At 69.2% G+C, this 45829-nt stretch carries 42 protein-coding genes, 2 tRNA genes and 1 other RNA gene (1 of these 45 cut by a window edge); 16 read left to right on the top strand and 29 right to left on the bottom strand.

The window, feature by feature from the left end; translation table 11 throughout:
• The 4 genes from OXI49_01990 to OXI49_01975 all read right to left on the bottom strand — a co-directional run.
• Window positions 1–471 (bottom strand): DUF2332 family protein (locus OXI49_01990; GenBank protein ID MDE2689252.1); only part of this gene is annotated, 471 nt, incomplete at its 3' end.
• Window positions 468–1499, bottom strand: a complete 1032-nt coding sequence (gene mtnA, locus OXI49_01985) for an S-methyl-5-thioribose-1-phosphate isomerase (GenBank protein MDE2689251.1) — start codon at window positions 1497–1499, stop codon at window positions 468–470. The genes mtnA and OXI49_01990, both read right to left, overlap by 4 nt.
• A gap of 24 nt (window positions 1500–1523) precedes the next feature.
• On the bottom strand, window positions 1524–2198 hold the full coding sequence (locus OXI49_01980) for a prepilin-type N-terminal cleavage/methylation domain-containing protein (GenBank protein MDE2689250.1): 675 nt from the start codon (window positions 2196–2198) through the stop codon (window positions 1524–1526).
• Entirely contained in the window at window positions 2176–2544 is a 369-nt protein-coding gene (locus tag OXI49_01975; GenBank protein ID MDE2689249.1) for a helix-hairpin-helix domain-containing protein, read from the bottom strand. Before OXI49_01975 ends, OXI49_01980 begins: the two co-directional genes overlap by 23 nt.
• 475 nt (window positions 2545–3019) lie before the next feature.
• Here OXI49_01975 and lepB (OXI49_01970) point away from each other — a divergent pair, with 475 nt between their 5' ends.
• Window positions 3020–3757 (top strand): signal peptidase I, encoded by a 738-nt coding sequence (lepB, locus tag OXI49_01970; protein ID MDE2689248.1) that lies wholly within the window; start codon window positions 3020–3022, stop codon window positions 3755–3757.
• Window positions 3758–3779: 22 nt separating this feature from the next.
• Window positions 3780–4427: a signal peptidase I gene (gene lepB / locus OXI49_01965; protein MDE2689247.1), complete on the top strand. Its 648-nt coding sequence runs from the start codon at window positions 3780–3782 to the stop codon at window positions 4425–4427.
• A 37-nt stretch (window positions 4428–4464) separates the two neighbouring features.
• Here lepB (OXI49_01965) and pyrF read toward each other — a convergent pair whose 3' ends face one another.
• The 3 genes from pyrF to OXI49_01950 are packed head-to-tail and all read right to left on the bottom strand — an operon-like array spanning window position 4465 to window position 6910.
• Window positions 4465–5160, bottom strand: a complete 696-nt coding sequence (gene pyrF, locus OXI49_01960; GenBank protein ID MDE2689246.1) for an orotidine-5'-phosphate decarboxylase — start codon at window positions 5158–5160, stop codon at window positions 4465–4467.
• Entirely contained in the window at window positions 5157–6101 is a 945-nt protein-coding gene (locus OXI49_01955) for a dihydroorotate dehydrogenase (protein ID MDE2689245.1), read from the bottom strand. The genes pyrF and OXI49_01955 overlap by 4 nt, the downstream gene beginning before the upstream one ends.
• Entirely contained in the window at window positions 6098–6910 is an 813-nt protein-coding gene (locus OXI49_01950) for a hypothetical protein (GenBank protein ID MDE2689244.1), read from the bottom strand. Before OXI49_01950 ends, OXI49_01955 begins: the two co-directional genes overlap by 4 nt.
• A 46-nt stretch (window positions 6911–6956) precedes the next feature.
• Here OXI49_01950 and OXI49_01945 point away from each other — a divergent pair, with 46 nt between their 5' ends.
• Entirely contained in the window at window positions 6957–8597 is a 1641-nt protein-coding gene (locus OXI49_01945; protein MDE2689243.1) for an alkaline phosphatase family protein, read from the top strand.
• A 25-nt stretch (window positions 8598–8622) separates the two neighbouring features.
• Here OXI49_01945 and OXI49_01940 read toward each other — a convergent pair whose 3' ends face one another.
• From OXI49_01940 to tadA, 12 genes are all read right to left on the bottom strand, one after another.
• Window positions 8623–9066: a polymer-forming cytoskeletal protein gene (locus OXI49_01940; GenBank protein ID MDE2689242.1), complete on the bottom strand. Its 444-nt coding sequence runs from the start codon at window positions 9064–9066 to the stop codon at window positions 8623–8625.
• A 23-nt stretch (window positions 9067–9089) separates the two neighbouring features.
• Entirely contained in the window at window positions 9090–9965 is an 876-nt protein-coding gene (locus OXI49_01935) for a ParB/RepB/Spo0J family partition protein (protein ID MDE2689241.1), read from the bottom strand.
• On the bottom strand, window positions 9962–10723 hold the full coding sequence (locus OXI49_01930; protein MDE2689240.1) for a ParA family protein: 762 nt from the start codon (window positions 10721–10723) through the stop codon (window positions 9962–9964). The genes OXI49_01935 and OXI49_01930 overlap by 4 nt, the downstream gene beginning before the upstream one ends.
• On the bottom strand, window positions 10716–11354 hold the full coding sequence (locus OXI49_01925) for a class I SAM-dependent methyltransferase (GenBank protein ID MDE2689239.1): 639 nt from the start codon (window positions 11352–11354) through the stop codon (window positions 10716–10718). The genes OXI49_01930 and OXI49_01925 overlap by 8 nt, the downstream gene beginning before the upstream one ends.
• A gap of 566 nt (window positions 11355–11920) precedes the next feature.
• Window positions 11921–12775 carry a hypothetical protein gene (locus OXI49_01920; protein MDE2689238.1) on the bottom strand — a complete coding sequence of 285 codons (855 nt, stop codon included), beginning with the start codon at window positions 12773–12775 and terminating at the stop codon, window positions 11921–11923.
• A gap of 25 nt (window positions 12776–12800) precedes the next feature.
• The gene (gene yidC, locus OXI49_01915) at window positions 12801–14540 is read right to left on the bottom strand and encodes a membrane protein insertase YidC (protein ID MDE2689237.1); all 1740 of its coding nucleotides are present in this window, start codon (window positions 14538–14540) and stop codon (window positions 12801–12803) included.
• A gap of 8 nt (window positions 14541–14548) precedes the next feature.
• Entirely contained in the window at window positions 14549–14806 is a 258-nt protein-coding gene (gene yidD / locus OXI49_01910; GenBank protein MDE2689236.1) for a membrane protein insertion efficiency factor YidD, read from the bottom strand.
• Window positions 14803–15222, bottom strand: a complete 420-nt coding sequence (gene rnpA, locus OXI49_01905; GenBank protein ID MDE2689235.1) for a ribonuclease P protein component — start codon at window positions 15220–15222, stop codon at window positions 14803–14805. The genes yidD and rnpA overlap by 4 nt, the downstream gene beginning before the upstream one ends.
• A 2-nt stretch (window positions 15223–15224) precedes the next feature.
• Window positions 15225–15359, bottom strand: coding sequence for a 50S ribosomal protein L34 (rpmH, locus tag OXI49_01900; protein ID MDE2689234.1), 135 nt, complete (start codon window positions 15357–15359; stop codon window positions 15225–15227).
• Window positions 15360–15382: 23 nt separating this feature from the next.
• Window positions 15383–15472 (bottom strand) — tRNA-Ser (locus OXI49_01895).
• Between the two features lie 46 nt (window positions 15473–15518).
• Window positions 15519–15608: transfer RNA gene (locus tag OXI49_01890), tRNA-Ser, on the bottom strand.
• Window positions 15599–16072, bottom strand: a complete 474-nt coding sequence (gene tadA, locus OXI49_01885; protein ID MDE2689233.1) for a tRNA adenosine(34) deaminase TadA — start codon at window positions 16070–16072, stop codon at window positions 15599–15601. Before tadA ends, OXI49_01890 begins: the two co-directional genes overlap by 10 nt.
• A 99-nt stretch (window positions 16073–16171) precedes the next feature.
• Between tadA and ffs the strand changes: the two genes are divergently transcribed.
• The 4 genes from ffs (at window position 16172) to recR (ending at window position 18897) form a co-directional block, all read left to right on the top strand.
• Window positions 16172–16270: signal recognition particle sRNA small type (gene ffs, locus OXI49_01880), an RNA gene on the top strand.
• Window positions 16271–16293: 23 nt separating this feature from the next.
• Entirely contained in the window at window positions 16294–17982 is a 1689-nt protein-coding gene (gene dnaX, locus OXI49_01875) for a DNA polymerase III subunit gamma/tau (protein MDE2689232.1), read from the top strand.
• A gap of 34 nt (window positions 17983–18016) precedes the next feature.
• Window positions 18017–18310 (top strand): YbaB/EbfC family nucleoid-associated protein, encoded by a 294-nt coding sequence (locus OXI49_01870; protein MDE2689231.1) that lies wholly within the window; start codon window positions 18017–18019, stop codon window positions 18308–18310.
• Window positions 18310–18897: a recombination mediator RecR gene (gene recR, locus OXI49_01865; protein ID MDE2689230.1), complete on the top strand. Its 588-nt coding sequence runs from the start codon at window positions 18310–18312 to the stop codon at window positions 18895–18897. Before OXI49_01870 ends, recR begins: the two co-directional genes overlap by 1 nt.
• 411 nt (window positions 18898–19308) lie before the next feature.
• On the opposite strand, the gene OXI49_01860 is transcribed toward recR, so the two are convergent.
• The 3 genes from OXI49_01860 to OXI49_01850 are packed head-to-tail and all read right to left on the bottom strand — an operon-like array spanning window position 19309 to window position 22975.
• Window positions 19309–20652, bottom strand: coding sequence for an aspartate aminotransferase family protein (locus OXI49_01860; protein MDE2689229.1), 1344 nt, complete (start codon window positions 20650–20652; stop codon window positions 19309–19311).
• 5 nt (window positions 20653–20657) lie between these two features.
• Complete coding sequence (locus OXI49_01855) at window positions 20658–21848, bottom strand: DegT/DnrJ/EryC1/StrS aminotransferase family protein (GenBank protein MDE2689228.1); 1191 nt, start codon at window positions 21846–21848, stop codon at window positions 20658–20660.
• Window positions 21849–21871: 23 nt separating this feature from the next.
• Entirely contained in the window at window positions 21872–22975 is a 1104-nt protein-coding gene (locus OXI49_01850; protein ID MDE2689227.1) for an A/G-specific adenine glycosylase, read from the bottom strand.
• A gap of 407 nt (window positions 22976–23382) precedes the next feature.
• Here OXI49_01850 and dnaA point away from each other — a divergent pair, with 407 nt between their 5' ends.
• The 8 genes from dnaA (at window position 23383) to OXI49_01810 (ending at window position 35123) form a co-directional block, all read left to right on the top strand.
• Window positions 23383–24738, top strand: coding sequence for a chromosomal replication initiator protein DnaA (gene dnaA / locus OXI49_01845; protein ID MDE2689226.1), 1356 nt, complete (start codon window positions 23383–23385; stop codon window positions 24736–24738).
• A gap of 357 nt (window positions 24739–25095) precedes the next feature.
• Window positions 25096–26208 (top strand): DNA polymerase III subunit beta, encoded by a 1113-nt coding sequence (gene dnaN, locus OXI49_01840; GenBank protein ID MDE2689225.1) that lies wholly within the window; start codon window positions 25096–25098, stop codon window positions 26206–26208.
• A 108-nt stretch (window positions 26209–26316) separates the two neighbouring features.
• Window positions 26317–28794 (top strand): DNA topoisomerase (ATP-hydrolyzing) subunit B, encoded by a 2478-nt coding sequence (gene gyrB, locus OXI49_01835; protein MDE2689224.1) that lies wholly within the window; start codon window positions 26317–26319, stop codon window positions 28792–28794.
• Window positions 28795–28804: 10 nt separating this feature from the next.
• Window positions 28805–31348 carry a DNA gyrase subunit A gene (gyrA, locus tag OXI49_01830; protein ID MDE2689223.1) on the top strand — a complete coding sequence of 848 codons (2544 nt, stop codon included), beginning with the start codon at window positions 28805–28807 and terminating at the stop codon, window positions 31346–31348.
• Window positions 31349–31374: 26 nt separating this feature from the next.
• On the top strand, window positions 31375–32031 hold the full coding sequence (gene fsa, locus OXI49_01825) for a fructose-6-phosphate aldolase (GenBank protein ID MDE2689222.1): 657 nt from the start codon (window positions 31375–31377) through the stop codon (window positions 32029–32031).
• Window positions 32032–32049: 18 nt separating this feature from the next.
• A complete protein-coding gene (locus tag OXI49_01820) occupies window positions 32050–33447 on the top strand; it encodes a dipeptidase (GenBank protein MDE2689221.1) in 1398 nt (465 codons plus the stop codon).
• 6 nt (window positions 33448–33453) lie between these two features.
• Window positions 33454–34095, top strand: coding sequence for a class IV adenylate cyclase (locus tag OXI49_01815; GenBank protein MDE2689220.1), 642 nt, complete (start codon window positions 33454–33456; stop codon window positions 34093–34095).
• Complete coding sequence (locus OXI49_01810; GenBank protein MDE2689219.1) at window positions 34092–35123, top strand: NDP-sugar synthase; 1032 nt, start codon at window positions 34092–34094, stop codon at window positions 35121–35123. Before OXI49_01815 ends, OXI49_01810 begins: the two co-directional genes overlap by 4 nt.
• Window positions 35124–35238: 115 nt before the next feature.
• Here OXI49_01810 and thrC read toward each other — a convergent pair whose 3' ends face one another.
• The 7 genes from thrC to OXI49_01775 all read right to left on the bottom strand — a co-directional run bounded on the left by thrC (window position 35239) and on the right by OXI49_01775 (window position 45345).
• Complete coding sequence (gene thrC, locus OXI49_01805) at window positions 35239–36567, bottom strand: threonine synthase (GenBank protein MDE2689218.1); 1329 nt, start codon at window positions 36565–36567, stop codon at window positions 35239–35241.
• A gap of 1 nt (window position 36568) precedes the next feature.
• Entirely contained in the window at window positions 36569–37558 is a 990-nt protein-coding gene (locus tag OXI49_01800) for a homoserine kinase (GenBank protein MDE2689217.1), read from the bottom strand.
• A 58-nt stretch (window positions 37559–37616) separates the two neighbouring features.
• Window positions 37617–38687 (bottom strand): aspartate-semialdehyde dehydrogenase, encoded by a 1071-nt coding sequence (gene asd / locus OXI49_01795; protein ID MDE2689216.1) that lies wholly within the window; start codon window positions 38685–38687, stop codon window positions 37617–37619.
• Complete coding sequence (gene thrA, locus OXI49_01790; protein ID MDE2689215.1) at window positions 38684–41227, bottom strand: bifunctional aspartate kinase/homoserine dehydrogenase I; 2544 nt, start codon at window positions 41225–41227, stop codon at window positions 38684–38686. The genes asd and thrA overlap by 4 nt, the downstream gene beginning before the upstream one ends.
• A gap of 146 nt (window positions 41228–41373) precedes the next feature.
• Window positions 41374–42405: a Holliday junction branch migration DNA helicase RuvB gene (gene ruvB / locus OXI49_01785; protein MDE2689214.1), complete on the bottom strand. Its 1032-nt coding sequence runs from the start codon at window positions 42403–42405 to the stop codon at window positions 41374–41376.
• Window positions 42406–42749: 344 nt separating this feature from the next.
• Complete coding sequence (gene ruvA, locus OXI49_01780) at window positions 42750–43367, bottom strand: Holliday junction branch migration protein RuvA (protein ID MDE2689213.1); 618 nt, start codon at window positions 43365–43367, stop codon at window positions 42750–42752.
• Window positions 43368–43392: 25 nt separating this feature from the next.
• Window positions 43393–45345: a SurA N-terminal domain-containing protein gene (locus OXI49_01775; protein MDE2689212.1), complete on the bottom strand. Its 1953-nt coding sequence runs from the start codon at window positions 45343–45345 to the stop codon at window positions 43393–43395.
• Window positions 45346–45446: 101 nt separating this feature from the next.
• Between OXI49_01775 and OXI49_01770 the strand changes: the two genes are divergently transcribed.
• On the top strand, window positions 45447–45829 hold the 5' portion of the coding sequence (locus OXI49_01770; GenBank protein MDE2689211.1) for a rod shape-determining protein. It continues 634 nt past the right edge of the window; only the first 383 of its 1017 coding nucleotides appear in the window; the start codon lies at window positions 45447–45449; the stop codon falls past the right edge of the window.

Genomic DNA, 45829 nt, shown 5'->3' with positions numbered 1-45829 from the left:
GCGGTCGAAGTTCAGGTTCAGGCCGGCGCTGGCGCCGATATCGATCAGGGCCAGCGGCGCTCCGGCATCCCGGTGAACCAGGCCGAACGCGGGCAGCAGACAGGTGCAGCGCCGGACGACCTGGGTCTGGGTACGACGGGTGGCGATCAGCTCGCCGACCGCCTCGCGGTGTTCGAGGCAGAACGCCCGGAAGGCCGGAAAGGCCGGCCTTCGCATCGCCTCCGGGCCCGAGAGGACCGGGTAGTGCACGGCCAGCGGGTGCTCGACTCCCTGCAGGAGCAGGTACTGCACCGCCCCGAAGAGCATGTTCGGCGCCGGCTGACCCTGTTGCCGCTGCGCCGCCAGGGCCAGCAGTTCGTCGTCTCTCGCCACGCCCGCGGCGAGTTCCGCGTACATCGGCGAGTCGAGGTCCGGCGCCTCGACGCGCGCGAACCGCTCGAACGCGTCCCCGAGTTCCGTGTGGGCGCTCAATGCCTGGGGTCGCCGCGTTCGCCGAACGCCTCGGCGATCGACTCGGCGTAGGGCGGCCGGAGCACGCCGGCGTCCGTGATCAGGGCGGCCACGAGTTCCGCGGGCGTGACGTCGAAGGCCAGGTTCAGAGCTTCGGTGTCCTGGGGAGCGATCCGCTTGCCGAAGGCGTGGACCACCTCCTCCGCGTCGCGCTCCTCGATCGGGATGTCGGCGCCGGATGCCGTGCTCCGATCGATCGTCGACAGCGGCGCCGCGACGTAGAACGGAACGCCGTGACGGGCCGCGAGCACGGCTACCGGGTAGGTGCCGACCTTGTTCGCGACGTCCCCGTTGGCGGCGACCCGGTCCGCGCCGACGACGATCTTCTGGACCCAGCCCCGCGCGATGATCGCGCCGGCGCTGTTGTCCGTGATCAGGCGGTGGGGGATCTCCAGTCGCGCCAGTTCCCACGTGGTCAGCCGCGAGCCCTGGAGCAGCGGCCGCGTCTCGTCCACCCACACGCTCGCCAGCCGGCCCGCCGACCAGGCCGCTTCCACGACACCGATCGCCGTGCCGTAGCCGGCCGTCGCCAGGGCGCCGGCGTTGCAGTGGGTCAGGACGCGGTCTCCCTCTTCGAACAGCTCCCGGCCGAACGCGCCCATCCGCCGGTTCGCCTCGACGTCCTCGTCGTGCAGGTCGCAGGCCCAGGCGAGCAGCCGGGCGCGCAACTCCTGCCCGTCGCCGCCTTCGACGACGCGGTCGCGGAGCGCGCGGCCCTGGTTCAGCGCCCAACGCAGGTTGACGGCCGTCGGACGCGTTGAGAGCAACAGTTCGTAGGCAGCGTCGAACTCCTCGGCTCCCAGCACCAGGCCGTAGGCCGCGGCTACGCCGATCGCCGGCGCACCACGCACGGAGAGTCGCCGGATGGCCCCGGCCACATGCTCCGGCCGCCGACAGTGGAGCCAGACCTCCTGCTCCGGGAGCAGCGTCTGATCGAGCAGGAGCAGTTCGCCGTCGCTCCAGCGGATGGGCGAAAAGCCGTCTGCCATGGCCGAAGCGTAGCGCGCGCCGCTTCACACTCCCTTCCATTCTTCCCGCTCCCTCACGTAGCGGAGGATCCGGATCTTGCCGGTGCGGTTGTAGACCCGAACCGCGAACAGGTGGTAGCCGTCCGTGACGAAGACGGTCCCTGGGCTCGCCGTGCCAAGCGGCCCGAACGACGCCAGGTCGCTGCGGCCGAACCGCACCGGGTCATCGAGCCGGTCCATCCGGCCTGAGCCGGTGAAGTCTCTCGGTTCGAGGTCCTCCGGGAAACCGAAACGAACACCGCTGCCTACATGAAGCAGGCGAGCCGGTCGGCGGATCCGCGGGTCGGTTCCGGTCCTCAGATCCGCCGTGCGCACGCCGTCGCCGTCACCGTCCGCGTAGAGCGAGAAGACGGAAGGCACGCCGTCCGGCGCCGCTTCGTCAACCTCGAACCGAACCGCCATCGCGACTCCGTGGCGCACCGCGCCGGCGCGGGCGGTCCAGAAGGCCGCCGCGACCTCGGCTGCCGCCAGGCGCACCCGGTGCTGGGAGATCTGCTGGCGCAGCGGCGGCGCCGCCAGGGTCGCGAGCAGGGCAAGCACCGCGGTCGCGATCAGCAGTTCGATCAGAGTGAAGCCGTCGAGCATGGAGACGGACGCTCGCCCGTCCGCCTCCATGCCGCCGAAGGCGCGGTTCCGGTCAGGGGCCGTCGGACGGACCATCCGACCCCGATCCGCCGGCGGGCGCCGGCTCATCCCGGGGGATCCGCACCTTCTCGGTCAACGTCGTCTCGCCCTCGATCGTCACGTAGGGCCTCATGCGCTCGAACGAGCGCTCGCCGATGCCGCGCACGAGCATCAGATCGGTCGGCGATTCGAACTTGCCGTTGTCCGTTCGGAACTCCACGATCCGTCCCGCCGTCGAGGGCCCGACCCCCGGCAGCAGGGAGAGGGCGGCAGCGTCGGCCGTGTTGATGTTGACCACACCGTCCGCCGCTCCGGCGGGGAGCGCCGCCAGCAGGCTCAGCAAGGTCACTGCCAGTAGTGCGGTCCTCTTTCGTCTTGTCATGTGCATCTCCGTTCGTCCCCGGAATCCGGGTGTTGTTGCGGGTGTTCTTTCTCCGACGGCGACCCCGGGTTCGGGAGCGAGCCTTGGGGGGAGTTAGGGGGGCACCGCAGTACCCCCCTGATCCCTTGCCAACTTGGCTTTTCGGCTAACCCCTATTGGCACCTCCTTGCTCCGGGTCCGTAGGTGCCGCTCGCCCTTTCAAGTTCCCGGCCAACCATCGGACACTTCTCCAAGTGCACCAAACAAAGGGTGTTGGCGCCACAAGGGGACTCCGTGAACCGAACGGATTCGTCAATACAGCTTGACTCGCTCCTGCACTCACGCCGCACGTATCTGTCTGATCTCGTTGAGCCAAGCAGCGGGCCGTCCCGGCGTCAAGAGAACTGGACCGACTCCAGGTCTTCTGACTCGCAGCCACCGCGCGGGAGAGACAGAAGCCCGGATCGCTGCCGGCTCGTTGTAGATTAGCCCGCCGATGGCAAGCGACCAGAAGAAGGCGCCGGAGCGCTCCAGGGCCCGTAACACGTCGGTGATCCGGGAATACGTCGAGGCGTTGATCGTCGCCGCCGTGTTCCTCGGGTTCACGAACAACTTCGTGCTGAAGACCTTCTACATCCCCAGCGGCTCGATGGAAGACACGCTGCTGATCGGCGATCACCTGTTCGTGAACCGCTACATCTTCGGACCCCGCCCCACGCTGCTCGAACAGAAGCTGCTCCCGGGACGCGACGTCCAGCGCGGCGACATCGTCATCTTCCGGTCGCCCGAGACGCCGAAGCTGGACCTGGTCAAACGGTGCATCGGCCTGGCCGGCGACAGGCTGAACATGGTCAACAAGCAGCTCTTCCTCAACGGCAAGCCGGTCGATGACGACGCCTACGTGATCCACCGCGACGAGAAGGTCTACCCGGCAACGGGTCCGTATGGTCAGTACAGCACGGGCCGGGACAACTGGGGACCGGTCATCGTCCCCGAGGATCACCTCTTCTGCATGGGCGACAACCGCGACGAGTCCCTCGACTCCCGGGCGTGGGGGAACGTGCCGCTGAAGCTCATCAAGGGGCGCGCGGTCATGGTCTACTGGTCGTACGGTGGAGAGACTTCGGACGGCACCTGGCACGGCTTCGGCCACCGTCTGAAACAGCTCATGAACACGGCCCTCGGATTCGTGACCAAGACCCGCTGGGAGCGAACGTTCAAGCTCATCCAGTAGGACGCTGAGGTCCAGCAACCTTGTGACGCCGAACGTCTCGTGGGGCCGCAAGATCGTGACCGACGTCGCGGCGGCGCTGCTCGTCGCCGCCGTGTTCGCGCTCTTCATCAGGGCGTTCCTGGTGCAGGCCTACCGCATCCCCTCCGAGTCGATGGAGCCGTCGCTCCTGGTCGGCGACCACCTGCTGATCAACAAGTTCATCTTCGGAGCCGGAGCCGGCCGCTGGGGCCCTTTGGTGCCCCAGCGCGAAGTCCGGCGAGGCGACCTGGTCACGTTCCAGGGAATCGAGGACCCGTCCCAGGAACTGCTGAAGCGCTGCGTGGCGAGCGCCGGCGACGAAGTGGAGATCGACGCGAAGAGACTCCGCGTGAACGGAACCGCAGTCGACGAGTCCGCATACGTGGTCCACTCGGACGAACTCGTCTACCCCCGGTCCGACTTCCTCCACGAAACGGTCTGGCGCCGGGACTCCTTCGGCCCCGAGCAGGTACCCGAGCGGAGCCTGTTCTGCCTGGGAGACAACCGGGACATCTCGCGGGATTCACGCTTCTTCGGCCCGATCGGAACGGACCTCGTCAGAGGCCGTCCGCTACTCGTCTACTGGTCGCGGAACCGGGAAGCGGGCCGCTGGAGCTTCCGCTGGCGGCGTACCCTGCACGTTCCGCGCTGAACGCGGACGCAGCGAGCCAGCGAGGACGTACGAGGCGCTATTCGCAGGCTTCAGTCAGAGCCGCCAGCGCGGCTTCCGGGTCGGGCGCCTGCGTCAGCGGCCGGCCGATCACCAGCAGGTCCGCCCCCGCCCGCAGCGCGGCCGACGGCGACGCGACCCGGCGCTGATCGTCGGCGACGGCGGCGGAATCGAAGCGGATACCCGGGCTCACCAGCAGCAGCTCCGGGCCGAGCCGGGCACGAAGGGTCGCCAGCTCGAGAGGCGAGCAGACGACGCCGGCGCAGCCCGCAGCCTGCGCCGACCTCGCCCAGGACAGGACACGGTCCCCCGCCTCGCCGGGAAGGTCGAGATCGTGGAGATCGTCGGCGTCCAGGTGGGTGAGCACGGTGATCCCCAGTACCCGGACCTCGTCTCCGGCCTCTTCCGCCGCCGCCTCGAGCATCCGCCGTCCACCGCCCGCATGCACCGTCAGGTACGTCACGCCGAGCTCCTTCGCCGCGCCGACCGCGCCCGCGACGGTGCTCGGGATGTCGTGGAACTTCATGTCGAGGAAGACGTCGGCCCCGGTCGCCGCGGCCTCCCGCACCGCATCCCGGCCCCATCGCAGGACGACGCGCGGCCCGACCTTCAGTACGCCGACGCGCGGCCCGAACAGGCAGCACCAGTCGCTGTAGGTGTCGCGGTCGTCGGTGTCGAGCGCGACCGCGATGCGCTCCAGTCTCGTCCCGGTCATTCCTGCCTCGCCGCTCTCCCGATCAGGGAACCGACCGAGGGGATGCCTTCGGCCCGCAGGCGCTCCCGCAGTCCGTCGACCAGCCGCTCGGCGGTGCGGGGGTCGCGGAACAGGGCCGTGCCGACCTGCACGGCGGAGGCACCGGCCAGCAGGAACTCCAGCACGTCGTCGACCGTCTCGATGCCGCCGATGCCGATGACCGGCAGGTCGACTTCGCGGGCGACATCGAAGACGATGCGAAGCGCCAGCGGCTTGATCGCCGGCCCCGACAGGCCGCCGCGGATCGTCGACAGGACCGGGCGCATGGTCGCCGTGTCGATCGCCATGCCGACGAACGTGTTCACCGCCGACAGGATATCGGCGCCGCCGTCCTTCGCCGCCCTGCCGAGGTCCTGCGGCGACGTGACGTTGGGCGACAGCTTGACGACGATCGGCTTGCCGGTCGCCGACCGCACCCGTCGCACGAGGCCGGAGAGGATCTCCGGGTCGTGTCCGAACTCGATGCCGCCCTTGCTCACGTTCGGGCAGGAGACGTTCAGTTCGACCGCGGCCACGCCCTTGTACGGATCGACGCGCTCGGCCAGCCGCACATACTCGTCCTGGGCGTAGCCGAACAGGTTGACGATCACCTTGGGCGGCAGATCCTTCAAACCCGGCAGCACGTCGCTCAGGAACCGGTCGACGCCGATGTTCTGCAGTCCGATCGAGTTCAGCATCCCACCGCGGGTCTCGGCGATCCGGACCGGCGGATTGCCCGCCAGGGGCTCGAGCGACAGGCCCTTCGTCACCAGACCGCCGAGGCGATGCAGGTCGGCGCGCTCCGCGAACTCCAGACCGTAGCCGAACGTGCCGCTCGCGGTGAGGATCGGGTTCTGCAGCCGAAGCGGGCCGACCCGGGTCGACAGATCGGGCGAGGCCGGCCGCGCCCCGTCGCCGCTCACCACGCCACCTCGTCCAGGCGGAAGACGGGCCCCTGGCGGCAGCAGAGCCCGTAGCCGCCATTCTTCAGGGCCACGGCGCAACCCAGGCAGGCGCCGTAGCCGCAACCCATGGGCGTCTCGGTCGCCGCTTCGCCGGCGACGCCGTTCGCGGCCGCGATCCCCGCCACCGCCGCCATCAGGCCATGCGGCCCGCAGGTGCAGACCGTCGTGTAGCCCGCGCCGGCGCGCAGCCCCGCCTCCAGCGGCGCCGTGATCAGGCCGCGCTCGCCGGCGCTGCCGTCCTCGGTCGTCTTCACAAGCCGGCCGCCCGTGCGCTCGCTGAGACGCCGGAAGGTCTCGGCCTCGACCAGATCCTCCGCGCTGCGCCCCCCGTAGAAGAAGTCGAAGCACCGGCCGGCCCGCGCCAGGGCCTGGGCCAGCAGCCCCAGACCGGCGGATCCGATGCCGCCCGCGACCAGCGCCGACCGCCCGGACCCGGAGCCACCGTCTGCCACACTATGAAAACCCGTGCCCAGAGGACCGAGAACCGGGATCCGCTCGCCAGGGAGACAGGCGGCGAGGGCCTCCGTGCCTCGACCGATGACCTTCCCGAGCAGCGAGATGACCAGGGAGCCGTCGGCCGACTCTTCCTGGTCGTAGACCGAGAAGGCTCGCCGGAGGTACGGCTCGGGCCGGTTGGCGCCGGCGACCATGACGAACTGGCCGGGCTCGGCGGGCTCCATGGCCGCCACCCGAACCCGCAGCAGAAAGTAGGGCAACGGCAACGGCTGGACATCGAGCACTTCTCCCCTCGAGTCCACTGCCGCCATGGCGCGGCGAGGGTAGCACCGTCGGACGAGCGCTAGAGTCGCTTCAGTGAATCGGGAACGTCTGCTCGCCGCCGCCGCCTGCGCGGTGCCCGGCTTCCTTGCCGGGATCCACCTCACCGGACTTCTCTTTTTTCTCAATCCCCATCTGCCGTTTCATCCCTGGCCCGTCATCCGGACGAGCGCGTACTACGGAGTCCTGGGAGCTCTCACCGCCTGTGCGTTGCTCCTCGCCGTGTCCTGGCGCCGCCCCGAACGCGCTCCGCGACTCCTGCCCTGGTCGATGGCCGCGGTGTTCGGCGCGGCCTCGATACTCGATCTCACGCACGCGGTCGGCTACGAGCGCTTTCTGCCGCCCGGCCTGCACGACCGCCTGATCAAGGCAGGTCTCTGGCTCGCCCTCGCTTCCCTGATCACGGCCTACACCGCGTTCCTTCACACCTACCGGCGAAAGCGCCCGTATGGCGCCCGCTCCCGTTTCGGCATCGCCGGCTTGGCCGTGCTGACCGTGTACTCCGTCTTCGAGCGTCGCGAGGCCTTCGACCCGCCGCCGCCTGCGACGCCGCGCGCCGCTTCGATCGACTCCGTTCCACCGCCGAACCTGCTGATCGTGGGCCTCGACGGCGCCTCGCTCGACGCCATTCTGCCTCTCTCGGAACAGGGCCTGCTGCCCTTCTTCTCCGAGACCATGCGCGCCGGAAGCTACGGCCGGGCGGAGTCGATCGAACCGGCGATCCGGCTCTCACTCTGGACGACCGTCGTCACCGGGAAGTACCCCTTCCGCCATGGCGTCGTGGCGGAGCAGACGAGCCAGGCTCCGCCTCTGCCTGGCGAGCGCTTCCACCTGACGCCGGGCGCAATCGGTTTCGGCATCTGGGGCGACCGCGGCACAAGCGATGGAGGACCGGCGATCCAGCCCTCAGCGCCGGCACTGTGGCAGATCGCCGCGGGCTTCGGCGTCGATTCGGTCGCTCTCGACTTCGGTGTCGGGCTCACCGACGTCTCGGGGGCGCGCGCCGCGGCTCTCGGCTCGGCGATGGTGGACGAGCGGCTGGCCCGTCTCGGAGACGGCCCGCCGTCGGCTCTGTACACGGCGGCGCTTCGCGATCTCGGGACGCAGAGCCAACTGTTGGAGACGCTCCGGTCGCAATCCCCGGAGGGCTCGCCGCTGCTCGCCTTCGCCTTGATGGACGGCCTTGCGGATGTCTCCCGGCTCTACTACGACTCGTACGAGGCCGTTCAGTTCGACGGCGACCAGGCGCAGGTTCGTCTGGACCGTGCGCGGTGGCTGTCCGCCTACTACGCGTTCCTGGACGGCCTGGTCGCCGAGGCCTGGGAGGAGCTTCCTCGCCCGCGCATGCTGGCTGTGGTGAGCGCCTACGGATTCGAACGGTCCGGACCCATCCGCCGCCTTCTCGGCCGCTGGAGCGAAGCGGCGCCGATCCCTGGCGGCGGCTTCCAGACCCCGGATGGCCTCCTCCTGCTGCGCGGCCAGGGCATCAAGGAGGACTTCCTGTTGACGGGGCCGGGAATCCAGGACGTGGCGCCAACGCTGCTCTACGCCCTGAATCTGCCGGTGGCCAGGGACATCGACGGCCGCGTCATCACCGAGTCGTTCGATCTCACTACCCTCGCCCGCCGCCCGATCGCGTTCGTCCCATCATATGAAATGAAGGCCCGGGAACCATAGACGGGCCCCGGCGCCGGGCGAGGGCTCAGTGGGCTACGTGTTCCTCGGGCTCGGACTCGCCTTCTCTCCCGCCAGCCGACTCAACCATCGGCGGCTCTTCGGCGGCCGGATGCTGGGAAGGCCTCGCGTTCATCGTGCACTGGCCCTGGAAGAAGGCGCCGCTCTCGATGACGAGGACCGGAGCGTGGATCTCTCCTTCGACCCGGCCCTTGGCGCCGATCTCGGTCCGTCGCGAGGTCTCTACTCGCCCCTCGAGACGGCCTGACACATGGAGTTCGCCTACAGCGACGACGCCTTCTACGACACCGCCCTCACCGACGATCAACCGTCCTTCCGACTCCACGGTGCCCTTGAACCGGCCATGCACCCGGAAGGTGTCTTCGAATCGCAGTTCCCCGTGGACCTCGCAGCCGGCGTCAAGAAAGCCATTCAGTTCTCCGGGGGAGCCGGTTCTCAGGTTTTTGGACATAGCTCAGCACACTCCGACGTTGGTCACTCCGCCGACAGCCGTTCGTAGAGGCGAATCAGCTCCGGTTCGGAGTGGAAGTGGATCTTGAGGACGCCGCCGCCACGCGCGCGGCGGCTGATTTCGACTCGGGTCTGCAGTCTACGCGTCAAGCGCTCGACCGCGTGCGCGGTGTCGGGGTCGCTCCCGCCCGCCGCGGTCGTCGTGGCCGGTTTCTTCCGCGGTCCGGAGGAGACGATCCGCTCCAACTCGCGGGCACTCAACGATTCGCGCTCGGCCCGCGCCGCCAGTGCGACCTGGTTCTTTTCGTCTCCGAGCGACAGCAGCGGGCGCGCCTGGCCCGCGGTCAAGGCTCCAGACCGGATCCGCTCCTGTACCGCCTCAGGCAGCCGCAACAGGCGCAACGAGTTCGCGACGGCGGCCCTGCTGCGGCCCACGCGGTCCGCGATCTCCTGCTGCGACAGTCCGAACTCCTCGCTCAGTGCCCGAAACGCCTCGGCCTCTTCCAGTGCGTTCAGATCGGCACGCTGCAGGTTCTCGACCAGCGCGAGCTCGAGGAGCTCGCGGTCGCTCCCCACTTCGCGGAAGACGACCGGCACCGTCTCCAGGCCGGCCTTGCGAGCCGCGCGCCAGCGGCGCTCCCCCGCAACGATTCGATAAGCGCCGTTGCGGGCGGGATCTGCCGTAACGACCAGGGGCTGGAGCACTCCCCGCTTCGCGATGGACCCGGCTAGGCCAGCCAGCTCGGAGTCGTCGAACTGGTCGCGCGGCTGGCGACTGTTCGGCTCGAGCTGAGCGACGGGCAGCTCCCTGACGGCCTGTGGAGAGGTCGGCGGAAGAGCGCCGCTATCGGCGAACAGGGCATCGAGCCCACGGCCGAGTCCAGGGCGCCGGCCGCTCATCGGGAACGGCGGCCCGCCAGTTCGTGCGCCAGACCCAGGTACGCCTGCGAACCCTTGCTCTTGATGTCGTACTGCAAGACCGGCATACCGTAGCTTGGAGCTTCCGCGAGGCGAACGTTGCGCGGGACGATCGTATCGCAGACGATCGATCCGAAGTGTTTACGCACCTCCTTCGCCACGTCCCGTGACAGGTTTGTGCGATCGTCGTACATGGTCAGCACGACGCCGGCGATTTCCAGCTCGGGCCGCCCCAACTCACGCACCCGCTGCACGGTCGCCAGCAGCTCGCTGATCCCCTCGAGCGCGAAGTACTCGCACTGGAGCGGCACGATGACCGCGTCGGCGGCGAACAGCGCGTTGAGCGTCAACCGGCCCAGCGCGGGAGGGCAGTCGATGAAAATCCGTTCGTACCGGGCATCCAGCTCCTCGAGCGATGACGTGAGCCGCCGGATCCACTGTTCATCACGTTGCAGGCCGAACTCAGCGCCCACGAGGTCCCGGTTGGCCGGGAGCAGGTCGAGATACGGGAAGCCGCTGGCGACGATCACATCGCCGGCCCTCGCCTCGCCGGACAGTACGTCGAACAGCGTCGGCGGCCGGCCCGACCAGCCGACGCCCCGGCTCGCATTACCCTGCGGATCGCTGTCCACCAGCAGGACCTTGCGCTCCATGGCGCCGAACGCCGCGGCCAGGTTGATCGCCGATGTCGTCTTGCCGACGCCGCCCTTCTGATTGGCGACCGCCAGGACGTCAGCCACGGCGAAGCGGCCGGAGGCAGAGAATCCGCCGGTGTGGACTGTCGGGCAGATTCATCTCTCGTTCCACAGCACAGGTATCCAACAGACCGCTCGCAACGCGGCGGCCGGCCCACACCACGAGGCGTCCCCCATCCGGCAGTACTTCCACCAGGCGAGCGATCGTGGGCTCCGGCAGCCGAAGGCCACGAATCGTCGCGCACTCTACCGCCCCCGCGAGCCGCACCGCGAGTTCGGCATCGAACCGCTCCCTGACGATCCTGACGTTCGGCAGATCGAGCTCTCGCCCGGCCTCCGCCAGGAACGCCGCCTTCCGTTCACGCGCCTCGACGAGAGTCACCGACCGTTCGGGGTGAAGCGCCGCAAGCACCACGCCGGGAAACCCGGCGCCACTGCCGATATCGAGAAGCCCGGGCTCACCGTCGCCTTCTCCCATCGAGGCTCGCCAGTACACCCTGGCCGCGACCGACTCCGCGTAGTGCCGACGAATCCACTCCGCAGGCTCCGCTTCGCCGACCAGCCGGACCACCCGGTTCCAACGCTCCAGGAGCTCGGCATGACGCGCCAGCCGGTCGACCGCCTCCGGCGGCAACTCGGCGCCAAACTCTCGCTGAAACAGATCACGGTGTTTCACGTGAAACACCTGCGAGTGAGTGGTGTGGGTGTTTCACGTGAAACAGCGGAAACCGACGCTTGCCCAGCTTCCATCGCCGTTAACCCCTTCCCGCCGCACGTGTACGGCGAGGCTATCTCTCGCGAGAGAAGTAGTCGGCCTTTCAGCCATAGTTGCGAAGCGGCGGAAACCGAACAAGACAGCCGCCGGCCAAAGCCGGCGACGATCTTCCTGGCCGCCTCCGGCGGCAGCGGGTCGGAAGACCCGCGCACCCAGTGTTGGGGCCGCGTTAACCCTTCCGAGGCCGGTGTGGAACGCCGCGTTTACCCTAAGGGCGTCCGGCCCACCGACGCCCTCCAGTCAGTCGCGGAGGCCCGAGGGGAGGGGTCCCAGCGGGCTGGAGACAAGCGACTGCCGTAGAGCCTCCCTCTGCCGACGCTCTCCCGGAGCGCAGGCGACCGAAGCGAGCGCCAGAGCCCCTATTCACCAAGAAAACGCGAGCGTCCGATGGGACCCCTCCCCTCGGGCCTCCGTGACTGACGGGTGCAAGCCGCCACCGCCACGCCGCCGGGCGCCGCGCGACGCCGCTACTGCAGGCGGATGCTGACGCGTTTGAAGTAGCCGTTGCCCTGGCTCTCGGTCTCGACGTCCGGGTCGTCGGCCAGGGCCAGGTGGACGATGCGGCGATCCGCGGGGTTCATGGGGCGCAGGGTGCGCGTGCCGCCTCGGTCCACGACCTCCTCGGCTACGCGGCGGGCGAGGCCCCTCAGTCGCTCTTCCTTCTTGTCCTGGTAACCGCGGCTGTCGAGCCGGCACGGGATGATTCGGCCGACCTGGCCATACATGACTCGCGGCAGAAGGTGCTGCAGCGCCAGCAGAACCTGCCCTTCGTCCTCGACGAGCAACTCCTCGTCCACGCCTTCGATCTCGATCTCCAACCTCTCACCGGCCAGGACGATCTCCGCCGACACTTCGAGATCGGCCAGGTCCAGCAGTTGATCCAGCGCCGCATGCGCGATCGCGACGACGTCCCCGGAGATCTGCTCGGGCGCCTCCGCTTCGACCGGCACCGTCGCATCCTCCCCGGACACCATCGCATCGTCCGCCGGCGCCATCGCAGCGTCCGCCGGCGCCATCGCAGCGTCCGCCGGCGCCATCCCCTCATCGTCCGCGGACGCCGGCTCCGCGTCCGCGGGAACTGTCGTCTCGACGACAGGCTCCGCGACGACGTCGGCGCGATCGTCGGTCTCCCCAGAGCCGCCGTCAACGCTCCGGCCGACACTGGCCGGGTCGACACGAATCACCACCCGACGGTGCTTCACGAAACCGTGCCGTTTCTCCACCCGGTCGAAGGCGATCTGCTCCGGCGACACGCCGAAGTGGTTCGCGGCCGCCAGGATGGCCCGGGCCTCCGTCTCTCCCGAGAAGAACATGCTGTTCATCGCATTCATCGCTCCTACCTTGCCCTCACTTCTTCTTAGTCTCGGTCGTCTGCGCGGCGATTTCGCCGCCCAGGTAACCCCTCTTCTTCAACTTGTTGTACACGCCGGTCTGCACGATGCCCAGCAGGTTGTTCGTCAACCAGTAGAGAACCAGGCCGCTGGGGAAGCTGAACGAGAAGATCGTGAACCAGATCGGCATCGTGTTGATGATCAGCTTCTGGGTCTTGTTCGCCGGCGGCGGCAACATCCGCTGCTGGAGGAACTGGGACGCTCCCATGATGAGGGGCAGCACGTAGATCGGATCCGGCAAGGCCAGGTTCCCGATCCAGCCGAGCCACGCTGCATCCCAAAGCTCGACCGCCTCGCTCAGGAGACGGAAGAAACCGAAGAAAACGGGCATCTGGAACAGGATCGGCAGGCAGCCGCTGGCCGGGTTCACGCCTTCCTCCCGGAACAGCGCCTGAATCTCCTCGTTCATCTTGCGCTGCTGGTCCATGCGGGGCCGGCCTTTGCCGTCCTTCAGTTTGGGCCGGTACTTGGCGCGGATCGCTTCCATTCGCGGATTCAGCTTCTGGATCCGCTGCATGGAGACCTGACTCTTGTGGGTCAGCGGGAACAGAACGAGCCGGATCACCACCGTCATCAGGACGATGCTCCAGCCGTAGTTCGCCACGACGTTGTCGTAAATCCAGCGTAAACCGAACTGGAGAGGTCGGGAGATGACGCCGAAGAACCCGTACCGGACCGTCTTCTGCAGTTCCACCCGCATCGCCGCCAGCGCGTCGTACTGCTTGTCGCCGAAGTAGGCCCGTCCGGCGAGCTGGCCGCCCGAGGCGTCGAGCACCAGCATCAGGTCGCGGGTCAGGTCTTCGGTCGTGACGTCGCCGGCCTCGACCAAGGTGAAGCCGCGCAGGCTGCCGTCGGCCTCGTCCAGGTTCGCCACCGGTAGAGCCCGCACCGCGCCCCGTGCCCCTGACGGAATGACAGCGGTGATGAAGTAACGGTCTTCGAGAGCCACCCAGCGCGCGCCTTCGCCGAGTTGCTGCGGATCCTCCGCCCGCCGCGGCTCGAGGGACTCCATGTCGCCGCCCGCGAACCACGTTGCCGCCCGCCGTTGCTGGCTTGACAGCCGGCTCTCGAGCTCGTCCACGCTCGGATTCCGGATGCCGGGACCGAGCACCAGGCCCCAGGCGTCGCCTGGCGACTCGACCTCGTAAAGGAAGGTCAGGCCGCCCTGGGTGTTCGCCGTCGGAACGCGGAACGTCTTCGTCGCCGAGCCGCGGTCTCCGCTGTACCGGAAAACGACCCGCTCGTCGCCGCTCTCCCTGGAACGTTCCACAACGAACAGGGCGTCGTTGAGCGGCGAGTCCCCCTGCGGACCCGACAGGCCGAACGGCCAGGGCTGGCCCGGCTCGCGCCGGCGCACGAGTTCAACGGGTTCGGCGCCGTCCGGGCGCAGCAGTTCGAAGGACAGCAACTGGGCGCCCCGGTTCGTGAACTCGAGTCTGGCGTTGCCGGACTCGACGACCACCCTCTCCTCCAGGGACGCTTCCACCCGTTCGAAGACCGCCAGCGGCTCCGGTACGCTCTCCGCCCGCGTAGCCGGAACCGGCACCGCCGTCTCCGACGCTGTCCTCGGTGTTTCCTCCCCGACGACGACGGGAGTCCGTTCCACCGGTGGTGGCGGCGGAGCCACGAAGGTCGACCAGAGCAGGAGGACGCCGAGCGACAGCAGCGCCGCCAGGAGGAGTCTGCGGTTGTCCATCGGTTCAGCTAGCCCTTGGCGGCATCGGGTTCCACCCTCCGCGCGGCTGGCGGCGGCAGGTCGATCCCGCCTCGCCCCAGAGGCTGGCAGCGCAGAAGCCTGCCGATCGTCAACCAGGTCCCCGCGAACAGGCCGTGACTTCTGAGCGCGAGCTGCCCGTACTCGGAACAAGTCGGACTGAAGCGGCAAGCCCTCGGGAACAACGGCGAAAGCCAGCGCTTGTACCCGCGGAGCACCGCCACGGCGAGCCTCACCAGCGGGTTCATCGCCGCGACCTCTTGCGGCCGCGAGACCTTCCGGCGGGAACGCCTTGGCCCGTCACCGACTCGAACAGCCGGTCCAACTCACGGTAGAACGTCCGGCGGTCCGCGGCGGCCGCGGTCGGCTTCAGATGCACTACCACGTCCACCGCCGGTAGCCGGTCCCGCTCCACGATCTGCCGGTAGTGCTCGCGCACCCGCCGGCGGAGCCGGTTGCGCGCCACGGCGCCAGCCACCCGACGACCGGCGGTCAGTCCCAACCGCGCGTGGCCGACGTCGTTGCGGCGCACGTGGAAAACGGCGAACTGGCCGTGCAGACGCCGCCCCCGGCGGTAGACCCGCCGGTAGTCGCTACTCGACCGTATCCGCTCGGCCCCCTGCTCGAAGCCGGAGGTGCGAGCGGGGTTCCCCGATCGGTTCAACGTCAGACCGTCAGCCGCTTGCGGCCCTTGCGGCGGCGGCGCGACAGGATCGCGCGACCGTGCCGGGTCCTCATCCGCAGACGGAAACCGTGCTTCTTCTTCCGACGCCGATTGTTCGGCTGGTATGTCCTCTTCACGTTCCTTCCTTCCTTAGGGCGTATGGCGGAGAGGGTGGGATTCGAACCCACGGATCGCGTAAACGATCAACGGTTTTCGAGACCGCCCCATTCGACCACTCTGGCACCTCTCCCCGTTGCTGGCCGCCTGGCGCATCCCGTCCTCCACCGCCCTGGTCATGGCGGAGAGGGTGGGATTCGAACCCACGGTAGAGTTGCCCCTACACATGCTTTCCAGGCATGCACCTTCGACCACTCGGTCACCTCTCCTCAATCGAAAGCCCGTTCGACCGTAGACGCCGGAAGAACGCGCGCAACAAAGCTGAGCTCTCCTCCGCCAGGACGCCGGAGCATACCGTGATTCGGTGATTCAGTCCTGGTTCGCGAACAATGTTCCCGAGCGAGCCGCAGAAGCCACCCTTCGGATCCGCGGCCCCGAACACGAGACGGTCCACCCGTGCGTTGACCATCGCCCCGGCGCACATGGCACAGGGCTCGAGGGTGACATAGACCGAGCAACCGTTCAGCCGCCAGCCCTGCTGTCTGGCCGCAGCCTCCGCCAAGGCAATCATCTCGGCGTGCGCCAGCGGATCTCCCCAGCTCTCCCTCCGGTTGTGGCCGCGGCCGACGACCACGCCGTCGCGCACCACCACGGCTCCCACCGGAACCTCTCCGGCCGTGGCGGCCAGCCGGGCCTCATCGAGGGCCAACTCCATGGCGGTCCGATCGTCCATCACTCACGCTAACAGTACGCCCTCCGGGCGATTCACTGGTACCATCCAGCCTGGTTCCCGCGGCGGTGAACAGGCTCGGGATCGAGAAGTGACCGAAGGGTTCGGGCCCTGTGTTTCGAACGGCCCCGAACCTCGTCAGGCCCGGAAGGGAGCAGCGATAGGGTGTTCGTTTCGAGGGCGCAGTTCAGCCGGGACCCTTCAGTGACTTCTCAATTCGGGTCATGACGTACCAGCCGCTGGCGCGCAAGTGGCGACCTCAGACGTTCGCCGACCTCGTCGGCCAGGAGGCGATCGTCACGGCCCTGCGCAACGCGCTGGGAGACGGCCGCATCGCGCAGGCCTACCTGTTCTCCGGCATCCGCGGCATCGGCAAGACGACGGCCGCGCGGGTCCTCGCCAAGGCTCTGAACTGCCTCGGCGCCGACGGCTCCGCCCGAGGCCCGGCGTCCGAACCGTGCGACACCTGCCTGGTCTGCACGGAGATCCGGGAAGGGGCCGATCTCGACGTGATCGAGATCGACGCCGCCACCTACTCGAAGGTGGAGCAGGTCCGCGACCTGACCGAGAGCCTGAGGTACGGACCGGCCCGCGACCGCTACAAGGTCGTCGTCCTGGACGAGATCCACCGGCTTTCCGCCTCGGCCTTCGACGCGCTGCTCAAGATCGTCGAGGAACCGCCCCCGCACCTGACCTTCATCTTCGCAACGACCGAGATCGAGAAAGTACCCGCGACCGTCCTGTCGCGCTGCCAGGAGTTCCACTTTCGCCGCGTCCCGCCCGAGCAGATGGTCGCTCACCTGCGACGCATCTGCGACGTCGAAGGCTTCGAAGCCGGCAACCCCGCCCTGCGCCTGATCGCCCGCGCTTCCGAGGGCAGCGTCCGGGACGCGGTTGCCCTGCTCGATCAGGCCGCCACCTTCGGCAACGGCAGGCTGGGCGACGACGATGTCGCACGTCTGGTGGGCGGCATCGACGCGGCGCTGCTTTCCACCCTGCTCAAGGCGATCCTCGCAGGCGACGGCGCTCGCCTGTCGACGACGATTCGCGAGGTCGAGGACGGTGGCAGCGACCCCAGGCAGGTGTTCACCCATTTCCTCTGTTTCCTGCGCAGCGCGCTGCATCTCGCGCAGGGTCTCGACCCGGAGCAGCTCGACCTGCCCGCCGAAGCAGCAGAGGACCTCAAGGAAACCGCCGCAGCCTCGGGTTACGAAAACCTGCTCAGGCTCCTGCACCTCCTCCTAAGCAGCGAAACGGTCGTCCGGCGTGCCGACGCTCCCGGCCTCGCCCTGGAAGTGGCGCTCCTGCGCGCGGCCGAACTCCCGAGGCTCGTGCGGATCGAGCGGCTGGCGGCCGGCCTCCCGACGGACGCGGCGTCTCCAGCCGGCCGGCCCGAAGCCCCGGCAAGGAGCGCCGACACGACGGAGACTCCTGCCGCGACGTCTCCCCCGGACGCCGCCGCTTCGGTCATCAGGCGACTTGAGAGCCAGACTCCCGCCCTGGCGGGCCTGCTCGAGTTCCACCACGCGCGCCTCGAAACGCACGGCAACACTCTGGTCATCGAGGCCGTTCCCGAGCTCGAGCGCCAACTGCGCGACGAAACCCGCAGCGCTCAACTCGACGACGCCGTGCGCTCCGCGCTCGGACCCGACGCCGCCTGGAAGGTGACGGCCGCACCGCCACGGCGCACCGCCGACGCGGCGCCGGCGGCGGCACCGGACAGACCGGCGGCAGCGGATCGACCGGCCGCCGGCGCGGCGCACCGCCGGGCGGCTCCCGAACGCAGGCGTGCCCGACGCCAACCGGGCCCCGACAGCGAAGCGCGAAGGGCCGCCGAGGCCGATCCCGGCGTCCGCGCCGTGCTCGACGTCTTCGGCGGCCGCGTACTCGACGTCCGGCCCAGGACCCCCTGATTGCCCACTCACAGAGCATAGGAAAGAGCGACGAATGAACATCCAGAAGCTGATGCGGCAGGCCCAGCAGATGCAGGAGCAGATGCGGCGCGACCTGGCGACCGCCGAGTTCACCGCCAGTGTCGGCGGCGGCATGGTCGAAGTGCGGATGAACGGCGAGAAGGAGGTCCTCGCGGTGCACATCGACTCCGAGGTCCTCGACCCGGAGGATCCCGCCATGGTCCAGGATCTCGTTCTGGCCGCGGTGAACGAAGCGGGACGCAAGGTGAACGAGTACGTGGGGCAGCGGATCGGGAACATGGCCGGCGGCATACCCGGCCTCACCTGATGCCGGCCGATCCGCTGTCGAACCTGGTCGAGGAGCTCTCGCGCCTCCCCGGCATCGGTCCGAAGACGGCGCGACGGCTGGCCCACCATCTCCTCCGCGCGGACCGATCCCGCGCCGAGGCGCTCGCGCAGGCGGTCATCGACGTCAAGGACCGCATGATCCACTGCTCGACCTGCCACCAGATCACGGCGGTGGATCCATGCTCCATCTGCAGCGATCCGCAACGCGACCAGACCAAGCTCTGCGTCGTGGAGGAGCCCTTCAACATCGAGCCGATCGAACGCACCGGCGAGTTCCACGGCCTCTACCACGCCCTCCTGGGGGCCCTCTCCCCTCAACGCGGTGTCGGCCCTGACGAACTCACCGTCGCCTCCCTCCTCGACCGCCTCGAAGGAGTCGAAGAGGCGATCCTCGCCATGAACCCCAACGTCGAGGGCGAAGCCACCGCCCTCTACCTCGCCAACCTCCTCAACCGCCGCGGCGTCCACGTCACCCGCCTCGCCTTCGGCCTCCCCGTCGGCGGCGACATCGACTACGCCGACCAGGTCACCCTCGCCCGTTCGCTGGCGGGCCGCCGCGATTTGTAGTTCGGCCGCCCGTGGAGGCCCGGGGGGAAGGTCCCCATCGGCCGCTCGCGCTCTCTGGGTTCAGGGTAAGTCAGCGCTCGCTTCGGTCGGCTGCGCTGCGGGGGGTCGTCGGTTGAGGTGACGTTCTGGGGAGACGCTTGCCTCCAGCCCGCTGGGGACCTTCCCCCCGGACCTCCACGGGCTGGACGATCTCGGTAGCTGGCTACGCTGCGTTTGGGCTTCGGGGATCAGGCGGCGCAGGGGTACCAACGGGATCCAGAGCCGCGACTTGTACTCAGCTCCGGGAAATCAGGACCGTAGGAGACCGTCCACCCAGAACGTCGCTCGACGTCACCGGAGTGGGCGATCGCGTCGCCGGACAATGTTGCGAAGTCCTGGAGCGTCCAGTCCGGGTCTGGCGGGCCGGACGGCCTACCCCCCAACGACGTCGCGCAGTACACCGGCGGCGTGGTCGAGCTGCTGTTCGGTGATGACGAGGGGTGGGCAGAGCTGGAGGACGGTGCCGGAGGCGCCGCCGGCGAGCGTGATGAGGCCGCGGTGGAGGAGGTTGCGGCTGAGGGTGTGGGCGCGGGAGGAGGAGTCGAGTTCGATGGCCTGGAGGAGGCCCTGGCCGCGGATGTCGGTGACTCCGGGGCGGTTCCTGAGGGGTTCGAGGCCTTTGCCGATGCGGTCGCCTACCGTGCGGGATCGGGCGACGAGGTCTTCGGTCTCGATCACCTCCAGGGTGGCGAGGGCGGCGGCGCAGGCGAGGGGGTGGGCGACGAACGTGGCGGTATGGCGGGCTTCGCCGTCGCTTCGCCAGACGTCCAGGACTTCCTTCCTGCCGAGGACGGCGGCGATCGGGAGGCCGCCGCCGAGGGCTTTGCCGCAGCAGACGAGGTCCGGTTCGACGCCGGCTTCGCGGCATACGAACCAGGCGCCGCAGCGGCCGAAGCCGGTGAAGATCTCGTCCACCGCGAGGACGACGTCGTGCCGGCGGCAGACTTCGGCCAGGGCCGCCAGCCAGCCGGACGGCGGCCAGCGGGTGGCCTCGCGGCCGATGACGGGCTCGACCAGGCAGGTGCCGACTTCCGGCTGCCGCTCGAACAGCTCTGCGATCCGTTCCGGGGACCCGCCGTACGGCAGACGGTGAACGAGTTCCTCGAGCGGCCGGGTGAAGGGTTCGCGGAAGGCCGGCCTCGAGGTGGCCGCCAGCGCTCCGAGGGTGGTCCCGTGGTAGGCGTGATCGAACGCGAGCACGCCCGGGCGGCCGCTGTGCAGGCGGCCCGTCTTCAGCGCGATCTCCACCGCGTCGGCGCCGGAGACGGCGAAATAGACCCGGGGGTCGGCGAGCGGCGCGAGCGCACAGAGGCGCTCGGCCAACTCAAGGCGAGCAGGGTGGGCATAGACATCGCCAAGGCCGTGGACGAGCTGCTCCGCCTGCTCCCTGACCGCCGTGACCACGGCCGGGTGGCGGTGGCCGACGGCCGCGACACCGAAACCGGCGGTGAGGTCGAGGTAGCGGTTTCCGTCGACGTCGACCACGTTGCTGCCCAGGGCTTCGGCCCAGAGCATCGCGGTCGTTCCGCTGGGTACGCGGGTCTTCTGACCCGTGGAAGACAGCGCGCTGCGAAGCGGCGACGATCCGGCCAGCGTGTTGATGCCCGGCGCCTCGGAGGCTTCGAGGCGCGCGGCCATCGCCCTGGCCCGCGGGCCCGGAGGCGGGAACAGGATCTCCGGCAGCAGGCGGCCGCTCTCGAGCCCTTGCGAGCGCACTTCCGTCAGGCGTTCGCGATCCGCTCGCAGATGCGGTCCAGCGCGTCCTGGTCCAGGTACGGATGCATCGGCAGGCTGACGACGCGGTCCGCCAGGCTTTCGCTGACCGGCAGCGAGCCGGCGCCGCGGCCGTAGCTCTCGTAGGCCGGCTGCAGGTGCATGGGGCGCGGGTAGTAGACGGCGGTGGGGATGCCGGCACGGTCGAGGTGTGCCCTCAGGGCGTCCCTCGTCCCGGCCGACGGCTGGCCGGCCGCGTCGTCGACGCGGAGCGTGTACTGGGCCCAGCTCGACTCGACACCCGACTCGGGGCCGGCGCCGCACTCCGGCACCGACACCCTCCAGGGCGTCGCCGCCGAGGACCCAACGGCTCGCAGCCGCTCGCTGTAGCCCGCCGCGACGGCGCGCCGTGCAGCCAGCTCCTGCTCGAAGACGGTCAGCTTCGCCAGCAGCACGGCGGCCTGAAGGCTGTCAAGGCGGCCGTTCACACCGAGCCGAACGATGTCGTAGCGGTCGGCGCTCTGGCCGTGCTCGCGGATGGAGCGGACGATCTCCGCGGTTGCCGGCTCCACACAAAGCACCGCGCCGCCGTCGCCGTAGCCTCCGAGAGGCTTGGCCGGATAGAAGCTGGTCGTCGTGATCGGCGCCAGCGAACCGACCGGACTTCCGTCGCGGCGCGCGCCGAAACTCTGGGCCGCGTCCGAGATCACCTCGAGCTGTCTGCTGGCCGCCCACTCCGCCAGCGGTTCCTCGGCCACCGGCAGGCCGAACAGGTCCACCGGAATCACTGCCTTCGGCGTGGCGACACCGGCGGCCCGCACGGCCTCGTACTCCCGGTCGAGCGACTCGAGGTCGATCAGGAAGTCCTCTTCCCGCACATCGACAAAGACGGGCACCGCGCCGGCGAGCAGAACGACCTCCGCGGTCGCAGTGAACGTGAAGGTTGGAACGAAGACGGCGTCGCGGCGGCGGTTCCCGCCTCTGCCGACGCCAAGCGCGAGCAGGGCGATCAGCAGGGCATCCGATCCGCTCGAGACCGCCACCGCGGAGGCGCCGCCGGCCCATCGGCCCAGCTCCACCTCCAGTTCGTCGACCTCGGGACCCATGACGTAGCGGCCGTGGTCGAGAACGTCGGCGATCCGGCGGTCGATCTCCGGCCGGAGTCGCCTCGACTGGGCGGCCAGGTCGACAAAGGGGATCCTCGGCGGAGGTTCCGTCGGCGTCATGGCCCGGAGTGTAGTGGCGGATCGGCGCGGTTGGCGCAGACGGCGTCGAGCGTCTTCCGCAGCAGGGACGAGGTCGGCAACTCCCCGATCTCCGCCTGGCCGAACCAGGCCAGGGAGGATTGTCCCGCCGTCGGCCGTTCCGGACGCCAGCGGGCGACCGCCGCCCGCACAAGGAAATCCCTGTAGGTCACGGCGTGCCGCACCAGGACCGGCCGTTCGTCACACTCCCAGCAGCCACCGAACTCCCGACCCAGCACTTCCGCCGCGCGGCCCGGCTCGTCGCCGCTCGCGAGCTCCACCGTCGGCAGGTGCCAGCGGCCGGCCAGCCAGTCCGCGTCCCCGGGCCGGCGATGGAGCAGCAGGTCGTCGCCTCGCTGGACGACGGCCGTGAAGCAGTGGCGGACTTCCCGGGAGCGCCGCGGTCCGGCAACCGGGAAGGACCGCGGATCGATATCCGCCGAGTGGAAGGCGCGGCAACCCGGGGCGAGGGGACAGACGCCGCAATCCGGCGCACCTCGACGGCAAACCAGCGAACCGACCTCCATCAGCGCCTGGTTGGAGTCGCCGGGACGGCTCCCATCCAGCAACCGGGCCGCGGTCGCCAGGAGCCTCCGCCTGGCGGCGGCTCGGCGAGGAGGTTCCGTGGATGCCAGGAACCGGCTCAGCACCCGTTCGACGTTGCCGTCCAGCACGGGCGACGCCTCCCCGCAGCAGCGGCTCGCGAGCAGCGCAGAGGTGTACGCGCCGATTCCCGGCAGCTCCGCCCACTCCGCGGCGCTCGCGGGCAGCGTGCGGCGTTCCACCAGGATCCGGGCCGCCCGGTGGAGATTCCGGGCGCGGCGGTAGTAACCGAGGCCCGACCATGCCGCTTCCACAGACTCGACCCGGGCTTCCGCCAGCGCGCCGACACGGGGGAAGCGGTCCAGGAATCCACGGTACCGGGTCGCGACGACCTCACTCCGGGTCTGCTGGAGCATGATTTCCGCGACGAGAATCTCGTACGGATCCTCGGTTCGCCGCCAGGGCAAGTCGCGCCGGCAGCGGTCGAACCAGGCCAGCAGCGTCCCCCGGAGGGCCTCCGGCTCGACTAACTGCAACACAGTTCAGAACCTAGACGCGCCGCGGCCGGACCGCGCCGCGCCCGCGACGAAGAAAACGTGAAGAAAGTGGTCAGACACCCCTTGTTGAAGCCGGATCCCGCTGCTATCCTGCGCTTCTCGCGCAACGGAGGCCACACGGCGTGGGACCAACAGATAGTCCCCTGGAGTTATCTGCCCCGAGTCTCTTCGCCGGTCGTCCAAGGTTTTTCCACACTGTGCGGAAAAGCTGCGGAACGTAGCTCTGCAGAGCGGCAATTCCCTACCCGGCACCGGGAATTGGTGGTCGTGCGCGTCGGAACGTGGGGGAGAAGTGCGTCGGTTCGGAGTAGCAACGGAACAAGCGGGCAAAGGCTCTGCCGTGCGCTGGTTCACCATGGCTCTCGTCGCTGCGGATGGCAAGAGGGAGCATGCCTAGTTCCGTCTGGCCGACTCTACGACGGCAGTTGCGGGCGGATCTCCCGGCCGAGGACTTTCGCACCTGGTTTCATCCCCTGAGGGTCGCGTCGGAGGACGCCGACCACCTCGTCCTCGAAGCGCCGAACTCGCGCTTCGTCGAGGCGCTCGAAGAGGGCTTCCGCCCGATCGTCGACTGGGCGATCGCAGACCTCAAGGGCCCGACATACCAGGTCCTGTTCAAGAGCGGCGAAACGCGGACCAGAGTCGACACGCCGGGACGATCGTCGGCTGCGAAGTCCATCGCGAGCCGGGAGCCGGCAACTCGCCCCGACCTGGAGGGGGCGCCAAGCAGTTCGCTCAACCCCCAGTACCGGTTCGACTCGTTCGTCGTCGGCAACTCGAACCGCTTCGCCAGCGCCGCCTCCCAGGCCGTCGCCGAGAAGCCCGGCATCGCGTACAACCCGCTCTTCCTCTACGGCGGCGTGGGTCTGGGCAAGACCCATCTCCTGCATGCGATCGGAAACCGCCTCAAGCGGGCGGCTCCGGGTACGAGAGTCGTGTACCTCGCCGCCGAAGACTTCGTCAACGACCTGATCACCTCGATCCGCTTCGAGCGAATGCCCGCCTTCCGCGAGCGCTACCGGACGATCGACGTCCTGCTGGTGGATGACATCCAGTTCCTGGCCAAGAAGGAGCGCTCCCAGGAGGAGTTCTTCCACACCTTCAACGTGCTCTACACCCGCCAGAAGCAGATCATCGTGACCTCGGACGCCCAGCCGCGCGACATGGCGGACATCGAAGAGCGCCTCCGAAGCCGCTTCGGATCGGGTCTTCTCGCCGACATCCAGCCGCCCGACCTGGAGACCAAGGTCGCCATTCTCCAGCGCAAGGCGCGGCAACTCCAGGGCCTGGATCTGGACACGGACGTCGCCATGTTCATCGCGCGACAGGTGCATTCGAACGTGCGCGAACTCGAAGGCCTGCTCAACCGGGTCACCGCCTTCGCCTCGCTGTCGGGTGTGCCCCTCGATCTCGAGTTCGCCAAGGAAGCGCTGCGCGACGTACTGCCGGAACAGGACCGTCCCGTGTCCTCGGCGCAGATCATCAAGATGGTGGCCCACCACTACGGCCTCAAGGTCCGCGAGATCAAGAGCAAGAGCAACTCCCGGCAGATCACCTATCCCCGCCAGATCGCGATGTACCTCTGCAAGCGCCTGACCGAGATGTCCTACCCGGAGATCGGGAGGGTCTTCAACGGCAAGCATCACTCGACCGTCATGTACTCCGTCGAGCAGATCGAGCGCCGACGCGCCGACGACGAGCGCCTGGCCGCTCAACTGGAGCGCTTCACCCGTCAACTCGGCTGAGCGAGAGCCGCCGCCGTCTCGCCAGGGACGACCTCCGCGCAACCTGTCGAATGAACATCCTGCGGAATCGCGGCGGATCGGGCACCAGGGGATCTGCGCACCGGCAGCGGATTGTCAGGGCACCAGTTCCGGTTGTCCTGCGGCCGTACTGTGGAGAGAATCCGTGCTCCGCGCGGCCCGGCGGCCGAAGTCCGCAGAATGCACAATCGCTCCGCTGCCGACTCCACTCCTCACCGATGTCCTACCATACGACCCAAACTACTGATTATAAATGATTTACAAGGTTCTTCCTCACGCGAAACCGGCGCCTTCTACGGCTACTTTCTTGGTGTATATTTCTTCCCGAGGAGAAGACAGATGAAGACCCGAGTCGAACGACGAGAACTGCTGACCGAGCTCGTGGCGATGCGCGGCATCGTCGAGAGCAGGTCAACGATTCCGGTCCTCTCCCATCTTCTCCTGACGGTCCGCGACGATCGTCTGGAACTGGCAGCGACGGATCTGGACGTTTCCCTGACCTCCTGGTGCAGCGCGGAGGAAGGAAGCTGCGAACCGGGCGCCACTGCGGTGCAGGCCCGGAAGTTCCTCGAGATCGTTCGCGCCCTGGCCGACGGTCCCGTCGAGTTGTCGACCGGCGATTCAAACTCGCTTCATATCGACGCCGGGTCTTCGAAGTTCCGGATCAACGGTCTCTCGGCCGAGGACTTCCCGACACTCACCACGGTCGACCAGGGCTCGTCGTCCTCGTCGTTCGAGGCGCCTTTCCCCGAGGTCAAGCGGATGATCGGCAAGATCATCTTCGCCGTCTCGGCGGAAGAGTCCCGCTTCCAGTTGAACGGAGCCCTGCTCAAGTTGAAGGACGGCAAGGTCGAGATGGTCGCGACGGACGGCCACCGGCTTGCCCTGATCGAGGCCGAGATGGCGGGCGTCGCGGAAGCGGACGGCGTTCTCGCGCCGCGCAAGGCGCTGCTCGAGTTGATGCGCTTCGACAGCGACGAGACGATCCGTTTCCGTCGCGGCGAGCACCATCTCGGCTTCGTCATCGGGCGTCGCGAGCTCACGTGCCGCATTCTCGAGGGGACGTTCCCGGACTACGAGAAGGTGATCTCCACGGAGAACGACCGCAAGGCGACGTTCGATCGCGGCGCGCTCTCCGAGGTGGTGCATCGGGTCGCCCTGCTGACGGGTGACCGCGCCCCCATGGTCAGGCTCGGTTTCGAGGCCCAGTCGCTGCGTGTTTCGTCCTCGAACCCGGATCTGGGCGAGGCGGAGGAGAGCCTCGCCTGTGACTACGAGGCCGAGAAACTGGACATCGGCCTGAACCCCGTCTACGTGCGGGATTTCCTGTCCGCGGTCGACACCGAGCAGGTGGAGTTCGCGCTCAAGGACGAGAACAGTCAGTGTCTCGGAGAGCCCGTTGGGGGGCCTGATTTCCGCTACTTGTGCGTGATCATGCCGATGCGGATCTGAGCATCTTCGGTCGACCAGCTAAGTCTCCTGTTTTCAGATAGTTGCGAGCGGTCCTTAAGCGGCCCCGGAAAGCGGCCGGAATGGCCGTCATGTGATAGTTTTCCGCACATGACGGCAGCCGGGACAACGGATGTTCAGGCGGCGGCCGAAGCCGGGTACTCGGCCGAGCACATCAAGGTCCTCAAGGGCCTCGAAGCGGTCCGGAAACGGCCCGGGATGTACATCGGCGACACCGATGACGGCTCGGGTCTGCACCACATGGTCTTCGAGCTCGTCGACAACGCGATCGACGAGGCGCAGGCCGGCTTCTGCGAGCTGGTCAAGGTCGTCATCCACGGCGATGGCAGCGTCTCCGTACGGGACGACGGCCGTGGCATTCCGGTAGCCCTGCACGAAGGCGAGGGACGGTCCGCAGCGGAAGTCATCATGACCGAGCTGCACTCGGGCGGAAAGTTCGACCAGAACGCCTACAAGGTGTCGGGCGGCCTGCATGGCGTCGGTCTCTCCGTGGTCAACGCCCTCTCGGTCCAGCTCGACCTGGAGATCGACCGCGATGGCCACTCCTGGCGCCAGACCTACAGCCGCGGCGTGCCGGAAGCGCCGATCGAAGCGGTTGCCGATCTCGAGAATCCCGAGGACACCGGTACCGGAATCCGGTTCAGGCCGGACCCGGAGGTGTTCACTCGGCTCTCCTTCGACTACAACGTGCTCGCGCAGCGCCTGCGGGAACTCTCCTTCCTTAACCGCGGCATCGCGATCAGCCTCTTCGACGAACGGACGGGCAACGGCGCGAAGTTCGAGTACGAGGGAGGAATCGCCAGTTTCGTCGCCCACCTGGGCCGGAACAAGACGGCCCTGCACCCGCATCCGGTCTACCTCCGCAGCGAGATGGGCGAGGCTGGCTCCAGCGAGTCGGTCGAGGTCGCGCTGCAGTGGAACGACAGCTACCAGGAGCGGATCTACTGCTTCACGAACACGATCAACAACCGGGACGGAGGCACCCATCTCTCGGGCCTCCGGTCGGCGCTGACCCGCACGGTGAACGCCTACGTCGCTTCTTCGGGTCTCGGCAAGAACCTGAAGGAGAAGCTCTCGGGCGAGGACATCCGCGAGGGCCTGGTGGCGATCGTTTCGGTCAAGGTGCAGGATCCGAAGTTCTCCAGCCAGACCAAGGAGAAGCTCGTCTCCTCGGAGGTCCGCGGCTGGGTCGAGTCGACGGTGGGCGAACAGCTCTCCGCGTTCCTGGAGGAGAACCCGCGGGACGCCAGGCGGATCGTCGAGAAAGTCGTCGAAGCGGCGAGGGCGCGGGAGGCGGCGCGCAAGGCGCGGGAACTGACCAGGCGCAAGGGCGCCCTCGACAGTTCGAATCTTCCGGGCAAGCTGGCGGACTGCAGCGAGCGGGATCCGGCGCACGCGGAGCTGTTCCTGGTGGAGGGGGACTCGGCCGGCGGCTCTGCCAAGCAGGGCCGCGACCGGCGCTTCCAGGCCGTGCTGCCGCTCAAGGGGAAGATCCTGAACGTCGAGCGGGCGCGCCTCGACAAGATGCTCTCCTCCGAGGAGATCAGGACCCTGATCCAGGCCCTGGGAACCGGCATCGGCAACGAGGACTTCGATGTCGACCGCCTGCGCTACCACAAGCTGATCATCATGTGCGACGCGGACGTCGACGGCAGTCACATTCGCACACTCATCCTGACCTTCTTCTACCGCCAGATGAAGGAGATCATCGACCGCGGCCATCTCTTCATCGCCCAGCCGCCGCTTTACAAGGTGACGGAGGGGCGTCGTTCGAGCTACATGAAGGACGACGAGGAGTACCACGACTACCTGGTGGAGCGGATTCGCAGGAACTGGCAGGTTGCCCTCCCGAACGGCGACGTCGACGATCCGACCGTGTTCGAGGGTGACCGCCTGCGCGTGCTGCTCGACCGGCTCGCCTCCTTCAGGCGATCGCTCGACTCCCTGAGCGCCCGCGGGATCCCGCGTGACGCGCTGCGGGCGGCGATCGCCGGCGGCATCAGGGATCGGGACAGCCTGGCCGATCGGGAGCGGGTCGAGCTGACCGCTCAGGTGATCGAGGCTTCCGGCTTTCACGACGTGGCGGTGGAGGACGGCCGCGACGGGTTGCGGGCGATCCGGTTCCGTTCGCGCCGGGACGGCGTAGACCGGCACGTGACGATCGACGAGGCGCTCGTGACCGGCGCCGACTTCCGTTCCCTGACCGCCAACGAGCAGGCGCTCGAGGCGTGGCGAGCGCCCTCGATCCGGCTCCGCAAGGTGAACGGCAGCGCGACGACCGACGACGTCGAGGCCGAGTCCGTCGACGAGGCGCTCGACGCTCTGTTCGAAGCCGCGAAGAAGGGCCTGTCGATCCAGCGCTACAAGGGCCTGGGCGAGATGAACCCGTCGCAGCTCTGGGAGACCACGATGGACCCCGAGCGGCGCCGGATGCTGCTTGTGGAGATCGACGACGACCGGGACGACGAGACGGACGGCATCTTCACGACCCTGATGGGCGACAAGGTGGAGCCCCGGCGCGAGTTCATCGAGAAGAACGCCCTGAACGCGATCAACCTCGACATCTGACCCATCGACCGTGAGCAAGGGCGAGAACCCCATCCAGCCGCCGCCGGCGTCCGGCCGCGACACCGTGCCGGTGCAGCTCGAGCGCGAGATGCGGCGGAGCTACCTCGATTACGCGATGAGCGTGATCATCGGCCGCGCTCTGCCCGACGTGCGGGACGGCCTCAAGCCAGTCCACCGGCGGGTCCTCTACGGCATGTGGGAAGCCGGCAACACGGCCGGCCGCGCCTACAAGAAGTCGGCGCGCATCGTCGGCGACGTGATGGGCAAGTACCACCCGCACGGCGACGGACCGATCTACGACACGGTGGTGCGCATGGCGCAGGACTTCTCCATGCGCTATCCGCTGGTCGACGGCCAGGGCAACTTCGGCTCGATCGACGGCGACAACCCCGCCGCGATGCGCTACACCGAGGTCCGCCTCACCCGGATCGCCGAGGAGTTGCTGCGCGAGGACATCGAGAAGGACACCGTCGAGTGGATACCGAATTACGACGGTTCCGAGCAGGAGCCTTCGCCGCTTCCGGCGCGGATTCCCAACCTGCTGGTCAACGGCTCGGCCGGCATCGCCGTCGGCATGGCGACGAACATCCCGCCGCACAACCTGGGCGAGGCGCTTGCGGCTGTCAAGCTGCTGATCGACCGCCCCCAGGCGACCCTGGAAGAGTTGATGGAACTGCTGCCCGGGCCGGACTTCCCGACCGGCGGTTTCATCCATGGCCGCGCGGGCATCCATGCCGCCTATGCCACGGGCCGTGGCTCCATCCAGGTGCGGGCCCGCGCCGAGATCGAGGACGCCGGCCAGGACAGTCAGTCGATCATCGTGACCGAGCTTCCCTTCCAGGTGAACAAGGCCCGCCTGATCGAGCGGATCGCCGAGCTGGTGCGCGAGAAGAAGCTCGAAGGAATCCGCGATCTGCGCGACGAGTCCGACCGCGACGGCATCCGGATCGTGATCGACCTGAAGCGGGGCGAGGTGGCCGAGATCGTCCTGAACACGCTGTACAAGATGACCAAGCTCCAGGTCAGCTACGGCATGAACATGCTGGCGATCGTCGACAGCCAGCCCCAGGTGCTGACGCTACGCGCCCTGCTGCGCCACTTCCTCGACCATCGCCGCACGGTCGTGATCCGGCGCTGCCGTTACGACCTGGCCCGAGCCGAGAAGCGCGCCCACGTCCTCGAGGGGCTGCTCATCGCGCTCGACCACCTGGACGCGGTGATCGCGACGATTCGCGCGAGCCGTACTCCGCCGGAAGCAAGAGAGCGCCTGATCGAGGGCTTCTCCCTGAGCGAGCCCCAGGCGCAGGCGATCCTGGACATGCGCCTGCAGCGCTTGACCGGCCTCGAGCGGGAGAAGATCGAGCAGGAGCACCGCGAGCTGATCGCCGAGATCGAGCGTCTGCGCGCGATCCTCGGTTCCGACGCCCTGCTGCTCCAGGAGATCCGGGCCGAACTCGACGAGATCGAGAGGCGCTACAGTGACCCGCGGCGCACCGAGATCGTGGCCCACTCATCGGACATCACGATCGAGGACATGATCGCCGACGAGGACATGGTGATCACGGTCACCCGGTCCGGCTACATCAAGCGGTCGCCGCTCAGCCTCTACCGCGCCCAGCACCGCGGCGGCAAGGGCCGGACCGGCATGGCCACCCGTGACGGCGACTTCGTCGAGCAGCTCTACGTCGCCTCCGCCCACAGCTACATCATGGTGTTCACCGACCGGGGCTACTGCTACTGGCTCAAGGTGCACCAGATCCCGGAACTCGGACCGGCGGCCCGCGGCAAGGCGATCGTCAACCTCCTGCGCCTCGACAGCGGCGAGGGTGTCGCGGCGACCGCCGCCGTGCGGGAGTTCCCGGAAGATCGGTTCCTGACCTTCGCCACCGAGGCCGGCGTGGTCAAGAAGACGGCGCTGGCCGAGTACTCGAGGCCGCGCAACAGCGGCATCATCGCCCTGCGGATCGACGAGGACGACCGGCTCCTGTCGGTCAAGGTGACGGACAGCGGCAGCGAGATCGTGCTGGCCACGAAGAAGGGCTACTCGATCCGCTTCCCGGAGACCGACTTGCGCTCCCTCGGCCGCGCGACCCGGGGCGTGCGCGGGATCAGCCTGCGCCCGGGCGACCGGGTCGTGTCGATGGAGTGCCTGCTGCCGCAGGAGGAGTCCGCGGAGTCCGGGTCTCCGGAGACGACGCTTCTGACCGTGAGCGAGAGCGGCTTCGGCAAACGCACCGCGATCGAGGAGTACCGCCTGCAGTCGCGGGGCGGTCTCGGGATCATCAACCTGAAGGTGTCCGACCGCACCGGCGAGGTCGTCGGCGTCCGCCAGGTCAGTGAGGACACCGGCCTGATGCTGATCACCCCCGAAGGCAAGATCATCCGCATCACGGCCGGCAGCGTGTCGCTGATCGGCCGCGCCACCCAGGGGGTCAAGGTCATGGATCTCGACGAGGGTGACCGCATCGTCGCCCTGGCCCGCATCCCCGATCGCGGCGACGAGGATGAAGACGGCGAGGACGCCGAAGCGGCCGACACGGAGCCAGTCAACTAGCAGCGAGCAGGGTGGGGAGCGCCACGATGAAGTTCTTTCTGGACACCGCGGACACAGGCGAGATCGAGACCGGCCTCGAGTGGGGGATGGTCGACGGCGTCACCACGAACCCGAGCCTGATCGCCAAGCAGGGCAAGCGGTACCTGCCGACCGTCAAGGAGATCGCGGAGCTGGTGCCGGGCCCCGTCAGCGGCGAGGTGCTGGCGACGGATCTCGACGGCATGCTCGAGCAGGGCCGGCGGCTCGCCGGCCTGGCCGACAACGTCGTCGTCAAGGTGCCGCTCGGGCCGCCGGGGCTGACCGCCGTGCGACGCCTCGCGGAGGAAGGGATCCGGTGCAACGTGACCCTCTGCTTCTCGCCGTCCCAGGCGCTGCTGGCGGCGAAGGCGGGCGCCGCCTACATCTCGCCCTTCGTCGGCCGCCTCGACGACATCGCCCAGGACGGCATGGACCTGATTCGCCAGGTCGTTTCGATCTACTCCCGGTACGACTTCGAGACGGAGGTCCTGGTCGCGTCGGTGCGCCATCCGGTCCACGTCGTCATCTCGGCCGAGATGGGCGCCGACGTGGCGACCCTTCCCTTCAAGACGCTGAGCCAGCTCTACCGTCATCCGCTGACCGACATCGGCCTGGAGAGCTTCCTCTCCGACTGGCGGGCCACGGGCAAGAGCTTCGATGACTGACCGCGGCGGGCGGACCCGATGAGCGTCGACGCCGTTCTCGAGCGCGTGGACCGCGAAACCGGCGCCAGCCTGGATCAGTTGAAGGAGTACCTGCGGATCCCGTCCGTCTCGACCGATCCGGAGTACGCCGCCGACGTGCGTCGCTGCGCCGGCTTCGTCAAGGAGCGGCTCGAGGCTGCGGGCCTGGCGGCGGAGATCATCGAAACGGCGGGCCATCCGCTGGTGTACGGCGAGTGGCTCGGCGCTCCCGGCCGCCCGACCGTCCTCTTCTACGGTCACTACGACGTGCAGCCGGTCGACCCGTTGGAAGAGTGGCGGAACGACCCGTTCGAGCCGACGATCGAGACGGGAAAACGCGGCGAGCGGATCGTCGCCCGCGGCGCCACCGACGACAAGGGCCAGTCCTTCACCCACATCAAGGCAGTGGAGGCGATCATGGCCGAGACCGGCGCCCTGCCGGTCAACGTCAAGTTCCTGATCGAGGGCGAGGAGGAGTGCGGCGGCGAGGCGATCGAGGCCTACGTCAGGAGCCCGGAGTCCCGGCGCCTGGGCTGCGACCTGGCGCTGGTCTCCGACACCTCCATGTACGGCCCGGGCCAGCCCTCCGTGCTCTACGGGCTGAAGGGCCTCCTCTACACCGAAGTCAGGGTGCGCGGCGCCGGTCGCGATCTGCACTCCGGCACGTTCGGGGGCGCCGTTGCGAACCCCCTGAATGTCCTGGGCTCCATGCTGGCGGCGCTCCGTGACCCGCGAGACGGCCGGATCCTCGTTCCCGGCTTCTACGACGACGTGCGGCCGCTGGGCGCGGAAGAACGGGCGGCGTTCGCGGCGCTGCCGTTCGATGAGGCGAAGTACGGCGACGAGATCGGCGCGTCCGCCTTGTGGGGCGAGGCCGGCTACACGACCCTGGAACGGGTCTGGGCGCGGCCGACCTGCGACGTGAACGGGCTCTGGGGCGGCTACCAGGGCCCCGGCGCCAAGACGGTGATCGCGAACCAGGCCGGCGCCAAGGTCTCGATGCGGCTGGTGCCGGACCAGGACCCACAGCGGCTGTTCCGTTCCTTCGCGGACTACATGCGCTCCCTGGCGCCGCCGGGCATCGAGATCGAGGTCGAGAACCTGAACGGGGCGCCGCCGGTGCTCGTCGACCTCGACGGCCCGCTCGTCGACGCGGCTCTCGAGGGCGTGCGCGAAGCCTGGGGCCGCGAGCCGGTGCGGGTCCGGGAAGGCGGCTCGATTCCCATCGTCTCCACCCTGTCCGAGGTGCTGGGCGCTCCCGTGCTGCTGGTCGGCTTCGGCCTGTCGGACGACCGGCTGCACGCCCCGAACGAGAAGATGGACCTCTCGAACTTCTACCAGGGCATTCGCACGGTGGTCCGCGTGCTCGACCGCCTCGGAGGCTGCGCCGCCGCCTGACCGCCTGTGGCTGCCGGGCGCGAGCGTGAGATCAAGGTCGCGGTCGCCGATCTGGACCGGCTCCGGGAACGGGTCCGCGCCGCCGGCGGAAAGCTCGAACGAGCGGCCGCCATGGAGTCGAACTGGGTCTTCGACCGGCGCGCCGCCGCGCCCTCCGAGCGGCTGCGGGCCCGCCGCGAGTTGCTGCGTCTGCGCACGGACGGCGGCGGCTGCCGGCTGACCTTCAAGTCCGCACCTGAGATTCGGGGCGGCGTCAAGGAGAGGGCGGAACACGAGTTCGCCGTCGACGACCCGGCGGCTGCGCGTCTGTTCCTCGAGTCGCTCGGCTTCGAGGTCACGGCGCGCTACGAGAAGGTCCGCGAGCGCTGGCTGCTTCTCGGCTGCGAGATCGCCCTCGACCGGACGCCGATCGGCGATTTCGTGGAGGTCGAGCAGGTCGACCCGGACGTGCCTGCCGGCGGGATCGAACGCGTCTGCCGCCGCTGCGGCATCGATCCGGAGCGGGCCGATCTGCGGGACTATCTGGCGATCTACCGCGATCACCGCGCGCGGCACGGGGGGCTGCCCCGGGACATGGTGTTTGAGAGAGAAGGTCGGCCTTCGGCCGTGGGTCAGGACGCTCGCGGAACCGGCGGAGATTCGCAGTGAAAGGCGCCAGCCGGCGGGTACGGGCACTCGTGCTCTGCGCCGGCCGCGGAGAACGGCTGCGGCCGCTGACCGCCGCCGTTCCCAAGGCGCTGCTGCCGGTGGCTGGCCGCGCGGTCGCGTTGCGGACGATCGACCTCCTTCACCGCGCGGGCTGCGAGGCGGCGGTAAATCTGTTCCATCTCGGTGACGCGGTGCGGCGCGGGCTCGAGAGCGAGGCCGTCGCCGCCGGCATCGAGCTCCGCTTCGAGGTCGAACCGGAGCTGCTCGGCACGCTCGGCGCCGTGGTCAACCTGCGGGACTTCCTCGCCGATGCCGACGACGTCGTGCTGGTCAACGGCGACTCGCTCTGCCGCTGGCCGCTCCGCGAGGCGCTGGACCGCCATCGCCGCAGCGGCGCCGACGTCACCCTTCAGGTCGGCTGGAACGACCGCGTCGGCGGCGGCGTGGAGGTCGATGGCCGCGGCCTGGTGGTCGGGCTCCGCGACCTCCGGGTCGGCCCGGTCCGCGGCCGGAAACGCACGTTTCAGGGCCTCCAGGTCCTCTCCCGCCGGGTTCTTGAACGGATCCCGCCTCGCCCGTCTTCGAACGACATCGTCGAGGGGCTCTACCAGCCGCTCCTCCGCTCGGGAGGCCGGATCGTCGGCTTCCGCTGCCGCCGCCCCTGGCACGATCTCGGAACCCCCCGCCGCTACCTCGAAGGCGCCCTGGACTGGGGCCGCACCGCCGGCAGCCGCAAGCGCCGCCGCCGCTTCGTTGCTCCAGGAGTCTCCGTCGCCCCGGGCGCAACCGTCGAGCACAGTGTGCTCGAGCCCGGCAGCCGCGTCGGCGAAGGCGCCGTCGTCGAGCGAAGCCTGGTGATGCCCGGCGCCCGGATCGGCTCGGGCGCGCAACTCCTGGAGGCCATCGTCGCTCCGGGGATTCGCGTCCCTGGCCACGCCCGCATCGATGGACAGCTCGTGACGCCGGCCGACTGGGGTCCGGGTGCTGGCAGCAGGGAACGGGACGGGTTGGTGTTCACGCCCCTTTAGGCCAATCGGTGCCGGCCTAACGGCCGGCGGGGGCGCCGGCGCACCCTCCACCAGGAGAGCGCGAGCGTGCTCCTGGGACCCTCCCCCTCGGCGCGGCACCGGACGGCCGAGCGCCTCAGCCGTCGCGGAGCAGCACCTCGCGTAGCGCCACATAGTCGGCCGGGATCTCGATGATGCGTTCGGGAAGGTGGGCCGAGCGTTGGAGGGCGGGCGGTGGGGGCGGGTCGATGCCGACGGCGGCCTGGACGGTTTCGGCGAACTTGGCGGGGTGGGCGGTGCCGAGAACGACGCCGGTGCCGCCGCCCTGGGCTTCGAGTTCGGCCTTGAGGCCCAGGTAGCCGACGGCGGTGTGGGGGTCGAGCAGGTAGCCGGTGCGGTCGTGGACGTCGCGCATGGCGCGGCGGGTGGCGTCGTCGTCGAAGGCGCGTCCCGCCAGGTCGCGGCGGATGCGCTCGAGCGGTTCGCCGGTGCCGGAGTAGAGGTGGACCATGCGGGCGTAGTTGCTTGGATTGCCGACGTCCATCGCGTTCGAGATCGTGGCGACCGAGCCGCGCGGCAGGTAGTCGCCGCTCCCGAGGTAGGCCGGCACGACGTCGTTCACGTTGGTCGCCGCCACGAAACGGGAGACGGGCAGGCCGATGCGCTTGGCGATCAGGCCGGCGGTCAGGTTGCCGAAGTTGCCGCTGGGGGTCGAGAACACGAGCGGTTCGCCGGCGTCGTCGAGCGGCGGTGAGGGGAGCTGCGCCCAGGCGTGGAAGTAGTAGAAGACCTGGGGCAGCAATCGGCCGATGTTGATCGAGTTGGCCGAGGCGAGGGGCCGCTGCCACCGCAGCTCGCCGTCGGCGAAGGCCTCCCGGGCCAGGCTCTGACAGTCGTCGAAGGTGCCTTCGACCGCGACCGCGGTCACGTTGCCGCCCAGGGTCGTGAACAGGCGCCGCTGCGCTTCGGTGACCAGGCCGTCGGGATACAGCACGCAGACCCGGAAACCCGCGACGCCGCTGAAGGCGTGGGCCACGGCGCTGCCGGTGTCGCCGCTGGTCGCCACGATCACCGTGGTTTCGGTGTCGCCGGCAACCGTCGCGAAGCGTGCCATCAGGCGGGCCATGACCCGTGAGGCGACATCCTTGAAGGCGAGTGTCGGCCCGTGGAACAGCTCCAGGCAGTGGATGCCGGGCTCGATCGGCGCGAGAGGGATCGGAAAATCGAGGGCGTCCTCGAGCAGCGCGGCGAGTTCCTCCTCCGGGACCTCCGGACCGAAGAGGCGGCTGCCGAGGACGGCGGCGATGCCGGTCAGCGGCAGCAACTCGAGGGTGGCGAGGTCCCCCGCGTTCAGCGGCTCCAGGCGTTCGGGAACGAACAGGCCGCCGTCGGGAGCAGGCCCCTCGAGCAGCGCCTCGCCGAGGGTGAGCGGCGTCATCCGGCCGGCCGTGCTGATGAAGCGCACCTTAGGCCTCGCCGTCGACCACGCGCGCGCCGGGCGCCGGCAGGGGCGCGACGAGCTGATCGCAGTTGAGACCCGCGGACGAATCGAACGCTCCCGCCATGGCTGCCGCGACCTGCCTGGCGCCGGCGCGGCCGTCGCACAGGGCGAACAGCGCGGGGCCGCTGCCCGAAAGGCTGCAACCCAGCGCGCCGGCCTCGACCGCGGCCGCCTTGGCGGCGTGGAAGCCGGGTACGCCCGGCGCGCGCGCGGGCTCGGCGACGACATCGACCAGGGCGCGGGACAGGAGTTCCAGGTCGGAACGGTAGAGCGCCGACACCAGCGCCGCGGCGTTGCCCCACTGGGTCACGGCGCGCTCGAGCGGCAGGTGGCGATCGAGGCGGGCACGGGACTCCTTCGTGTTCACCTCCGCGTGGGGCCGGGCGAGAGCGCAGGTCAGGCCCTCAGGCACCGGCAGGTCGATCACGTCCGGCTCCGGATCGAGCGAGCGGACCAGGACGAGGCCGCCGAGCAGGGACGGGGCCAGGTTGTCCGCGTGGGGGCCGCCGCTCGCCAGGACTTCGCCGGCGAGGGCGTAGCGCAGCAGGGCAGCGGCCGGCAGCTCCAGGCCGAGCAGCGCGTCGACCGCGACAACCGCCGCGACCGCGCTGGCGGCGCTCGAGCCCAGGCCGCTCTCGAGCGGCATGCGCTTCTCGATCTCAAGCTCGACGGCCGCGCCGGGCGCCTCGCCGTCGATCAGCGCCGTCGCGGCGACGGCGGCCGTGTTGCGCTCCGCTGCGAGCGGCAGCCGGCCTTCGTCGCCGGCGATCGCCGCGATGCGGACCGGGCAGCGCCCGCCGGCGCCGGCAACCGGCTCCCGTTCGCAGGCGGTGACGATGTCGCCCGGCCCCCGGTCCCCCTCGCTCTCCGACTGCAGAGCGAAGCCCAGGATGTCGAATCCGCAGGCTATGTTGGAAACGGAGGCTGGAGCGAAGGCCCGCGCTAACCGTGTCATACGAAGCTCTTCTTGTTCGAGACCGAAGCCGGGGCGAACGCTCTTACCGGGTTCGTCATCAGGCGGCCCGTCGACCGGAGCGGGCGGAGGCGAGTTCGGCGGCGAGCAGCGCCCCGCCGGCGGCGCCCCGCAGGGTGTTGTGCGAGAGGGCGACGAAACGGTAGCCGAGGATCGGACACTCCCGCAGCCTGCCGATGGAGGTCGTCATGCCCTCGCCGAGGTCGCGGTGGACGCGGGCCTGCGGCGGCTCGTCGTCACCGAGGTAGACGGTCGGCCGCGCCGGCGCCGACGGCAAGCCGCGTTCCTGCGGCTCGGCGCGGAAGGTTCGCCAGGCTTCCCGAACGTCCTCCATCGCGGGCGCGCCCTTGAGGTCGACAGATACGCAGAGCGTGTGCCCGTCGACCACGGGAACGCGGTTGCACTGCGCCGAGACGGCGACCTCGGCCGGCTCGATCGTGCCGCCGACGGCCCGGCCCAGGATCTTGCCGGTTTCGATCTCGAGCTTCTCTTCCTCGCTGGAGATCCAGGGGATCACGTTGTCCAGGATCTGGTAGCTCGAGATGCCGGGCAGGCCGGCACCTGACACGGCCTGCAGCGTCACGACGGAGATCCGCTCGAAACCGAAAGCGTCGGCCAGGGGCTTGAGCGCCAGCACCAGGCCGATCGTCGAGCAGTTCGGGTTGGCGACGATGCCGGCGGGGAGCGCCCTGCCGCCCTCGGGCGGAGACAGCAGCGAGAGATGGTCCGGGTTCACTTCGGGCACGAGCAGCGGGACGTCCGCGTCCATGCGGTGGGCGCTGGCGTTGGTGACGACCAGGCAACGGCGGGCGAAGCGGGGCTCGATGTCTTTCGCCACGCCGGCGTCCAGGGCCGAGAAGACAATGTCGAAGTCTCCGTCCATCAGTTCGTCGATCGTCTGAACAGGCATGGCCGCGACCGCGTCGTCGATCGGCCGGGTCTGAATCCAGGTCACCGCGTCGCGGTAGAGCTTCCCGGCCGAGCGTTCGGAAGCGGCAACGGCTGTCAACTCGAACCAGGGGTGCCCTGCCAGCAAGGTGACGAAGCGCTGGCCCACGGTGCCGGTCGCGCCGAGGACGGCGGCGCGGAGGGGTTCGTTCTTGGTTGTCATAGTGAGGCTCCCCGCTCGGCCCAGGCGCGCAGGATGTCGCCGAACACGCCGCCGGCGGTGAGTTCGGTCCCGGCGCCGGGTCCCTGGACGATCAGGGGCCGTGCATCGTACCGCTGGCTGCGGAAGACGAACATGTTGTCCGAGGCCGGCATTCCGGCCACAGGATGGTCGGGCGGCACGGCCCGAAGCCCGACCCGGGCCGTCGCCGCCTCTCCGCTGGTGTCGAGTTCGGCGAGATAGGCCAGTTCGAGCCCGTCCGACCTGGCCTCGACGAAGCGGGCGGCCATCTCCTCGTCCGCGGAGGCGAGGCGCTGCCAGTAGTCCTCGAGCGGCAGGTCCGCGAGGTCGGGCCGGTCGAGCATGGGCTCCACGTCGACGTCGTCCATTTCGAGATCGGCGCCGCACAACCGGGCCAGGATGAGGAGCTTTCGGGCCACGTCCAGTCCACCGAGATCGTCACGCGGGTCCGGTTCCGTGTAGCCCAGCCGGTGGGCCCGGCGCACGGCGTCGCTCCATACCTGCCGACCGCTCAACTCGCCGGTGAGATAGGCCAGCGTTCCGGAGAAGACGCCCGAGACCGACTCGATCGGATCGCCGGCGCCAAGCAGCAGGTCGACCGTGTGGAGCACCGGCAGGCCGGCGCCCACGGTCGCCTCGTGAAAGACGTTCGCCCCGCCGTCGGCGTGGAACGCGTGAAAGTCCGCGATCGGCCCCGCGAACGGAAGCTTGTTCGCGCTGACCACCGCGGCGCCGGCTGCGAGCGCGCGGTGGTAGACGGGGCTCAGGTCACCGCTCGCCGTGACGTCGACCAGTACCGTCCGGCCGCCGCCGGCAGCGGTTTCGGCGAGGTGCTCGAGGAGGCGGTCGAGGTCCGCCGCCTCACCGCCCTGCTCCAGCGCCGCGCGCCAGCCGCCCGGATCCGCGGCGGCGCCGGGGTTCAGTCGCCGGCCACCCCGGCGCACTGCGAGCTCCATGAAGCGCGAACTCGCCAGGCCCCGAAGCTGAAGGTCGACGCCCCGCTCTTCGAGCGCCCCCCGCTCGGCGGCGAGCTGCCGGAGCAGCGCCGAGCCGACGCCGCCGACGCCAAGCACGTAGACCGCGAGCCGGCCGGAGGCGGCGCCATGGAAGAACTCCCGGTGGATCCAGCGCACCGCGCGTCCCTGGTCGGCCCTGGCGACGACCATCGAGATGTTCCGCTCGGACGAGCCCTGGGCCACCGCCCGCACGTTGACCGCCCGCCGGCCGAGGATCCCGAACACCCGGCCGGCGATGCCTGGGCGTTCCCGCATGCCGTCGCCGACCACCGCGACGATCGACTGGTCGCGCTCGACGACCAGGGGCCGGACCGATCCGGACTCGATCTCGGACCGGAACTCGGCGTCCACCGCCTGGCGGGCCGCTTCGGAGACTCCGGGCTCGACCGCGAAGCAGATCGAGTGCTCGCTCGACGCCTGCGAGATCAGGATCGCACTGGCGCCGCTCGCCGCCAAGGCATCGAAGAGCCGCGCGGCGACTCCCGGGGTGCCGACGAGGTTGTCGCCGACGAGCAGCATCAGGTGGACGTCGTCGATAGAGGAGATGCCGGTGACCGCCGTGCCGCGGGCCCGCTCCCGATTCCTGCCGCCGTCGACCAGGGTTCCGGGGTGCTCGGGGTCGAGGGTGCTGCGAACGAGCAGGGGAATGGCCTTGCGGCGTGCCGGGGTGACCGTCGGCGGGTAGACGACCCTGGCGCCGAAGTGGGAGAGCTCGAGCATCTCCTCGTAGCTCAGCCGCGGGATCGGCAGGGCGTCTTCGACGCGCCTCGGGTCGGCCGTCATCACGCCCGGCACGTCGGTCCAGATCTCGATCCGCTCGGCGTCGAGCGCGGCGCCGACCAGGGACGCCGTCAGGTCGGAACCGCTGCGGCCCAGGGTTGTCGTCTCGCCTTCCGGCGTGCTGCCGAGGAAGCCGGTGACGACCTGCAGGGGTCCGTCCTCGCCGATGCCGGCGAAGTGGGAGGCGATCGCGTTCATCGTCGGTTCCAGCGCGACCTGCGCCGCCTGGAAGGAACGATCGGTCCGCACCAGCGGGCGCGCGTCGCGGGCCTCTGCCGGCAGGCCCCGGGCGCGGAGCGCCGCGGCCAGTAGCCGGGTCGACAGGAGTTCGCCGTGGCAGACGATCCGGTCGATCCAGGCTTCACGCGGCCGCTCCGGGGTGACCCCGGCGGGTGCACAGTCTCCGAGTTCCCGGACCAGGCCGTCGCACAGCTCGTCGATAGCCGCGCTGAGGGCTGCCAGATCGTTTGCGGTGGCGACCTCGGCGGCGATCTTCAGGTGGTGGTCGCGAAGCGCGGAGGTTTCGCGCGCCGCCTCGTCGCCTCCAGCGCCGTCAAGGGCGCTCGCGGCGAGCGCCAGGAGACGGTCCGTGACCCCACCGAGGGCGGACACGACCACCGCACCATCCGCGGGACAGCCATCGAGCTGCCGTTCGACGATGCGCGCCGCCGCCTGCAGGCGGCTTGCATCGGCCACGGAAGAGCCGCCGAACTTGAGTACTTTCATGATCGGATGCTGTGGAAGTCACGTCGTCGTCGGAGGGCACGAAAGGCGCGTTAGCGTACACCCCAACGACGGTCGGCGCCACGGCGGGGGACGCACCCCTCCGGCTCCAGGACGGGCCGAAGGTCGTTGCCGGCCCTGGTGCGCCTTCAGAACAGGGTGCCCCGGACTTCCAGGTCCAGGTGTTCGTACGCTCGCTTGGTGGCCACCCGGCCGCGGCGGGTGCGCTGGAGGAATCCCTTCTGGACCAGGTACGGCTCGTAGAAGTCCTCGATCGTGCCCTCGTCCTCCCCGACCGACGCCGCGAGCGCCTTGAGGCCGGCCGGGCCGCCTCCGTACTGCTCGATCAGCAGTTCCATGATCCTCCGGTCGATCTTGTCGAGGCCCTGCTCGTCGACCTCCTGCTGAAGGAGAGCCTGGTTGGCGATGTCGCGGTCGATCCGTCCGTCCGCTTCGATCTGCGCGTAGTCGCGTACCCGGCGCAGCAGCCGGTTCGCGATCCTGGGGGTGCCGCGGCTGCGCCGGGCGATCTCGTCGGCGCCGCCCAGATCGACGGGCACCTCGAGCAGCTCGGCGGAGCGCTGGATGATCACGCTGAGGACATCCGGACCGTAGAAGTCGAGCCGGTGGACGATGCCGAAGCGCCCCTGCAGCGGCGGGGTGATGAGGCCGGCGCGGGTGGTGGCGCCAACCAGCGTGAATCGGGGCAGATCGATGCGCACCGTCTTCGCCATCGGCCCCGCGCCGATCACCAGATCGAGCTGGAAGTCCTCGAGCGCCGGGTAGAGGATCTCCTCGACGGTCGGGCCGAGACGGTGAATCTCGTCGATGAAGAGGACGTCTCCGGGTTCGAGGTTGGTCAGGATCGCCGCCAGGTCTCCCGCCCGCTCCAGCACCGGACCGGAGGTGGACCGCAACGCCGAGCCCATCTCCCGGGCGATGATGTGCGCGAGAGTCGTCTTGCCCAGCCCGGGCGGCCCGAACAGCAGCACGTGGTCCAGAGCTTCGCCCCGCCGGCGTGCCGCCTGCATGTAGATGTCGAGCAGCTCGACGATCTTCTCCTGGCCCAGGTACTCGTTCAGCCGCTGCGGCCGAAGCGACGGTTCGACGCGCCGATCGTCAGCGTCCCGGGCGGGCGAGAGAATGCTCTCTTCACCTTCGGTGCCGCCCGTCCCGGCCATGCCCGGATGCTATCGCGCCCCAAGGCAGTATCCGCCAACGCAGATTCCGCCTGCGGCGGATGCGGGTCAGAAGACCCGCGCACCCAGGGAAAGGTCCGGTGCGCTTCCCGAAGGTCCGGCCAGACAACAACAACGTCCAGCCCGGTTGGGGCACGAGGGGGGTCAGCTCCCAGGTGCCTCTGAACGAGCGACGGCCACCGACCATACAGGCGTCTGACGCCAGACCGGAGCGAGTGAAGCGGAGCGAGCGCAACCTCCCCATTTCCTCTTGGGCGGGAGCGTCAGCTGGGAGCTGACCCCCCTCGTGCCCCGACCGGGCGGGTGCGTCCCACGCGTCCCGGTCGTCAGAGCCGTGACAGCTGGCGCAGGCTGCGGCGCAGGAGTTCCTGGAAGTCCATCTCGGGTTCTTCCGCGAGCACCCGTGAGACGGCGCGCTGGGCCTCGGACGCGCGGTAGCCGAGGTTGACCAGGGCGCTGACGGCCTGTTCCTGTTCGTCCTCGCGGCCGGCTTCGGGTTCGGCCGCCGGCGGTTCGGCGCCGGCTTCGGCGAGCAGCGTCTTCGCCTTTTCCCTGAGTTCCAGCACCATCCGTTCGGCCGTCTTGCGGCCGATGCCCGGGATCCGGGTCAGAGCCGCCACGTTGCCGCCGCCGATGGCGTTCAGCAGCTCCCTGGTGGAACCGCCCGACAGAACGACCTGGGCGAGCCGGGGACCGACTCCGCTGACCGCGAGACAGTGCTCGAACAGGGTCCGTTCGCCCTCGGTCCAGAAGCCGAAGAGCTCGATCGCGTCGGCGCGGACGTGGGTATGGATGAACAGGCCGATCTCGGCAGCCGCGTCGAGCTTCTCCAGTTCGAAGTACGTCGACAGGGGGATCCGCACGGCGTAGCCGACGCCGTTGGTGTCGAGCACCAGACGTTCGGGCTCGAGGGCCAGGCGGCGTCCGCGCAGATAGCCGATCAAGCCGCCAGGGAGCGCCGCGCCGCGGTCAGGTGCCGGCTGCCTCGGCCTCGCCCAGACCGAAGTTCTCGATGAAGTCCTGGGTGTAGTGGACGCCGACCTCCTCGCGGAGCCGCTGCAGCAGGGACTGGAGCATGGTCAGGTTCCGCTCGGCCAGGAGTTCGTTCCGTGTCGCCTCGGGGTCGAACAGCACAGGATCGAAGGACTCACGCTCGGTCACCTCGAACAGAACGGCGCCGAACGGAGTGTCCACCGGACCGCCGAACTGGCCCGCGGAGAGCGCGAACGCGGCGCGGGACAACTCGGGTAGTGCGCCCAGCGTGCCGATCGGTTGGCGCAGGCCGAAGCTGCCGCTCTCCTCGATCACGGCATCGAACTCCTCGGCCGCGTCGTCCATGCTCAGCCCGTCCTCGACGCGCCCCCGCGTCTCGGTGAGCGCCGACGCCAGGAGCTCGGTCTCCTTCTGCCTGCGGACGACCTCGCGAACGTCGACCTCGACTTCCACGAACTCCGAGTCCCGGGGCGGCAGCACCTCGAGCACGGAGAGGAGAGCCCAGCCTGCGGCGATGCGAACCGGCTCGGACCAGGCGCCGGTCTCGAGACCGAACGCCGCGGAGCTGAAGTTGAAGTTGCGGCCGATGCCGGCCACGGCATCGTCTTCGCCGAACGGCTCCGTGCTGGCGTAGACGAGCGCTTCGGCGGCGGCCAGTTCCCGGGCCTCGTCCTCGCCGGCGAAGGTCTCGTCCGCCAGGCGTTCGTGCAGGGAATCGATCCGGCTCTTCGCCTCCTCTTCGGCCCGGGTGGCCAGGAGCTGGACCCGGATCAGGTTGGCGACTTCCTCGAGGGTCTGGCGCCCGCCTTCGCGGCGCTCGTGGACCTGGATCAGGTGATGGCCGGTGCGCGGACCGAGCTGGTTCTCGACCGGTCCCACCAGGTCGCCGCTTGCGGCGCCGAACGCGGCGTCCTCGAAGGCCTGCGTCATCGCGCCGCGGCCGAAGTAGCCGAGGTCGCCGCCGGCTTCCTGCGTGGCCTCGTCGTCCGAGTACTCGCGGGCCAGCGCCGCGAAGTCCTCTCCGGCCTCGATGCGGCCGCGCAGCCGGTTCAGCAGGCTGCGCGCCTGTTCCGCGTCCCGTTCGCTGTTCTCGAGCAGAAGGATGTGGCTGGCCCGAACCTGCTCCGGGATCTCGAACTGGGCCGGGTTGCCTTCGTAGTACGTCCGGACCTCGTCGTCGGTCACCTCGAGTTCGGCCCGGACCGTGTTCGTGCTGACCAGGAGGTAGCCCACCCGCCGGCGCTCGGGGAGCCTGAACTCCTCGCGATGCTCTTCGTAATAGGCCGCGGCCTCCTCGCTCGAAGGCTCGGCCTCGGCGGCGAAGCGGCTGGCCGGCACCTGGAAGTAGCGGATCGCGGCGCGCTCGGCGGCGTCGCGGGCGCGCAACTCGACTTCCGCGTCGGAGACGTGGGCGACCTCCGTCAGCGCCGCCTGCAGCTTCCCCACGAGCAGCGACGTGCGCAGGTCGGCCTCGAAGTCGTCCACCGTGAGCCGGTTCGCGCGCAGGAGATCCTGGTACTGCCGCGCGCCGATGAAGTTGCCGGCGCCGTCGGTCAGGGCGGGGACGGAGAGGATCTCCTCCTGCAGCTCTTCGTCGCTGACGGTCAGCCCCATCTTCTCCGCCTCCATGATGAGAAGGCGGTCGGTGATCAGGGCTTCCAGGGCCTGAACCGGCAACTGGAGCTGGTCCGCGAGATCCGCGTTGAAGGCGTCGCCGTAGATCTCCCGGTAGCGGTTCTCCGCGTTCCGGTAGCTGCGCTCGAACTCGGCGAAGGTGATGCTGTCGCCGCCCACGATGGCTGCATCCGGGTTGATCTGAGTGCCGTCGAGCGTCTGAAAGTCGGTGAAGACGAGCAGCACGAAGACGAGGGCGAGGCCGATGGCCAGCGGATAGAAGCTCTTGATGTTCTTGCGAATGACGTTCAGCATGATTCGGACCCAGGCGCTCGGTAGAACGCAGAAGGTCTTGCATCGTAACAGGATCGGGCGGCCGTCCGGCGGTTATGATCGCGGCGCGAGGTTCATCCCGAATGCGTTTTCTGCAGTGGTTCTCCAGCGATCTGGCCATCGACCTGGGTACGGCCAACACGCTCGTCTTCACCCAGGCGAACGGCATCGTCGTCCGGGAGCCGTCGGTGGTCGTCGTCAACAGCCAGAGCAACCGCATCGAGGCGGTCGGCACCGAGGCCAAGCAGATGCTCGGGCGCACGCCGGGCATCCTGTTCCTCGTACGGCCGATGAAGGACGGCGTGATCGCCGACTTCGAGATGACCGAGCACATGCTCAAGCACTTCATCCGGAAGGCCCACCACGGCCGCCGGCTGGCTCGTCCGCGGATCGTGATCGGCGTGCCTTCGGAGATCACGCTGGTGGAGAAACGGGCGGTGAGGGAGTCGGCGATGAGCGCCGGGGC

The organism is Acidobacteriota bacterium, assembly GCA_028875725.1.
Lineage (GTDB): Bacteria > Acidobacteriota > Thermoanaerobaculia > Multivoradales > Multivoraceae > Multivorans.
Note: the sequence above shows the minus strand (reverse complement) of the source record. Positions and strands in the feature narration are given on the sequence as shown.

What these genes read in the sequence shown, in the direction of transcription:
- OXI49_01940 (MDE2689242.1), bottom strand. Translation starts at nt 9,066, where the DNA reads ATGTCCAAAAACCTGAGAACCGGCTCCCCCGGAGAACTGAATGGCTTT.
- OXI49_01980 (MDE2689250.1), bottom strand. Translation starts at nt 2,198, where the DNA reads ATGGTCCGTCCGACGGCCCCTGACCGGAACCGCGCCTTCGGCGGCATG.
- OXI49_01870 (MDE2689231.1), top strand. Translation starts at nt 18,017, where the DNA reads ATGAACATCCAGAAGCTGATGCGGCAGGCCCAGCAGATGCAGGAGCAG.
- dnaA (MDE2689226.1), top strand. Translation starts at nt 23,383, where the DNA reads ATGCCTAGTTCCGTCTGGCCGACTCTACGACGGCAGTTGCGGGCGGAT.
- yidD (MDE2689236.1), bottom strand. Translation starts at nt 14,806, where the DNA reads ATGAACCCGCTGGTGAGGCTCGCCGTGGCGGTGCTCCGCGGGTACAAG.
- tadA (MDE2689233.1), bottom strand. Translation starts at nt 16,072, where the DNA reads ATGGACGATCGGACCGCCATGGAGTTGGCCCTCGATGAGGCCCGGCTG.
- OXI49_01920 (MDE2689238.1), bottom strand. Translation starts at nt 12,775, where the DNA reads ATGAACAGCATGTTCTTCTCGGGAGAGACGGAGGCCCGGGCCATCCTG.
- lepB (MDE2689248.1), top strand. Translation starts at nt 3,020, where the DNA reads ATGGCAAGCGACCAGAAGAAGGCGCCGGAGCGCTCCAGGGCCCGTAAC.
- dnaX (MDE2689232.1), top strand. Translation starts at nt 16,294, where the DNA reads ATGACGTACCAGCCGCTGGCGCGCAAGTGGCGACCTCAGACGTTCGCC.
- OXI49_01935 (MDE2689241.1), bottom strand. Translation starts at nt 9,965, where the DNA reads ATGAGCGGCCGGCGCCCTGGACTCGGCCGTGGGCTCGATGCCCTGTTC.
- recR (MDE2689230.1), top strand. Translation starts at nt 18,310, where the DNA reads ATGCCGGCCGATCCGCTGTCGAACCTGGTCGAGGAGCTCTCGCGCCTC.
- asd (MDE2689216.1), bottom strand. Translation starts at nt 38,687, where the DNA reads ATGACAACCAAGAACGAACCCCTCCGCGCCGCCGTCCTCGGCGCGACC.
- OXI49_01820 (MDE2689221.1), top strand. Translation starts at nt 32,050, where the DNA reads ATGAGCGTCGACGCCGTTCTCGAGCGCGTGGACCGCGAAACCGGCGCC.
- fsa (MDE2689222.1), top strand. Translation starts at nt 31,375, where the DNA reads ATGAAGTTCTTTCTGGACACCGCGGACACAGGCGAGATCGAGACCGGC.
- pyrF (MDE2689246.1), bottom strand. Translation starts at nt 5,160, where the DNA reads ATGACCGGGACGAGACTGGAGCGCATCGCGGTCGCGCTCGACACCGAC.
- thrA (MDE2689215.1), bottom strand. Translation starts at nt 41,227, where the DNA reads ATGAAAGTACTCAAGTTCGGCGGCTCTTCCGTGGCCGATGCAAGCCGC.
- gyrB (MDE2689224.1), top strand. Translation starts at nt 26,317, where the DNA reads ATGACGGCAGCCGGGACAACGGATGTTCAGGCGGCGGCCGAAGCCGGG.
- OXI49_01775 (MDE2689212.1), bottom strand. Translation starts at nt 45,345, where the DNA reads ATGCTGAACGTCATTCGCAAGAACATCAAGAGCTTCTATCCGCTGGCC.
- ruvB (MDE2689214.1), bottom strand. Translation starts at nt 42,405, where the DNA reads ATGGCCGGGACGGGCGGCACCGAAGGTGAAGAGAGCATTCTCTCGCCC.
- dnaN (MDE2689225.1), top strand. Translation starts at nt 25,096, where the DNA reads ATGAAGACCCGAGTCGAACGACGAGAACTGCTGACCGAGCTCGTGGCG.
- OXI49_01950 (MDE2689244.1), bottom strand. Translation starts at nt 6,910, where the DNA reads ATGGCGGCAGTGGACTCGAGGGGAGAAGTGCTCGATGTCCAGCCGTTG.
- OXI49_01975 (MDE2689249.1), bottom strand. Translation starts at nt 2,544, where the DNA reads ATGACAAGACGAAAGAGGACCGCACTACTGGCAGTGACCTTGCTGAGC.
- yidC (MDE2689237.1), bottom strand. Translation starts at nt 14,540, where the DNA reads ATGGACAACCGCAGACTCCTCCTGGCGGCGCTGCTGTCGCTCGGCGTC.
- OXI49_01800 (MDE2689217.1), bottom strand. Translation starts at nt 37,558, where the DNA reads ATGACACGGTTAGCGCGGGCCTTCGCTCCAGCCTCCGTTTCCAACATA.
- mtnA (MDE2689251.1), bottom strand. Translation starts at nt 1,499, where the DNA reads ATGGCAGACGGCTTTTCGCCCATCCGCTGGAGCGACGGCGAACTGCTC.